Origin of the sequence: Bombiscardovia coagulans (assembly GCF_002259585.1) — a bacterium.
In the GTDB taxonomy this organism is placed as follows: domain Bacteria; phylum Actinomycetota; class Actinomycetes; order Actinomycetales; family Bifidobacteriaceae; genus Bombiscardovia; species Bombiscardovia coagulans.
Genome location: NZ_MWWS01000005.1, coordinates 1 through 57671, shown reverse-complemented (window position 1 = coordinate 57671; position 57671 = coordinate 1). Strand labels below are relative to the sequence as shown.

Genomic DNA, 57671 nt, shown 5'->3' with positions numbered 1-57671 from the left:
AATTTATATGGACTTCATGTGCCCAGGTTGTGCTTCACTGAATCAGACGCTAGACCCCACGCTCAACAAGATGCTTGACGCTGGTCAAGTCAACCTTGAAATTTATCCCATGAGCTTCATGGATCGCATGACGACCGACGAATACTCAGCTAGAGCAGGATCAGCAGGCATCTACATACTTGAGCATGATACCAAGCATTTCATGGCTTATATGTCTAATTTGTATGCCCCTAGCTTCCAGCCAGACGAAGCTCAATACAAGCCAGTTTCTGATGCTCGCATTAAAGAGCAGATGCTCAAGGCAGGAGTCAGTGAAGACGTCGCCAACCAGGCACTCAAGGGGCAATACAAAGAATGGCTGAACCAGATGAATAAATACACGCCTATGCGCGAAGAACTCTGGAATACATCTGGACAAAACAAGGGATCAATGACTACTCCGACCATCCGAATTAATAAGCATCTTTGGTCTACCACAGCACCTTCTCAGGTAGGAATGGATACCGTATCGGGATTCCTTGACTCAATAGGCTTATCAAAAACCCAAGTAGGACATGCCGGCAAGCTACCTTCAATCGGTGGCAACGATGCTCCTATTCCGCTGACAGCAAATTCTAACTGAAAATCTTGCTGAGTAGGCTGTCTTCATACTAAAGTTGTTCTTTCGTTCGATGAGGTTTGACCCATCAAACTTTATAAATGGAAATCTCGCAGTATTGAGTTTAATTTATAACTAAAGAATGTTTTATCCAAAGAGCCTCAACGACCTTCTCTCAAGAGGAGACTATTGAAGAGCATTTCTATCACATCTTGGCGAGTCGGCAAGAGAAAATAGTATGCTTGTGTATGTGAGTGAGAGCATAATATTGTATGCTCAATCATTCCGCCTCCTTAGCTCAGTTGGCCAGAGCAGCCGCCTTGTAAGCGGCAGGTCGTCAGTTCGAATCTGACAGGAGGCTCGACAGAACATTCGACTTCGCTCTCAGAGTCAATAAGAGTAAAGTCGATTCCACCAGCAAGAAGCTGAAGACGGTGCTGGTGCCCTGTGCAAGTGTAGACTTATCTTGAGTAAGGTTCTAGAGGTTTTTGACCTCTAGAGGACGGACGGAGTGCTTTCCCCAACCAACTCCATCCACAAGCAGGGGCGGGAACATCCCCTTCGATCCCGCCCCTGATTTCCTCTCTGGCGCTTTCTTAAAGTAATTGTGCATATTTTCAACTTGCTATGCCAAAATACGTTCAAATAGTCTCTAACTCAGTTACAGTCAATGGTGAGTATTACGAAGAAAGGTACCTGTAATGAGTAGACGGTGGACACCGCAGCAATTTATTTTGCGACGTCGCTTGCGCATCATAGCCTGCGCCATAATAGTCACACTCTCAATGATTCTCAGTTTTGTACTGACTGCGCGCAAATCAGTGGCTCTCACCGTCAACGGAGAAACTCGACAAGTAACAACATATGCCTTGAGCGTTGACGGTCTACTCAAGCAAGAAGGCATCGAACGAAAAACACACGACTTGGTCGAAACTTCCGCTTCAGATCGACTTGTCAACCATGGGACTGTGACCGTTCAATCTGCTTATCAAACAACCATCAATCTTGACGGTCAAGAAGTACCTTTCTGGACTACTGCTACATCTGTTGACCAACTTTTAGGATTCTTTGAAAGCAACCGTCGCAACGCCACCAAAGTGAAGGTTGACATAAAAAATGTATACAACCAGTTAACGGGAGGGCTGGCCATTAACGAGGCTGGGCCGGTAACAGTCATAGCAGATAACAAAACCTCAGAAGCACCAAACGGCAAACTCCCAGCAGCCTCCATCCTTGACTCTAAAGGCATAGTTCTAGGCAGAGAAGACAGGGTCTCAGTAGAGAAAAACGGATCTCAAACCATCCTACGAGTACAGCGAGTAACCCACGGACAAACTACTGAAGATATTGTCGTCCCTTTTACTAATAGGACTGTTGTAGATGACTCTCTAGAGCCTGGTCAAACTGTAATCCGTCAACAGGGAGTATCAGGACAACAAACACGGACGTATCAGACAACACTCGTTGATGGAGTAATCGAATCGTCGACCCTTATCGCGGAAAAAATAACCCGTCAACCCATAGACCAAGTTACTGCCATTGGTCCGGCTCGGCAAGAACCCAAACAGGAAAATACTTCGGGACCTGTTCCGCCTGCAAACGATACACCAGACAAAGAGAAAACCGACAGAAAAGAACAGGATAAACCAAAGCAGCCCGGCTCTCCTACCCCAGCGCCACCTGCACCTGCTCCGGCTCCAGCACCCGCTCCTGCACCTGCACCTGCACCAGCACCAGCGCCAGCACCTGCACCTGCACCGGCCCCAGCGCCACCTGCACCGGCCCCAGCGCCAGCACCTGCACCGACTCCAACACCCGCTCCGGCTCCGGCCCCAGCACCCGCACCGGCTCCAGCACCGAATGGCAGGCTATGGCATGCCTCACCAGCTCAAGCGCAAGCATACGCCGGAGCTGTCTGCGCCCAGAGAGGTTGGACCGGTAAACAGTTCGACGACCTTGTAAGCCTCTGGAACCGAGAATCCGGATGGCGGTGGTGGGCAGAAAATAGAAGCTCTGGTGCCTACGGTATTCCTCAAGCGCTACCCGCCAGCAAAATGGCAACATTCGGCAATAATTGGAGAGACGACGCAGCAGTGCAAATTGATTGGGGACTCTCCTACATCGCAGGCCGTTATGGCACCCCCAGTGCAGCATGGGCATTCTTCCTTAAAAAAGGGCATTACTAAACCTATGGCTGAGCATACATCTATGAATACTGTTCCAAAACAGCCAGCTCTTGCCGCTGCTGATAGTCCTGTACATGAAGAAAACGGACAGCTCCTGGGAGCCACCGACATCCGCTCGCTAGCAGAGCACGCGAACATCAAACCCACCAAAAAATTAGGGCAAAACTTCGTTATTGACCCTGGTACAGTGCGACGCATCGTGCGGATAGCCAACGTACACCCTGCGAGCCATGTTATAGAAGTAGGCCCCGGTTTGGGATCCTTAACATTGGGATTGCTAGAAGCAGGTGCCACGGTACACGCAGTAGAGATTGACCCTAATCTTGCTGCTCTTCTGCCACAGACGGTTGAGGCGCATATGCCTCAAGCCGCCAACCACTTGAAAGTAATAAACCAAGATGCTCTAACGTTCAAACCTCAAGATTGCCCAGAACTGACTGAGCAGACCTCGCTCACTCTTGTTTCTAATTTGCCCTACAATGTAGCAACTCCTATTATTTTGACGTTACTAGAGCGGTTTTCAAATTTGAGTTCCTTCGTCGTTATGGTCCAAAAAGAGGTGGCAGATCGACTGGTTGCTGGCCCTAGTAGCAAGACTTACGGTGTTCCTTCAGCCAAGCTTGCTTGGTACGGGCAGGCAAACTTAGCAGGGCGCATAGGACGCCATGTTTTTTGGCCTGCACCTAATGTGGATTCAGCTCTGGTTTCTTTTGAAAGACGGGCACCACTTCAAAGTGAGAGCGAGCGCCAAGAGACGTTCCATCTTATTGATGCAGCCTTTGCTCAACGGCGAAAGACCCTGCGTGCTGCCCTTCACGGTCTCGTAGAACCAGCCGATTTCCAGCAAGCAGCTATTGATCCTCAACGACGTGGGGAAACATTGAGTATCCAAGAATTCGTTCGTCTGTCCCATTACTCAGCGTCATCCTCGCAAGATAGAGTAGAGGCAGCTAGATTTAAAAGGGGTTGAACCATGACGTTTCCAGATGCTCCCGACGAGCGTCAAGCCCGCAGGCAGTTCGTCCGCCGTCGTCAAAAGATGGTTTTTACTATAGCAATTAGTGCTTTAGCGGTAATACTGGTCATTGCATTACTCGTCGTTTTTGGAACTTTGGGGCACCTCAATAAGCAGAGCACACAGACTAAACCTAACTACGGGGTCTCTGTGCCATGCGCTCCAGCTGACTCTACCGTGCTCAAGCACACCGAAGTTCGGGTACGAGTGCTTAATGGGACAAACAAAAACGGTTTAGGTGTAGCAGTAATGCAATCGCTGCGCAACCGCGGTTTCAACATGCAAGGTGCAGGAGACTTCCCCACCAAAACGGAATTAGCTCGTACAGAAATTCGTTTCGGCATCAATGGCATCTCCCAGGGTTATACCGTTGGAAGACAATTCAAGGATGCGGTCTTACGCATGGATGATCGTGCAGATGACCTTGTAGACGTAGTTATTGGTGCTACCTTTAACGACCTCGCTCAGGAGCATAAGGTCTCAGGTGTAGGTATGCCCATTACCTCAATTAAAGGTTGCGTGGCAGATCCTAAAACGATAACGAATCTGCCCAAACACGAATCCTAGAGATTTACACTTGCTGCTGGGCCCACCATGCCTTGAGCTCAGCACAAGCAGTTTCTTGGTCCACCGGACCTTCGTCTAAACGATAATCCAACATATGTTGGTAAGCTTTGCCCACCAGAGGACCAGGTTCGAGATCAAGAATTTCCATGATTTGCTGTCCATTTAAATCGGGACGTATGGCATCGAAATTCTCTTTTTCTTTCAGCTGTCTGACCCTGTCCTCTAACTCATCCATCGCCGCAGAAAAGTTGTGAGCCTTGAGCTTATTACGTGTAGTAGCGTCTGCTCGTGTGAGGCAATTGAGTCGTTCAAACAGAGGTCCGGTTTCCTTGGCGTACCGGCGTACAGCAGCATCGGACCAGCGCTCATCCACGTAACCATGGAATCGTAAGTGCATAGCGATCAAATCACACACATCGTCGGTTATATGTTTATCGAAATGTAATGCTTTGAGTCTTTTACGGGCTATTTTGGCGCCAACAAGATCATGATGGTGGAAACTGACCTTGCCTCCAGACTCAAAACGACGCGTGGAAGGCTTGCCAATATCGTGTAGAAGAGCAGCTAAGCGCAAGGTTAGGTCAGGAGCTGGTACAGGCCCATCAGGCCCTGTTTCTAGAGCTACAGCCCTGTCGAGAACCATAAGCGAGTGCTCATAGACGTCCTTGTGACGATGGTGCTCATCGATCTGCAACTGGAGGGCTGGAATTTCAGGAAGCACATATGCCGCCAAGCCTGAGTCAACCAATGCCTCCACACCCTGGTGGGGGTGTTCACTGGTCAAAAGTTTAATTAGTTCATCCCTTACACGCTCGGCAGAGACTATCGTGATGCGATCAGTCATCTGGCTTAAGGCTTCGGCGGTCGACAAAGCTATACGGAAGTCAAGTTGTGCAACAAATCTTACGGCTCGCATCATTCTTAAGGGATCGTCATCAAATGACTGGTGAGGATCAACCGGTGTTCGCAACATCTTCTTGGCTAAATCATTAGCTCCACCAAAGGGATCCACAAACTCCAAGTCCGGAACACGCAAAGCCATTGCATTAACTGTGAAATCGCGTCGAGAAAGATCCCCTTCTAAACTGCTCCCGTAGTTAACTTCAGGTTTACGCGAATTAGGCTGGTAGCTGTCAGAACGGTAAGTAGTGACCTCCACCTTGACTTCTGTGCCATCCGACCTGCGTCTGAGGGCACCAAGCGTACCGAACTTTCGACCCATATCCCAGAAACCCTGCCCCCATTTATGGAGAATAGGTTCAAATTCTTCAGGGCGAGCAGAAGTACAGAAATCTAGGTCATGTGAAGGACGGCGCAAGAGAAGATCACGTACTGGACCGCCCACAAGAGCCAGCTCAAAACCCTGTTCTGCGAATAGCTGCCCCAGCTCTATCGCTTCAGGCCAAACCTCAAAGTCCACAATTACCCTTTCCGCGTATACTTAAAATCACACTTATAAAAGCAGCGTGAGTTGTATGCATTTACCAGCTTACCGTTACCCCACCTGCACAATACGTTACGTAGAGTGGAATTATGACTACGCCTATCGATCTAGCGCGCATGCTATCGCGCCAAGCCAATGATCGGGGCAACCATGCCAATTTACAGGAGGGCCCTAACCGTCTGCTGTACACCCTTGGCGACGATGTCACTCCAAAGGTAGGTCAAGTATTTGAGCATTCGGTTGAAGAAAATAGCTCCGAACAGGTTGAGAGCGACGATGACAACCAGCTTGTTAGTGTGAGCATCCGCGAATCAGTAAATCACAGTCGGCCAGAACACCGCGTACCGACACCTGCTGTAATGGCACGCCGCAAGCAAGAAACGGGTTCGACAAGTTTCGCATCCTTAGATGCACAAGATTTACCAGTCGTGCGCGAATACTCTGCTGGAGGGTTAATTTTCGATAACGCTCATCGCGTTGCCATCATTGCTCGCCACTCACGCTCCGGACACCTTGAGTGGTGCTTACCAAAAGGGCATATTGAGAAGGGAGAAACACCAGAACAGACTGCTGTGCGAGAGGTACATGAAGAAACAGGAATTCTGGGCACAGTTGTCGATTCTATAGCTACGATTGACTATTGGTTCACTGGCACTAAGCAACGTATCCACAAGTTGGTTCACCACTATGTGCTACAGCAGGTAGGCGGTTGGCTAACAGTGGAAGGTGATCCTGACCACGAGGCGGAGGATGCAATTTGGGTAGATTTCGAAGACTTAACCGATGTACTTTCCTATCCAAATGAAAGGAAAATTGCATGGCTCTACGCTAGGAAAATAAAAAGAGCATGAACGGTAATCACGCGCATAACACTACCTGCCAGCAGCAGAACGGTCGTACCTATTCAGCAGAGGGGCTGCGACCTCAATCAGGTATATATCGTAGGCGGACAGTAGCTGCATTAATAACTGTATTAGTCTTCTTATGCAGCTTTGTCTTTGTTGCAGTCAAGCCACAGGCAGAACCAATCAGTCCCATCCCTGCTTATGCAGCTAACACCCGTAAAGGCAACAACGAGCACCCCAGAATTAGTTCTAGTGTAAAACTTTCTATTAGGTCAAGTACTGCTGTGGTTTCAAGTACCTCTGGCTATTCAGTTAAGGTCGCAGTTACCAATACGTCTAATAAGGCCAGCGGCACTGGCAAGTTAAGCGTAGACACCAACGCTCTATATTCCTTTAGCTCCAGAGTAGATATGCAGGATTGGGCAGAAGGAGACTCTCGCATCCCAACACCTAACCACCTGTCAACCACTGACGTAGCCAGCATTCAGCCAGGTCAAAGCATAGAAGTTACAGCTACCACTCCCGCTGAACACGACCAACTGAAAGCCATGAATACTTGGGGTCCCAAGCCTTTACTCCTGACATACACAAGCGACGAAACCGACCCTGCTGGTAAGCACGTTACAGAAGAAGCAACCACCTTCCTAACGCGCTCTCCAGACGGCTTAACCACTGCTCACACACCAGCTATGCCTGTCAGCATGGTATTGCCTCTAGCCTCCACAGATTGGGAAGTTAATCAGGACCGAGTAAAGGAACTCATGACCGGCCAAGGAGACAATAAACAAGCTCCTCCTGCGAACAATCCCGGAACCAACGGCAGTCAAGACCACGATCAGAAGAGTCCGATACAGCACACGCCGAGTGATCTATCTGAGCGTATTGTTCAGATCAGTCAAAGCGGAGTCAAAGCTGAAAGTCATCGACAGCAATTACTGGCCCACCATTCAAAACTCAATACGGTGGCAGATCCCTTGTATTCCAGCTACCTAGACAGTTCAGTGCGGGTCGATGCAGGCATGCAGCCAGGAGTATTCGATATAACCGCATACTCACCCCAGGATGCCGCTCATTACAGTTCAGCAGGCGTTGAAATGGAAGATTGGAGCGCCCAAACCGCTAGTCATGAGCTTAAGAGTGGTCTTCATACAGCCGATACCAGCAAGCCTATCTACGCCTGGCAAGGTAGTCAGCCTTGGTCTTTGGCAAACTTAACCGAAGCACGAAAACAGGGCTATACCACAGTTATAGCCCCACGTGGCCTTGACAGTGAGGCCGGCAGCCCAGCACACACAGGAAAATATACTGTTTCTACTGAAGCAGGTGAGATAACGCTACTGTCAGCACAACGAGAGCTCAGTACCCTAGCCCAGGGCAACCCTACATCAGCCAAGGCAGCAAGTGAACAGACTTCTGCCGGTCAGGTAGCTCGTTTTATGGCTCAAAGTGCCTTCTACCAAAGTGAACAGCCCTATGCCCAAAGAAACATTTTAATTTGTTTCGGGAGCAATCAAGACATCGCGACTGCCGGTACACTGATGACCGCAGTAGAAGGTGCCCCATGGTTGCGATTAGACGATCTACACACTGTTAGTAATGCAGAACCGTACTCTCAAGGGGAAGAAGCACGAGAACTCATAACGGGGGAACGAAAAAGCAACCCTTTCACCAAAGCTAAAACATCCGGTCTGAATGGGACACTGGATTCGCTGGCAGCTAGTCGCAACGATATCAAAAGATTCAGCACCGCTATGCTAGCCACACAACAACAAAACAGGTCATCTCCCTCCGCATCATCGGGTAAGTCAGATGCACAAGCCTTAGCAAGACAAGATGCAGCAGATACAGCTCGCCGATCCAACAACCCAAGCCAGTGGCTCGCCGATGTAACTCACGTTCACGACAGTCTAGCCCTGCACGCTTTGGCTTCTACCGATAAAGCAGGGAGCCTAGCCGACGACGCTCGCGCTCTTGTTGACCAACTTTTGAACGGCGTCCAAATTAAACCCAGCGAATCCATAACAGTGGTCAGCGAAACAGCAAAAATGCCTGTCACTGTCAGTAATACACACCCTTATCCCGTGGCTGTTCGAGTGAGTTCCAAGACTGACTCCATGGAAATAGTGACCACACGTACAACTGATGCGCTTATTCCTGCCAACTCGGAAGCGCAGGTAACGTTCACAATCCGCGTTGCCACCGCCGGACAAGCAGACGCGGAAATTTCATTGGTTGATCAAGACAATGTTTCCTTTGGTGAGACTCGAACCACACACATTACCTCTAACCTGCGCTTGAGCGACATGAGTGGACTCCTGATTATAGTGCTCGCTCTTTTATTCGGAGCTCTGGGAGTGTGGAGACAGATTAACCGCACGAAAGATCCTGACGAATGAGCACCGCGAGGCATGAGAGGGGAAGAACCCCAGTGAACGCCAGTTCAGGCCAAAAGGGAGGCTCACAGATGACTTCCCAAGGACAGGCAGAACGAGACACAGAGAATTCTGTAGGCCGCAATTCCATCATTATGGCTTCGGGCACTGCCGCTTCACGTGTAACCGGGCAGATTCGTACTATCCTTCTCGCTGCGGCTATAGGCACGACTGGAATAGCGGCAGATGCCTACCAAACGGGAGCCATGATTCCTCAAGTCATGTTCACTCTCATATCCGGTGGGATTTTCAACGCTGTTTTAGTTCCTCAAATCGTCCGGACTCTTAAAGAAGAAGACGCCGAAGACCGCCTCGACAAACTGATTACTGCCTCAATAGTACTGCTCCTAGGGCTTACCCTGGTTCTCATGCTGGGAACCTCTGTTCTCACCTCCATATACCTCAACTCAAAGTGGAATCCAGCCCAGCGAGCGCTAGCAAATGCTTTTACTCTCTGGTGCATGCCGCAAGTCTTTTTCTATGGTTTGTATACCGTACTTGGTCAAATTTTAGCGGCTAAAGGACGGTTTACGGCTTATGCCTGGTCATCTGTCGGCGCCAATATTATCTCTTGCGCCGGCTTCATTATGTTTATTGCTATGTTTGGCAATGCGCAACGCCAATCTATAGATTTTTGGACCACCGGCAAGATCGGCCTCACAGCTGGTGCATGGACGTTAGGTGTTGCTTTTCAAGCACTGATGTTGTTCATTCCGCTTATTCGTTCGGGATTTACCTACAAACCCAAGTGGGGTATACAAGGGATTGGTCTTCGGTCAATGGGACCAGTTGCTGCTTGGAGTTTGGGTGTGGTCATAGTCGATCAGCTAGCAAATATTGTTAATGCACGCATCACCAATGGAGCACCCCTCGAAGGTAATCCCTTTGACATAGCTGGCAACGGTTCTTACCAAAATGCTTATACCCTGTATATGCTGCCGTATTCGCTAATCGCTGTTTCTGTTTCGACTGCAATCTTCCCTCAACTATCTCAGGCAGTAGCAGAGGGACGAATCAACGACGCAAGAGATACTCTGAGCCGATCCCTACGTAATGTAGGCCTGATGATGTGCTTCTTTGGCATAGTTATGCTGGTGATTCCGGTACCTATCATTCGAGCACTCCTGCCCTCAGTTAATGTGCACGAATCAGTTCTTATCTCTGGTCCTCTACTCGGACTTACGGTAGGGTTAGCTGCAGTATCGGCATTCCTGCTTATTCAGCGTACCTTTTACGCTTTCGAAGACGGCAAGCAGCCTTTTATTTTCGCTGCTTTTTCCAATACCATACAGGTAGTTATGGTACTCATAGCTGTACGAGTGGCCCCTCCTCAGTATTGGACTGCTTTCGTTGGTTTATCGATGGCCTTAAGCAATATCGTGTCTTTCCCGGTGCTGGTGCACATGCTGAAGCAACGCTTTGATGGATTTTTGGACGGGAAACGAATTGGTCTCACCTATGCCAAAGCAGTAGTAGCTGCCGCAGTTTCTGGAGGACTAGCACTTCTCATTAAAAATCCAGTAACCCATCTTGTGGGAGCGCAAGTAACCAATCGAGATGGACATATGTCTTGGCTACAGGCAGTACTTATTTGTATCATTATCACGCTTGTTATCGCCGCAGTGTATTGCATGGTACTGTATGCTCTTCATACTCAAGAACTCATTGACTTCATTGCTGTTCTAGCTCAACGCCTTGGTCTTTCAATCCCAGACCATAGTCAAAAGGACCAAACGCAGGCTTCCCTCCCCAACATCTCAATTATTGCTGACGTCGAGGCACGGGAAGAAACTATTGCTCATCGAGCAGCCCGAGTAGTCCGCTCTTACACTGAGCCAGCTGCTAGCGATGAAATGGAAGGTGCCCTTGAACAGATTGAGAATTCCGCTATGGCCGATGCGGGTAGCATGAACCCCCGTATCTTTAATCAATCCGTTCGGATAGCACCTAAGAGCTTCCCTCACCAAACTCTGCAAAACCCCACGGGTATCCACCAAGGGACTGACAGTCCAACAAACGTCCCTGCTCAACCCCGAAATCCTGAGCCAACTCAGACACCACATGGTGCCCATACAAGCGTTCAAACAGATTCTCAAGCAGCACAGGCTCACGGTAGGCGGGTGCAAGGTTCACCTCAGAGTCCAGGTACTATACGGCCTAGAGTCTCCGACATCTTACTCAACCGATATCAGCTACGTACACTGCTCAAGCAGGAGCCCGGCCTGAGTGCTTGGGAGGTGGAAGATAAAGTTCTTGACCGTCGTAGCCAGTTATTCATTGTCACTGACAATCAATCAGTCAACTCCGTTAACACTGCCTCTGCAGACCTAGCTCTATCTTCGAGCCGCCGATTTACCCCTGTATACCAGCTTCACACCAGAGATCGGATCTCCCTCATCGTCTGTGATTTAGATGCAGGAAGCTCACTAGAAAACTACCTCAACACTCCTCCAATGCACAATCCTAGCTATGAAGCTATACGAACGATCATCGGCGAGAGTGCCCAAGCCTTGGGAGCTCTGTATAAGTTAGGACTTCATACACTGACGGTATCACCTAGCTTGATTCGTCTATCTCCTACTGGAATTACCATTGCTGATGCCCCTGTCCTGTCAATGATTGAACCTTGGCAAATTGGGGACACAAAGGACACAAGCGGTAGCGAAGGAATGGTAGTGCGTCAGCTTTCCGGAATGCTGTATGCTCTCCTAGTTGGGTCCATACCCGGTTCTACCCCCAACAGCTACCCAAGTCTTGAAGCCCTGCCAGAAGGAATCCCTAAAGAATTCCGTATTATTTGTATGAGAGGTTTAAGGTTACCGACAACAGATGGAGTCTCTCCTATCCCGCTGATTACCCTGGCAGAGTTGTCGGCTTTGCTTGGTCCTTGGACTCCTCCAGAAGAACTTACCGACCAAGATATGGTTTGGCCCAAGCCTGACCAGCAGGCCTCTATACAAGCTGTAACATTACAAGCAGTACCTCCTGAACATGTGCTCAGCATCCCAAGCTCAGTGCGGCCCAACGATGCTCTAGCTAAAAATACAACTGTTGAGCCAAAGTGGGGAACTAATCAACTGTTATTCCCTGAGAGCAGCGAAGTCGAAATGCTCAATCTCAGCAATTCAGACACAGATCTCTTCTCGATATTTGATCAACGTCGCGTACAAAATCAGCTGCCATCAGCCAACAGAATTTCACACCAAGAGCTAGCCTCTTGGCCCACTCAAGCTGTTGATGTCAGCTCTGTTCGCCAGCCCACTATACAAGCACACCCAAGCTCACCCAGTGTGGAGCAGTCACCCTCCCCTGATCAGGACAAGCCAGCGCCTACGCCTCCAGACTCTGTAAGGGAGTCCAACGATAACACCGAGCTCAATGTGCCAGTGGACGACCTCTTTACTCATGCAACAGAAACAGTGCCTGAATCTGAGACTCAAGTATTACCCCCCAGCTTCTCCCCTAGCCCTCAGTCACGCTTGGCATCCGGGATGTATTCAGAACGAAATCAGTCAGTTGAGGAAGAATTCGACGAAGATGATCTTGACGACAACGTTGCAGATGCCCAGCTCTTCGGACACTACACCACCCGTTCTATCGTCATCACTATAGCAGCTGGTTTAGTAGTCATTGGCCTCATCTGGGCATCGATTACCGTAGTTGGTCGCTTGCATGGTCACATCGATGCAGGTAATCCCTGGCCAAATATGTCAGCAGCGCCGCTTCAAGGTGACAACACCAACGAAAGTGCAGCTACCCCACCAATTAAGCATCAACCAAAGGAAGCTGGTGCTGTACCACCTCCCAAGCCCTTACCTGCCAACACGACTGCATACCCTACAGCAAGACAACTCTTTATGAACCACCCGGCAGGCTTGGATGGAGTAGGCTGGTATGTTCATTTAGATGCACCTCATGACGTTTCGCGTGTCGTGATTTCCATAAGGCAGCACAGCGGACAAGGTCAAATTTTTGCCAATGCTACTGGTTCCCAGCCCACCCCAGGAACAGCTGTCGCTCAATTCGCCTTTGACCCTTCGGGAACAACGGAAGTTCGTTTACAACACCCTATTCATACCCAAGATCTCGTTATTTGGGTGCCGACCAGTGCCCTACCGCAAGAAGGTACTCTTCACTTTAACAACGTAACTGTGTACTGACCGTAGAGAGTATGTAACAGCAAATCTGTGCAGTGATATGGTGAGCACTTTTTTAAAAAACCTACCTACACCACGCTCTTGGTAATATAGTGGCAATTAGGAAGGGTTTTAACAGGTTAAGTGCGAAAGGCGAATCAATGACAGACGACCCCAATATCGCCTCGAAGATTATTACAAACGACCCTTGGTTCGGAAGCTACGCACAACGTGCTGAAACCATGCGTGCCTCCGAGATCAGAGCTCTTTTTGCTGTGGCTAACCGACCCGAGGTCGTTTCACTAGCCGGAGGAATGCCATATTTAGGCCGTATGCCATTCGATCAGCTCAGTGAAGAAATCGGTCGCATGCTTAGGGATCAAGGCGAGAAAGCCTGGCAGTACGGCTCTGCGCAGGGAGACCCACACCTACGCGAGGACGTCTTACCCATCATGGCTATGGAAGGCATCACCAACGCCCAACCTGACGACGTTGTCATTGTCAACGGATCACAATCTGGCCTTGACCTTATCACACGGATCATGTGCAATCCAGGAGATGTTGTTTTAGCTGAAGCCCCTAATTATGTTGGCGCTCTCGGTGTTTTCCAGTCTTTCCAGGTTGATGTCGTTAATGTGCCCATGGATGCAGACGGACTTGTACCGGAACTGCTTGAGGAAACTATTAAAGCCCAACTTGCAGAAGGCAAGCATATTAAGATGCTTTATACTGTTCCTAACTTCCACAATCCTGCTGGGGTAACAATGAGCCGGGAACGCAGACCTAAAGTTCTTGAAATTGCAAAAAAATACCATATCCTCATCTTGGAGGATAACCCATACGGTCTACTCGGCTTTGATGGACAGACGTATCCTGCTCTGCGTTCCATGGATAGCGAGAATGTAGTTTATCTTTCCAGTTTCTCTAAGATTATTGCACCAGGCATGCGAGTGGCCTGGATGGTGGCACCACCAGGGATTCGCCAAAAACTAGTACTAGCCAATGAATCCTCTATCCTCTGCCCTTCCAACATGAGCCAGATGACTATTACCTGCTACCTCGATAACTTCGATTGGAAGGCACAGATAAGCGATTACCGAAATATGTACCGAGAACGGCGTGATGCTATGGACGGTGCCTTAAGAGAATACCTGCCATCGTGTTCATGGAATAAACCAGAAGGCGGTTTTTATATCTGGCTGCGCATTCCCGACGGACTGGATGCTAAAGCCATGCTCCCAAGAGCTATTACAGCTAAAGTAGCATATGTCTCCGGAACAGCGTTTTACAACGATGGAAACGGTAAAGATCATATGCGTCTTTCCTTCTGCTACCCTACACCTGAGCGCATTGTAGAAGGCGTCCGTCGTTTGGCTGGCGTCATAGACCGTGAGCTCGAAACCATCAATCTTTTCAACGATGCTGATGCAGAGCCTACTTCACTCTAAGGAGGACGGAACAGTGACACACAGTGACCAAGCAGATAAGAAAAACGAGATAGCACCTGAAACTGCTGCGGACTCTCCATCCGCTTCAATTGTCGTAATATGCGGAGGCTTAAGCCATGAACGTGACGTTTCCTTGAGTTCTGGACACCGGGTCCAAGGCTTCCTCAAAGAAGCGGGCTGGAAAGTTGAAACACACGACATGGATGCCAGCCTCTTAGACTTTCTCACTAACCCCTCCACTCGTCCAGACTTGGTATGGCCGCTCTTGCATGGGGCTAACGGAGAAGATGGGTCTATTCGAGACATTCTAGAGATGAGCAACTTACCCTATATCGGCTCACGAGCAAAAGCTTCTCGAACGGCATGGAACAAACCTGTCGCTAAAAATATCGTTCGCAAGGCAGGCATACAGACCCCTCATTCGGTGACACTCCCTGAATCAATTTTTCGAGAACTAGGTGCCCACCAAGTTGTCACATTACTCGTCAACTCACTTGGACTTCCTCTTTTTGTTAAACCCAGTTCTGGTGGATCAGCGCTAGGCTGCTCGATGGTTGAGGATATGGACCAACTACCACAAGCACTTATCAACTGTTTTGCATACGGACATGTTGCATTAATAGAACAAGCTGTAACTGGCATAGAAGTCTCTGTTTCAGTATTAGAAATAGATGGACAATTACAGACGTTGCCACCTCTGGAAATTTGGACTCCCGATGGAATCTACAACTACGAAGCACGGGTATCATCTGGACCCACTAAGTTTTATATACCAGCCAGACTCAGCACAGATCAACTGAAGGCTGTTCGTCAGGCTGCCCTTACAGCGCACACAGCTCTAGGGCTTCGGGATATTTCACGTACTGATTTTATTATCGATAGCAACGGTGTCCCGCAGTTCTTAGAATCTAACGTGGCACCAGGAATGACCGCTACTTCGCAGCTTCCCCAATCAGCCATTGCCGCAGGTTACAGTCTTTCAGAACTCTATAGCTCACTCGTTCAGTCAGTACTGTCCCAAGATCGCACAAACCACTAGCTAGTGTTCATTTGCCGTCGTTGACTTCATATTGTCTTCCTGTCGGCCTGCCCCAGCTTCCTCATCTATGGCGTCTGTTTTGCCATCTTGAGGAAGCCACAGCCGCCAAGAATGCCAGCTGTCATCGGTTTGTTTCTGTTCCTTGTTAGTCTCTTCCTGATATTTCCGCATCAGTTTTCCTGTTTTCCACAAGGTAACAGCCACCACTATAATTGTGCCTATATTGGTAACAGCGACGGCAGCTGCAATAATGATGGTTTTAGTATCCATGGTCATAACAGTACTAGCTCCCCACGGCCAAGCAACGTTTTGCCCAACGATGAGCAGTCAGAGCGGCCCGTTACAGTAGAACCATGAATGAACAAGTGCATGATGTCATAGTAATTGGCTCTGGCCCTGCAGGTTATACCGCAGCAATCTACCTAGCAAGAGCCGGCTATCAACCATTAGTAATAGCTGGGGCAATTACCCCTGGCGGACAGTTAGTTAACACTACCGAGGTGGAAAATTACCCAGGCTTTCCTGAAGGTATTATGGGACCTGATCTCATGGAAAACATGAGAGAGCAAGCTGAACACTTCGGAGCACAGGTAGAGTATGACGATGTCATAGAGGCGGATCTCACCAACAAGATTAAATCTGTTACAACAGACGGAGGAGAGCACTACAAGGCCCGTGCAGTTGTCATTACTACAGGATCTCAGTACAGGAAACTAGAAGTCCCTGGAGAACGCGAATATGGGGGTCGAGGTGTCTCATATTGTGCAACCTGTGATGGCTTCTTCTTTAAAGACAAGCAAATCGTCGTAGTAGGTGGTGGAGACTCCGCTATGGCTGATGCAGACTTCCTAACACGATATGCTTCTTCAGTCACTCTCGTACACCGGAGAGAAGGGTTTAGGGCCTCAAAAATCATGGTCGATAGAGCCAAAGCTAATAAAAAAATCAACTTTGTGCTCAACACTGTTGTAGACGAGATTAAGGGCGGGCCTCAAGGAGTTGAATCCGTAACTCTAAAAGATACCAATACTGGCGGAAAAACCTCCCTAGAAACAAGCGGAATATTTATCGCTATCGGTCATACTCCTGAAACAACCTTCCTTAATGGACAACTGCAACTAGATGAAGAAGGCTATATTGTAGTCGAGGGTGCTTCAACGAGAACTTCAGTGCCCGGTGTTTTCGCTGCGGGAGACGTGGTAGATAATGTTTACAGACAAGCCATTTCTGCGGCAGGTATGGGTTGTAGAGCAGCTCTAGACGCACAATCCTACCTTACAGACCAGGAAGTCAGCTAAACAGGTAACAGCTAAGATAGGGGCCAGGCAGCTAATTCCAGCTGCCTGGCCCCTATCTTATATCCAAAACCGGTTAAACCCAACCATCAGATTTGGAATCAAATGATCCCTGGGCCCCTCCTTGATTGAGCATAAGAGAAAGAATCCTATCCATATCTTCTGGTGAAGAATACGTTATCTCAATTCTTCCCTTCTTTTTATTACCTTTTATATCAACCTTTGTTTCAAAATGATTTTCCAGGTTACCCAGCACAGGCGAGCCAGCCCAGATACTTGGTTTTTGCTTACGCGGTTTTTTATTTTGTAGGTTTGTTTTCAGCGCGACTTTCTCTTCTGTCGAACGAACTGACAATCCTTCAGCTATTATTTGGTCAGCTAAATGTTCCATCTCTTCTGGTGAAGAAAGGGAAAGGAGAGCCCTTGCATGCCCTGCGGAAAGAACACCAGATTCTACTTTTTTCTGAACTGCTGTGGGTAATTTCAATAATCGAAGTGTATTCGCTATCTGAGGTCTTGATTTGGAAACGGACTTAGATAGATCTTCTTGAGTCATTCCAAATTCTTCCATCATTTGCTGGTATGCAGCCGCCTCTTCAAGTGGGTTTAACGCAACACGATGGAGGTTCTCCAGCAGAGCATCACGGAGCATATCGTTATCTGCTGTTGTTTTTACAATGGCTGGTATCTCTGTAAGACCTGCCATTTTTGTAGCCCGCCAGCGCCGCTCACCCATAATCAATTCATAATGAACTGCCTGTTTATCAGTTGCTTGGCTACTCTTCTTTAACTTCCTGACGACTATAGGCTGTAACAACCCAACTTCAGATATAGAGTGAGACAATTCGACCAGTTCATCTTCATCGAAAATGCGACGAGGCTGCTCTGAGTTCGCACAGATATCTTCTACAGACAGTTCTGCCATGTAGCCACCCTGCACGGGTTGTAATTCTGAGTTATGAGCCTGCTTATCTTTGGAAGACGAAGCAACTACCTCTCCCCCAACAGTACTTTCTGATTGACCCTGAGGTGATTCGCCTATTGCAATAGAACCTTGACCGCCGTGGGATGGTTGAGTCAATGTTTCATGTGAAACACTCTCATCTGTCCCACCAAAGAACAAATCACTCGGATGTTCCAAATCGCTCAACTTTGGTACAGACATTCTATTCGAACGAGTCTTTGCTCCCTTTGTTTCACGTGAAACGCCTCGGCTTCCCGAGTCACTTTTTTTTGTTGCATTGTTCTTACTGCTGCTTTTGGCTCTAGCTTCAGAGCTTGTGCCATTACTTGCTGTTTCAGAATTCGTCATGTTGGTCGATGTAGAGTTGTTCTTACCTTCTGCATCCCTTGAGACCGGTTCCTTCTTATTGACCGAATCTCCCTTGACCACTTCTTGAGCATTCTCGTCACCCGGGAGTTCAGGAAATAAAGCGCCAAGACCTTTACCTAACCTGGATCGTTTTGCCATTACTTATTCTCCCTATCGACGTGCCTCTTATCTATTGCTTTCAAAACTCGCTGAGATCGTTCTGCGATTTCCAGCGCAGCTTCGCTATAGGCTATTGAGCCAGCCCCACGAGAATCATATGAAATCACACTCTGAGCAAAGCTGGGTGCTTCAGAAATCTTCACAGATCTTGGTATGGTTGTTTTCAACACAATTTTGGGATAGTGTTGCTTGACTTCCTCGTATACCTCTTGGCTCAAAAGAGTTCTTTTATCGAACATGGTGATAACCATAGTCGAAACAATGAGATTATGATTGTAATTTTCTTGCACCAAACTAATGGTATGAAGTAACTGTTGCAATCCTTCCAAGGCATAATACTCTGCCTGCACAGGAATGAGCACCTCATTGACTGAACACATTGCATTTAACACTAGCAAGCCCAAACTAGGAGGACAATCTATAAACACATAATCATAGTGGACTTTACTGTTTTCCAAAAAGTACGAAAGCGCATTGTTGAGCAACTGGTTTCTGTCGGGAAGGTTTGCTAACTCTAATTCTGCTCCACTCAAATCTATTGACGCCGGTACTACATCTAAGGTTTTGAAATATTTGCAAGGTAGCTTAACCTCTTCTATTCCATACCTTCCTTCGATGACATCGTACGTAGTCCTCATATCTTGTTCACGCACTATGCCTAAAGCAGTTGTGGCATTACCCTGAGGGTCCATGTCGATAACTAGAACCTGCGCACCATACTCGGCTAGCGCACATGCGACGTTCACAGTTGTGGTGGTTTTCCCGACCCCACCCTTTTGATTAGCCACTGCTATCAGCCTCGTAGCAGATGGTTTAGGAAACGTTATATTTTGAAGGGCAGCATATCGACTTGATAAGTTAGCTATCTCTGCCCCAACTGATGTCATACCATCATTGCTGGAGAAGATACGGTTCAACACGTCTTCGGCTGATTCAATCTTTGGCTTCGGCGGCAAACTGCTTATCGAATCATCATCCGAACGCTTGGCCTTTTTTGTAGCCTTCGTCACGTAGCCCTCCTCACTCTGTTACATACCAGTCTCCTGTGAATACTGGACATGAATAATCATCATGCACACTTGTCCACACTTATCCACACCACTGTGGATAAGTGTGGACAAGTTGTCATACCATCGAAAACTCTCATTTAGAGAAGCTGGCAAAGCAGCTAACAAGGTCAAGGTTTTCAAGACCTGTTTCAACGCTTGCCTAAAAAATCTGATACCGAAGCCATATGTGGATAAGTTTGACAAGGGCACAGAATTGTGGATAAGTCGATAACTTTACTAGTGCGTTCAAAAATTGTTTCATGTGAAACAGCATCCAACATTTCTCACGAGCCTACACGAGTCTTCAACTTAAAGCTCTTCACACATCAAAAATCATTATTATCTCTTATCCCATTTATATTGCTAGAAACACTAATTGTTACTCGACATAAAATTACAGTTAACGTGCTATTTAAATTTTTGTTTTCTTTGCCTCTGCATGCAGTATATATAATCAAAGTCGGTGCATGGAAAACCATACTTATGATCACAAATCATGATTCATAGTATTAAACTCAAAATAGGTAATCGTAACTATCCTCATCATGATGCAGGTTTTGTTTCACTACACTCACTAGACACTATACGTTTCAATCGAATGTACATCGTAGTTTACTTTCGTCCCATCGAACATACGAAATAGAGTACGAGAGCGTAAAGATAGAGTATCCGAATGAGATATTCGTTCAAATACTGCCTCTAATACAAAAGAACGTGCTTTTGGATAAAGTAACACTCTTCCAACAGAAGCGAACGAACGTGTAGTCTTTTCTTTACTCAGCTAAGCTCATGAGCTTATGTAATACTGCCTGTTCATTCACATACCAAAATTGGCACATATACTTTTTTAAAGAAGTTTCACCTAGTAATGCGCGCACCTGATTATCGGTCTTACAGTAGATAAAAGCCAAACTATTGTATTGATAAGCTCATGACATCAGAACTGACATGCCTACGACATACTAATTTCCCTGAAATCTAGAAGGTTCTTTCATTTCTGCAACTCTCTTAAATTCAAAAGGAATACCATACCCTTAAGTTAAAGTTGCGGATTGTCACCAATAATATAAAAAAGCAAATATGTTTCACATGAAACAATTCTAAAATCAAGACTAGCAACATCTCTATAGCAGTGACGAACAAATTGCATCAAACCCTCATTAGCAAATTGTTTCACATGAAACATTCGTTGCCATAATCTTTGTTTGTACACTTTACAAGCACAAAAGAAGGGAACACTCCCTGGATTTACTGCTTTCCCCATATGAACTGTATGATTGCAATACAAACTTGATTACTTTCATGAAGATTACTATGTTGTCCTTCATTACCACGTATAAGCAATTCTTTATAGGATTTTGCCCTATCAACTACTATGTAATGTAGAGCTTTAGAAGACGCATTTGTGACATTTCCATCTGATTGCGAACCGTCTCCTATGTCTCCATATACATTAAGAATATCTACTTGGTGGTACGGATAGGATGATCGCAGCGGCAATATATTAGTGAACTCTGATGTTTGAGGTAAAGGAGAGCCATCTTTTTGGAACTTCATCTGATGCGGCTCATCATCCCATCCGATAATACCATTAAAGTTACCAGCTAGATCTACTTGTTTACGAAGTCTAGGCAAAGAACTGTCACCACTGTAATCCTTGAGATAGTTCATCAAAACCATATTGCCCATAGAATGAGCAACTACATTGTACTCATTAAATATATAATGCTTCCGTACAGCGAGAATGGCACTTTTAAACCAGCTTGCACAACGCTGGTAATCAGAATTGGTATTATCAAGAAAGCTGACTTCTATAAGAGGGTTCGTTGCATCTACAGGAATGTCGTTCAGTAAACGAGCTTCCCCATTCCCATCGACATCAACCCTCAATACCCATTTGGTAACACCTGCATCTATAGCAGCACTAACCATGCTTGTTTCTGACTTGTAGCTGCCATTCCAACCATGCAGAAAGAATGTAGGAACTTTTTCCTGAAGATACACCCTCCCCTGTGAGTGCTCTTGCTTCTGTTGCAAAACTGTATGTTTCGAAAACGAAGACAATAGGGTAATTATTGACAGTATCACAGTAAACGTCAGCACCAATTGTATTGCAACCCTGTGCTTAACATTCTTAGGTCTACCCATGAAACATTCCTTCCACCCAGCTTATCTTTAAGCAAGAATTGTAGATGGTTAAGAATCTGACCAATACCGAACCTTACATAGGAATGTAGTCATACTATGCCTTGACAGCTGCACAAAGCTCGTAGCATTACACCTTATCTACAAGTACGACTCTGGTATTTTCGAGGCCCTCTCCTACCGGAGCTAGCTCAACTCGAGGATTTCGACCACCCTGTTTTCTCAATTCTTTGAGAGCCTTATCAATTTCATCTTGCGCAGATCGGCCTTTCAGTGCTACCAGTTGACCTCCTGGTTGAACAAGCGGTAAAGTCCATGCTGCTAATTTGGTCAGCGGTGCTACAGCACGACAGGTAACCACACCGAATGCATTGTTATATGTTTCTTGAGACAATATCGAACCGGTTCGATGTTGTTCTGTTTCGATAGTCTTCTTCTTTTTGACACTGTTGCGCTTCACACCTTGCTTTGGGCTAGCTTTTTGTATGAGATCTTCTGCCCTGCTCCGAATGACTCTGACATTAGACAGAGCGGTTTCTAGAGTGGCTTCCTGCAACCATTCAACTCTACGTTCCATGGGTTCTATGAGTGTAAACTCTATATCCGGCAAACAAGCCGCCAGAACAAGTCCAGGAAAACCTCCACCTGAGCCAACATCCGCAACGCGGTTCGAACCGGCAGCAGCACAAGCTTGGTCTACAAATGGAGCTATCGCAGCAGAATTGAGAATATGCCGTTCCCAAATGATGTTCACATCTCTCGGCCCAATGATACCCCGCTTGAGACCCTCGCTAGACAACTTATGCTGAAAAATTTTCATCTGTTCAAAAGCTTGCCCTAGAATCTGTTCCAAGATAGGAGAATTGTCAAGCTGATCTACCGTATGTTCAACAGCTTCTGCCTGAGAAGAAGTATCGGTATCCCCCTCTTGGTCCATCACATTTCATCTTCCGTTAAGTATTCGTCTACTTCTACAAATGCATCTTCTTCGTCATCTGCAATAGCAGCTGGTTCAGCCTTAGCATAGATCGTGACATAACGATTTGGTTCTTCACCATGGGAACGCGACTTGAGACCCTCTTCACGAACCAAGTCGTGAACAATTTTTCTCTCAAACGAATTCATCGGATTGAGATCCACTGCCTTGCCTGTGGCCAAGGTCTCTTCAATAGCATCTAAAGTGGCCTTCCTCAGGTTGAGGCGCTTTTTGTGTAAGAAACCGTCGACATCAATGATGAGATGTGACCGCTCTCCGGTGCGCTGCTGGACAGCCAACCGTGTCAACCTCTGGAGGGCATCCACAACCTCACCGTCCTTGCCGATAAGGTGTTTAATGTCAGTATCATCGTCAGCAACAATTTGCACAGTTGGTCGATGATTACGAACACCCATCTCAATATCGCCCTCATAGTCGACTATATCGAGTAAATCTTCAAGGTAGTCAGCTGCAATATTGGCTTCTTCATTGAGCTGTTCCATACTCTTATTTTCTTCGAAGTCTTGCGACATTTCGACTACTCCTTACTCGTGTTAACTGGCTCATCTGCGCCGAATTCAATACACCCACTGCAACTATCATCCTTTGACCAGCTTCAGCCAGGGCAATGAACCAGCAAAAGAGTTCGTTTATTTTAGAGAATACTCAAAGGCGCACCCAAACTAGCACATGGAGTGACTGACTTGACTAGTTTTTGCGCTTTTTCCGCTTAGGTTGTTCTCGTTGGTGGGAAGTCTTCTTGCTCGTACGAGCAACTTCTTCCAGTGCTTTGAGCTTGGACAGTTCTTCTTCCTCGACAGAAGGGAGACCTTTACGAGCCCTACGGGCATTCTCACGCTTATGGTCGCGTTCAATTTTCTCTTCTGCAGCTGGAGAACCAGGTGTTGGCATATGGTAGACCTGAAACAGCGTCTGGCCCAGAGTCCATAAATTATTAGTCAGCCAGTAGATAAGCACAGCAAAGGGGAAAGCAATACCGGAGAAGATGTACATGACTGGGAAGATATATGCCATCATCTTCTGCATCGTGTACTGCTGCCCTTCCATAGATGCTCGTGGGGTATTCTTACGAATATTATGGAACTGAGAGTAGAACATGGCCAAGCACATCAGGGCAATAAAGACTACGATAACGATCTTCCCCGCTCCTTGTGCGGTGACCAGATTATCTGAAATTCGCAAACCGAAGTATGTTGTCTGCTCGAATTCGTATGCCACATCCTTGGTAAATGCACCCAAAGGTTCATGCGTTCCTCGGGCAATAAAAGGAACCGCAGAAAGCACATAAAACATTGTTGCAAAAACAGGGCTTTGAATTAATGCAGGCAAACATGAACTCGCAGGATTAGCATTGTTATCCTTGTAGAGTTTCATCGTTTCCCGGCTCATGGCCTCACGGCTAGCAGGATCCGTCTTTCCCTTATACTTATTCTGTATTTTTAACAGTTTGGGCTGTATGGCTTGCATCCGCTGCATCGACTTCATCTGTTTGACGAACAGTGGCAGAATGAGAAGACGCACAATAATAACTAGAAGGACAACAGAAAGCGCCCAAGCAACACCTGGACCCTCCTTAAAACCGATGAAGGTAAGTGCTTTGTGACACCAGACCATTACATACGTCATCAACCATTCGATCGGGCGAAGAATCTTGTAGAAGAATCCAAAGATACCCTGATCAAAGGTGAAGGTATTGTAGCTCTGAAACATCTTTAGATAGTCTCCTTATACGTTGCCTTCATGATTGCACTTCCTCACTCATATCTTTCATAGGCAAGGGGTGTAACCTAGGCTCTTCATGTGCTTTGGACCAACGGAAACGGTAACATAATGAAAATTGAGTAGGTACATCGTCGATACCCCCAGGACTCCAGGGTCTACAGCGGAGCAAGCGCAAAAGAGCTAAAGCAGTTCCTCTTACAGCTCCAAACCTCTCAACAGCGTTCACTGCATACTGGGAACACGAAGGATAATACCTGCAAGAAGGTGGTGAAAGAGGGGAAATATGACCCTGATACCAGCGTAAACAACGTATGCAAGCTCTAGACACTGTCGACTTACATTCACGTAAGGTGGGCGTCCCAGTTTGTGCTGCCCCACTCATACCGACCAGCCAGCGTTAGACTCGTGATGTACGTCTGTGAATAGTCGACAATCTTGTGTTTGAAGACGTGGAAGAGACTTATCCCTAGACTCTTTACTCTGTTCAGCCACTTTGTGAAACAACAAAGCTACTTGTTCCTCTAAGGAATTGAAAGAAGCCTGAGCTGCACTTGGCTTAGCACGCATAACAATGTCGCAAGAACTCGGCAAAGACGCCTCATAACGAGCTGCTAATACACGAAAACGCCTCTTGACGGTATTCCTTGTCACTGCATTCCCTACGGCCTTAGAAACCGCGAGCCCTATTCGGCGTCTCCCCATTACAGACTGACTGGCATGAGAACATAAACGTCGGTTGCGTTCAGCTTCTGCGCCAGTAAGCAGATGTAAGACAATATCCCGGCTGGAGACCCGCTTTCGTCGCCGTAAAACTGCGATGAATTCACTATGATTCTTCAGCCGTTCCAAGGTAAATTGCCTTGTTCGTCTACTCAGGCGGACAGGGACTTACGGCCCTTAGCACGACGACGGTTAATCAATGCACGACCAGAACGTGTACGCATACGGGCACGGAAGCCGTGCTTCATGTGACGACGGCGATTGTTGGGCTGGAAAGTCCTCTTCATATTCAACGCTCCTGTTAATACAGCCATGCACCAGCACGGCTCCTCATGAGTCCAAGCTATACTAAATTACAGGTTGAGGGCGACTTAAGCAAAATTTTTCCTACTCGTTTTGCCTTCTTCAACCTTCAGTTATATCGTAGGTGGGTTGGTAAAAGCCTTGATACGACAGATAAAAGCAAACACAACTTATCCACAAACCACATATCTGTTATTCACAATTAGCCTCCGACAACACGCGAGCCGGTGGATAAGTAATGATAAGCCGTATCATGTTAGACAGACGGTTTCATGGTACGAAGACAACTTGGGGAACTTATGCCCAAGTGCGTCGTTCGTCAATGCTCATACTGTCGGGAAGAAACAAACTGGAGTTAAGAGAGGAGCAGGTCATGGCTCAAGGTCAGCTAGACCCTGCACAAGAAGCATCCCAAATTTGGACTGCTGCCTCTCAAGTACTCAAATTCAGTGAGGTACTGACCCCACGTGACAAAGGTTGGCTATCAGGTATCACACCTGAGGCGGTATTTGGTAATACGATTGTACTTTCTGTCTCTTCGCGTGCTGCTCAGGAAGCAGTACAAAGCGACCTAAGTCAACCGCTTCTTGATGCGCTAAGACTGGTTTCCGGACAAGACATGATTCCGGCAATTAAAATAGTGCAAAATAAATCAGCTGAACAACAGCACGTTCAGGAAGAAAGCCCCTCTTTATCTAAGGCAGATGACGGTACACCTGCTAGCTCAGCGGCAGCATATACAGCGAGCCAACCTATACCAACAGATCCTGTTGATCAATTTGCGAAAGCTCAATCAAATGAGCGAACCGATCAGGCGTCACCTACTCAAACCACTGCCCCCAACCCAGAAGCTAGCCAAGCTCAAACAACAGCTGTAACAGGTGCGTATGTACCTCAATCGTTTGCAAATCAAAACTATAACAATCAACCTTTTGCGGAAGATCCTTATGCTGTTGCAAACAATCAAACTGGATCACAGCCAACACAACAGAGTTTTCCCACATCACCGTTCCCCATGGGGCAAAACCGTATTGAACGTGATCCTGAAACCCACCTCAATAAGAGTGCAACGTTCGATACGTTTGTCCCTGGTGATTCCAATCGTTTTGCTCGAACAGTTGCTTTGACAGTAGCCGAAGGTTCAGGCCGAGATTACAATCCTTTGTGTATTTATGGCAGTTCAGGCTTAGGTAAAACTCATTTACTTAATGCCATAGGCAACTATGCACTTGTTAAAGATCCCAACCTCAAAGTGCGCTATGTCACCAGTGAGGAATTTACCAACGAGTTCATCGAAGCTCTTCAAGATCCCAATCGTAGCCAAGGTCAGATTGCAGAATTTAACCGCCGCTACCGCCAGGTTGATGTATTGCTTATTGATGATATTCAATTTTTAGGTGGCAAAGAAGCAACACTTGATCAATTCTTCCATACTTTTAACGCCTTACATGATGCTAATAAACGCATCGTTATTGCCTCAGATGTAGCTCCAATGAATCTGAAAGGCTTTGAGCAACGTCTTATTTCACGTTTTGACTCTGGTTTGACTGTTGACGTTAAACCACCAGACATGGAAACTCGCGTAGCTATTCTTCGCATGATGGCTGCCATGAATAGAGTTAACATTCCTAATGATGTCTTTGACTTGATTGCTGAACGATTCACGGAAAATATCCGAGAGTTAGAAGGTGCACTCACCCGAGTTACAGCAGTGGCTTCTTTGAACAATCAGCCAGTTACTCGTACATTGGCAGAACATACGTTACAAGATTATTTTGCAACAGACGTCGAAGTTAAGCCCACAGACATCATCACTCAGGTGGCCAAATACTTCCATTTAACTTTTGATGATCTTGTTGGACGTACAAGAACGAAAAATATCGCTCTTGCTAGGCAAATTGCCATGTATCTAGCCCGTGAGATGACCTCCATGTCTCTAGTCGATATTGGTGAGGTCTTTGGTGGCAGAGATCATACAACTGTTATGCATGCATATACACGTATTTCCAATGAAATGCAGGAAAAACGTGAAATCTATAACTATGTCATGGAACTGACAATTCGTCTAAAAAATCCTCAATCAAATTAAATGACACGCCCAAGGATATAGTACTTATAATAGAAGTTATCCACAGACTTATTCACGTATGTGGGCAAACCCTGGGAATAACTGCTAAAAATCCGTGGATAAGCCGTGAATAAGTTGGTACTAATTTCCCCTTTTTTGTGGATATCTAAAATTCGAGTTATGCACAGTGGATAACTTATGAGAATATCCACAGTAATCCACATTTTCTCCCCTCATGATCATCCTCCATGAACCGCGACATAACAGTTTTCGTACCACTTATCCACACTATCCACCGTGCTTATTATTACGACTACTTAAGATACATATTTCTTTTCATTCTCATTATCAATTGTTCGTGACTTCATTCTCAGTAAGCTCTCTCTGGGACCGGTAGAATAAAAACAAGAAACCTTGATTCCAACAAGAAGGCTCATATGAAAGTAGAAATTAACTCAGCAGCTCTCTCTGATGCTGTCGCTTGGACAACCCGCATTATTCCATCTCGTCCTGCTACTCCACTTCTGGCAGGAATCCGTCTAGAAGCAAAAGATGGCACCTTAAATCTTTCTGCTTTCGATTATGAAACTTCTGCGCGCAATCACATCGAAGCAGGAGTTGATGAGGCAGGAGTAGTTCTTGTACAGGGTAAACTCCTTGCAGATATCACAAAATCCTTACCTTCTGAAAAAACATACCTCTCCACTGAAGGCTCTAAAATCACTATTACCTCAGGAAAATCAACTTTTACCATGCAGCTCATGCCTGACAATGAGTATCCTGCACTTCCTGAACTGCCATCAACCCTAGGTCAAGTCGATGCGCAAACGTTCAATCAAGCTATTTCCCAGGCTATTGTTGCTGTTTCCCGAGAAGAGAATAGACCAGTTTTGACTGGCATTAAAACTCAGATTATCGGTGAAAAAGTTATTATGACCTCAACAGATCGTTTCCGACTGTCACAGGCAAGTTTCACTTGGACTCCACAGCAGACAGAAACAGAATCTACTTTGTTGATTCGTGGTTCACTCCTACGCGATATTGCTCGATCCTTGGATGAGCACCAGAACGTCACCTTGGACTTTAACCCAGAAAATCCAGCCCTTGTTGGTATAGAAAATGCAGGGCGTGCATCTACCTGCCAGCTCATTGATGGTGAGTTCCCCGCAGTTGACCGACTTTTCTCAGATGAATACCCAATCCAGGCTGTACTTTCAAAACAAGATCTACTGGATGCCATTAAGCGTGTAGCACTAGTCGCTGACCACAATGCACCCATACGAATGGTCTTTAGTGGGAAAGAGGTCACGTTAAGTGCAGGCGCTGTAGACGAGGCACAAGCCAATGAAGTTCTTGAAGTTGACCTCGACGGTGAAGACATCACTGTTGCCTTCAACCCCTCTTACCTCATAGAGGGACTCTCCGCAATCAGCGAGCCCTTTGTGCGGATGAAGATGACTTCAGCAGTAAAAGCTATAGAATTCAATGGACAACAAGAAGCAGATTCTGATGAATCTATGAACTATCGCTACCTTTTGGTACCAATGCGTTTTAACGTCTGAACTGATAAATAACCATTCTGTTACAAGGGAAGTTAGAGAGTGTATATTTCACGCCTGGCTGTAGACCACTACCGTTCATGGGAATCACTGGTCGTTGATCTTCAACCAGGCATTAATGTTCTTTATGGACGAAATGGTTTGGGGAAAACTAATTTGGTGGAAGCGCTGGAAGTTTTATCAACGGGTTCCAGTCATCGTGTTTCTTCCTCTGCTCCCCTTGTTCAGCGAGGACAGCATAAGGCTACAGTAAGGGCAAATGTACAAGAAGATGAGCATACAACAACTTACGAATTGACTATTCCTTTACGAGGAGCTAACCGTGGGCGAATCAACAATGGCTCTTCCTTGTACATGAGAGATTTTGTAGGTCGTATTTCTTGTGTTTGTTTTTCTCCGGATGACCAGCATTTGGTTGCAGGAGATCCTAATGGACGCCGGAATTTTCTAGACCAAACAGCTTCTCAGCTCGATCCTTCATACTATCAACTGAAACAAGATGTGACCCATTTAGCTCAGCAACGTGGTGCCTTGTTGAAACAGCTTTCACACTCTCAAGAAGTCTTGGGTGGAGATTCATATACTGACAATAGTCAAGCTGCCCTGAGTACTTTGGAAGTCTGGACTGCACAGTTCATTCAACAGGGTATGAAACTTACCGAGCGCCGTTTGCAGCTCATTCGCTCCTTACAAGGACCAATTCAAGACATATATCAGCAACTGGCGGGGTCTGATCAGAGTGTACATATGACGTATCTACCATCATTTGCTGAGGTCATTGATGATGGTGTGAGTGCTCAGAGTGCTACTCGCATAAGCCAGCATTTTCAACGCATATATGCTGGTGAAGTAGCCCGTGGACAGAATTTAATTGGTCCCCAGCGAGATGATATGGCATTTGTGCTAAATGGAATGGAAGCCAAGGGTTATGCTTCAAATGGTGAAGAGTGGACTTTAGCCTTAGCTTTGCGGCTGGCGCAATTCCAACTGTTAGCACAGGAAAACAATCATCAACCCATCCTTATTTTGGATGATGTGTTTGCTCAGTTGGATGAACATAGGCGTAGGCAAATTCTCAATTTTGCTAACGACCAGAATCAGGTGATCATTACTGTCGCTGCTGCCACTGATCTGCCTCAGGTAGATGATGTTCATGTGATTGACGTAGCAGATATTGCAGATCAGCATAGGATTGCTATGGAAGAAGTTTCGCTATGAAACGACCTATAGATCAAGAGTTACACTTGGACCCGCGTAAACTACCAGCGCAGGTCTTCAATCGTATCGTTAGACGTCCTTTTACACGGAAAAATCAAAAAATTGAAGCTGAAAAGGCTTGGTATTCCTTTGGCAAACCTGGTAGAGATCCTTCAGGGCTTTCATCAGTTATAGACCGGCTGGCTGTCCAAGATGGGTGGACTCCCCATTTAAAAATCGCACAGTTGCAAGATCATTGGGATCAAATTGTAGGACCTGCTATTGCTCAGCACTCTAGGGTGTTGTCCTATGAGCAAGGAAGGCTCGTCATTCAGGCGCGTACTACTGTTTGGGCTACACAGTTGACATACTTAGTGCCTCAACTTAAAGGCAAAATTACAGACCGTATTCGCATGCCTGTGGATGAGATTGTAGTTACAGGGCCCAGGAATTATCAGTTTTCTCAGGGACCTTACACCCGTGCAAATAAAGGCAGGGCGGGAAGATATAACCGATCTTAAATGCAGATATTGCCTTCTGTACTGCTCGAGGTCTGATAAGGCTGGTAGAATATAGATAGACAGTTAAACGTGTGTATGGCCCTTTTACGGTCGTTTTAGAGCCAATGCTCCTAAATTTGACCTATAAAAGAGACTTGAAGGGTCTAGGAAGGAATCTCTGTGGCAGAGAGTAATACGGATTTGTCTCAAGAATCGCAGTATGGCAATCATCCTGGTGGGAAAGTAGGAGATACTGCTCCGATTGTGAAGGAAAATGAGCTACAAAATGCTCAGTTGGATGATTCCTTATCTCCTGAGCATTATGATGCAAGTGATTTGCGAGTCTTGGAGGGTCTCGAGGCTGTACGCATTAGGCCTGGTATGTATATCGGTTCTACTGGTCCTCGCGGATTACACCATTTAGTTTACGAGATTGTCGATAATTCAGTTGATGAGGCTTTGGCTGGTTATGCTGACCATATTGAAGTTACGATTCTTCCTGATAACGGCATACGTGTCGACGATAATGGCCGTGGTATTCCAGTTGATGAGGTGCCAGGAGAAGGTGTATCTGGTGTTGAAACAGTAATGACCAAGCTTCACGCCGGAGGTAAGTTCGGTGGTGGAGGTTACGCAGTTTCGGGTGGTCTTCACGGTGTAGGTATTTCTGTGGTGAATGCTCTTTCTAACCGGATAGAGGTTGAAGTGCGTCGCCAGGGCTACCATTGGCACCAAACATATGTGAATCAACGCCCCCAAGCTCCCCTGTCCAAAGATGAACCGTTACAAGCAGATGAGTCTACCGGTACTTCAGTGACTTTTTGGGCTGATCCCGATATTTTTGAAACAACAACCTATGATTTTGAAACGCTTCGTGCTCGTTTCCAGCAGATGGCTTTTCTAAACAAAGGTTTGCGCTTAACCTTGACCGATCAACGTCAGCCTGACTTGGCTGGTGATGAAGTCGCTGGTGAGGATGAGCCAGAAAAGCAAGTGCAAACCGTTTCATACCGTTATGAGAATGGCATTAGTGACTATGTAGATTACCTAGTGAAGAGTAAGAAAGCCACTCCGGTTGAAGACGATATCATCGATTTTGAAGCAGAAGATCTACAGTTAGGTATTTCTGCAGAAATTGCTATGCAATGGACTGGTGCTTATTCCGAATCAGTGCATACCTTCGCAAATACCATCTCCACTACTGAAGGTGGTGCGCATGAGGAAGGCTTCCGAGCTGCACTTACGATGATGGTTAATCGATACGCTCGTGAGAAGAATATCCTCAAAGAAAAGGATGAGAATCTTTCTGGTGACGATGTCCGTGAAGGATTGACAGCTGTAATTTCTGTCAAGATGACGAATCCGCAGTTTGAGGGGCAGACCAAGACTAAGCTAGGTAATCCAGAAGCCAAAACATTTGTTCAGCGCGTCATGACTGAACGTTTGGCTGACTGGTTTGATGCTCATCCCTCGGAGTCTAAAGCCATTGTCCAGAAGGCTTTAGATGCAGCACGGGCTAGAATTGCGGCTAAAAAGGCTCGTGAGTCTACGCGACGAAAGTCAATTTTTGAAACAGCTGGCATGCCAGATAAGCTTAAGGATTGCCAGTCCAATAATCCTGAAGAGTGTGAGCTCTTTATTGTCGAGGGTGATTCCGCAGGTGGCTCAGCTATTCAGGGGCGTAATCCTCTGACACAAGCTATTTTGCCTTTGAGAGGCAAGATTTTAAACACTGAGCGTGCTTCTCTCGATCGCATGATGAAGTCAGATACCATTGAATCTTTGATTACAGCTGTTGGTGCTGGCTATGGTGAGGACTTTGACCTCAACAAAGTTCGCTACCACAAGGTCATTATTATGGCTGATGCTGATGTAGATGGTGCTCATATTGCGACCTTGAACTTGACCCTCTTCTTCCGTTACATGAGGCCTATGATTACTGCTGGTTATATCTATGTGGCTATGCCTCCCCTGTACCGTTTGAAGTGGACTAAAGGTCCTCACGATTTTGTCTACACCGATGCTGAACGCGATCGAGTCCTTGCAGAAGGTAAGTCCAAGGGACGCCAGCTGCCAAAAGGCGAAGGAATTCAGCGCTACAAGGGTCTGGGAGAAATGAGTTATCAGGAACTTTGGGAGACCACTATGGATCCTGATCACCGAATTCTGAAGAAGGTTCATATCGAAGATGCTGCACAAGCTGATGAGACCTTTACCATGCTGATGGGAGACGAAGTAGAACCTAGAAGGCTCTTTATTCAGCGTAATGCTAAGGATGCGCGCTTCGTAGATGCCTGATCTATCGGCAGATTGCAGTAGTTCTCGACCGTATTATTTGACTTGTGATGTAAGGATTGACAGTGGCAGACGAACATAACAGTAATGACAATTCGGAAGGGTTAAACGATATTAACCTACCAGATGGCTCCCGTGAGCCCTTGAGTCCTCAAGAAATGGACAATACAGACTACGGTCTCCTTAAGGGTGAGCGTATTCAACCTATTGACCTACAGAAGGAAATGAAGGACTCTTATCTGTCTTACGCCATTTCCGTAATTGTAGAGCGCGCATTGCCTGACGTTCGTGATGGTATGAAACCTGTCCATCGTAGGGTTATTTATGCCATGTATGACGGTGGTTACCGACCAGATCGTGGCTATAACAAGTGTTCACGTGTAGTTGGCGATGTGATGGGTAAGTACCATCCACATGGTGATGCAGCTATTTATGACACCATTGTGCGTCTGGCTCAATCGTGGTCAATGAGATATCCATTGATTGATGGGCAGGGAAACTTTGGTTCCCCTGGTGACGATCCTGCGGCAGCTATGCGGTATACGGAGTGCCGTATGGCGCCACTTGCCATGGAAATGGTGCGAGATATCGACAAAGATACTGTCGATTTTATTCCCAACTATGATGGTAAAACACAAGAGCCAACTGTTTTACCTTCTCGCTTCCCTAATCTCTTGGTTAATGGTTCATCTGGCATTGCTGTGGGGATGGCTACGAATATTCCTCCCCACAATATGCATGAGATAGCGCAAGGTGTCCACTGGGCGCTTGACCACCCGGATGCTTCCAAGGAAGAGCTGCTGGATGCCCTCATCGGTATTATCAAAGGTCCTGACTTCCCTACTGGTGCCACCATTCTCGGGCACAAGGGTATAGAACAGGCCTACCGTACGGGCCGCGGTCTTATTACTATGCGTGCAGTAGTTAATACTGAAGAGATTAACGGTCGTATGTGCTTAGTGGTTACTGAGCTCCCCTATCAAGTTAATCCTGATCGCTTAGTTGTCTCTATCCGAGAAGCAGTGCGCGACGGTAAGATTCAAGGCATCGCCGATATGCGTGATGAAACTTCTGGACGTACTGGGCAGCGCCTAGTTCTGGTTCTTAAGCGTGACGCAGTGCCTAAAGTTGTGCTCAACAACCTCTACAAGCACTCTCAGCTTCAGCAGACCTTTGGTGCCAATATGTTGGCTTTGGTTGACGGTGTACCGCGCACTCTGAGCTTGGATGCTTTCATCCGTCATTGGGTGGATCACCAGCTAGATGTGATTGAACGTCGTACTCAGTATTTGAAGCGCGAAGCAGAAGAACGTGACCATATCTTACAAGGTTACCTCAAGGCCTTGGATATGATCGAAGAGGTTATAGCCCTCATTCGTAAATCAAAAGATGTCGAAACCGCTCGCACAGGTCTGATGAATCTATTAGGAGTAGATGAAATTCAGGCAGATGCTATTCTTGCTATGCAGCTACGTCGCTTGGCTGCTTTGGAACGGCAGAAGATACTAGACGAGCATGAAGAACTCATGCGCAAAATCAAGGATTACAACGCCATTTTGGGTGATCCGCTCAGACAGCGCGCTATTGTTGGCAGTGAGATGGATGAAATCGTCGAGAAATATGGAGACGAACGTCGTACTAAGATTCTGCCTTACTCAGGTGAGATGAATGTAGAGGACCTGATCGCCGACGAGAACGTGGTTGTTACAGTTACCCATTCAGGTTTTGTGAAGCGGACAAAAGCAGATGAGTACCGTGCACAGCATCGAGGTGGTAAGGGGATCAAGGGTACACGTCTACGAGAGGCAGATGTCGTTGACCACTTCTTCTTGACTTCTACCCATAATTGGTTACTGTTCTTCACCAATAAGGGTCGTGTATATCGGATCAAGGCCTACGAATTACCAGAAGGATCACGAGATTCTAAGGGACAACATGTAGCTAACTTGCTTCAGTTGAGTCCAGGTGAACAGATTGAACAGGTACTTTCTGTGCATTCTTACGATGATGCAGATTACTTGGTGCTTGCTACCCGTACCGGTAAGGTCAAGAAGACACGTCTACCCGAGTACGATTCTCCTCGTCAAGGTGGCTTGATCGCTGTTCGACTGATGCAATTGGAAGACGAGCAGGGTAACTTGCTCACCAAGCCCAGCGAAGATGGTGAGAGTGTAGAGCCAGTCTACGATGAACTTGTTGGCGCTGGCCTATGCAATAAAGAAGATGACATTATCCTTGTCTCCCGAAAGGGAATGAGTGTCAAGTTCCCCGCTGATGATGAAACGTTGCGACCTATGGGTAGGCAGACCGCTGGCGTACAGGGCATGAAGTTCCGCGAGGGAGATGAACTACTGAGCATGGATGTGGTTCCTGAAGATTCTGATGAGGATCTTTTGGTTGTCACTGATGAGGGCTTTGCCAAGCGTACGGCATTGTCTGAATACAGGCTTCAGGGGCGTAATGGATATGGTGTTAAAGCTATTGCTATGGTTGAAGGCCGCGGCTCTTTGGTAGGAGCTCTTGTGGTTCATGAGAGTGATCAGGTTATGGCAATTATGAAGTCAGGCAAGGTTATTCGTTCTGATGTCCGTGAAGTTAAACGTACCGGTCGTAACACTCAGGGTGTAACTTTGGCTAAGCCAGACAAGGGTGATGAAATTTTGTCTGTAGCACGTAACGCTGAACATGAGGAACCTAATGTTAATGGTGAGGCAGCGACTGATGATACCTCCCAAAAGCAAGAAGTTGTCAGTTCATCGGAACAGATTCAATAAGTGTCAGGTATGTGCAGTCAGGCGGTAGTGTGGAGAAGAGGGAATAGTGTTCTCACTACCGCCATGAAACTGGTAGTCTCACTAAACGTGAGGAGCACTTGAGCTTCACACACTGTGGGGTTGTCTTGGGTGAAAAATCAAGGAGCGCCGATGAGCGAAAAAGACAGCGAAAAAGCCAAGTCTGATAAAGCTGGACCGGGCACAGCAGCTACTACACGCACAACGAGTAGTAGCAGTCAGCCTGCACAGGTGAAACATCCGCCTCAGCAAGTTCCGAGTAAGGAAACAGAGAAGGTTGCTAAAAAGCCTGTACCTGCGAAGCCATCCGAAAAGAAGCAGGAATCTTCAAAAGAAGTAACTTCTTCCCCACAAAATGTTGGGAAAAAAAGTCCAGAGAAAGAGACTAAAGAGCTGAAGGCACCTGTAGGGCAAGAACGGAAATCTTCCCAAGTGAAGGCTCAGACGGAGAAGACACCGGTTCAGCAACGGAAAACAAGCAGTGAACCTAGGCGGGCAGTTTCATCATCATCTGAGACGATTCCGCGGGTTAGGGTTACGGGCCGTAGTCAAGAAGCTGCCAATCCTATATCTACAAGTAAGACTCCCCGACCGGTAACAAAGATCCGTACACGTGAACCTGCAAGCAACTTGGATGAGCAGATGGGGCTCAAACTGGAGACCAAGAATACGAAGAATAAGGTCCAGGTACCTCGTGCTCGACGTATGCAGCTCTCATTGACTTATGTGGAACCGTGGTCAGTTGCTAAGGTGAGTTTTCTTCTCGCCATTGCAGGTGCGGTTATTCAGGTGGTAGCTGCGTCCTTACTTTGGTTCCTGTTAAACGCCATAGGTTTGTTTGACAATATTACTCAGATGGTTTCTAAAACGGGCTTGGATGCTGGTGGTATAGATTTGAGTTCAGTTTTGAGCCTGGGCACAGTTATCAGTTCAGTTACAATTTTCTCTATCTTTGAGATTATTTTCGTTGTAGTGATGGCAACAATTGGTGCCTTCCTCTACAATGTTGTCGGATCCCTTGTGGGCGGTATTCACGTTACGTTGGGCGACGACTGACCACTCACACAAACTTATTACATCATGAATGCTCTCACATCCTTGTAGTCCATGGGTATGAGAGCATTGTTCTACTTCTTACCGTAAGCTAGGAAAATGTTCGAATACATTGGCAATTTTAGCTCTTCCTTCGCCATGTCAGTCGCTATGTGGCCCTTTGCTTCAGCATTATTGACCTTGCCTGTATTAGCACTGATTTACCATCGCTATCATCGTTTGAGACTGAGCTCTGCCCTGTCTTCCTACCTGGTAATTCTCTACCTGCTGTCATTAGTTTTCTTTACGTTGTGGCCCATGCCAGATGACCGTGCTAGTTTTTGTGCCACACACTACTTTCCTGCACAGCTACATCCTTTACAATTTTTAGAGGATTTGGCTACTGGTGGTAGAACTGCACTCTTCCAGATTGTGCTTAATATCATTTTCTTCATACCCTTAGGATTCATCATGGGACGCGTCTTCCGGTGGCGGTTCTATGCGGCAATTCCGATCGCTTTCCTAACCTCTCTCACTATTGAGACAGCTCAGCTTACTGGAGCTTTTGGTTTAGTGGGTTGTGCTTACCGGCATTTTGATGTAGACGACTTAGTGTGGAATACAAGTGGTGCTATAGTCGGCATCATTTGTGCTGCCATAATCAATTGGATTTCACCACCTAGACAGGCTGATGCCGATGAAGTAGTACTCAACCCTTCCTTCTTGCATAGAAGTGTTGCTATGGCAGTTGACTTGGTGTTAACATATGCGATTTCTTCTTCGCTCGGTTTCGCTCTAGTCGTTATTATTAATCGAATGGCATACCATCAAGCCAATGGAAATTATAGTATTCATGGCATATCAGTCAATCCTAGTTCCCTGCGCATTATGGTGGTGGCATTGAATGTCTTCTTCTTATTGGTATTCGAACTTGTCTTACCACTGATCCGCCATGGACAGACACTGGGTGGTTCGTTTACCCATATGAGTATAGAAACGCGAAGCCGGCATGGTTGGCTGAGGACTATCTTCTACTTCAGCCGCACAGTACTTGTGGTGTTTGTTTTCGGACCTTGGTCAGGAAATATACGACAGATAGCCAATGCACTTGCTGTTTTGCTGTTGGTCTTCTACTTGTTCAAACGGCAGATGCCTTACGATTGTATTCCTTCTTCCCGTATTTACGACTCCCCGGGAAATAATAGTTCACAGATGTACTCTGGACAGGCAGCTGACGAGGTCATTCCAGTAGCGATACCACCAGCAACTTCCCGACCGCAGCGGTCAACCTCATCTACTCAAATTTGGTGAGTATTTGCTGGCAGTACATTGCTCTGTGTTGATTTACGTCGAAAATTGAAGTTAGTTTCAGATACAACAATAGCTGAGAAAATCACTGCAAAACCAGCTATATGGGCAATAGTTAGTTTTTCACCTAAGACAAGAACAGAAATAAGCATGCCAAAGAGACTTTCAGTACAGAGAATAAGCGAACCTTGGGATGCCGGTACTTGCGAGAAGGCAATATTCTGTAAATTCTGAGCTATCAGTGTAGAGACAACAATAAGATATGCCAAGGATCCTATAACTTGCGGCTGGAAAGCGCTGACTCCAGGAGCAGGTTCAGTAAAGACGGCCCCGATGAGGAAGAGTATCCCAGCAATAAGAAGCTCATAATAGGTCAGAACAGTGGCATCGAATTTTTTGGCCAACCCACCAGCCAGAACAATGTTTGCTCCATAGAAGGCAGCTCCTACCAGAGTGAGTAAATCGCCAGAGCTGAGAGACAGGTGGGCTGAGTCATTTGGGCTCAGTGATATTAGTCCAACACCGACTATGCATAGGAGTGCTGCGATAAAGTTGCGAAGAGAAGGGCGTCTGTGGGCCACTGCCCATACTAGGAAGGGTACAAGGACGCAATACGTGGCAGTTAAGAAGGAGTTACGCCCTGGTCCTATGGTGCGTAAACCCTGCATCTGGAACATGAACGCACCCCAGTAAGTCACTCCAAGTAAAAGACCAGGTATGAGCAAGTTTAAAGGGTGGCTACGTTTGAACTTACCCCACATAAGTGGTGTCAGGATAGATACAGAGATAAGCAGTCGAATACCCATAATCCACTGAACGCTCATCTGCCGTAAGGCTACTTTTTCAAAGGTATACCCAGCTCCCCAAGCAGCTGCTGCTATCACTAACATAATGCGGGCCAGCCAAGGAGCTGGTCTTGTAATTGAAGAGGTGAGGGAAGTCATTTCTCTCAGCTTACTAGAAACCCACGAACGGGTCGTGTTCCCATGATTGTGCTGATAGATATGACTAGCTGTTTGTGGTATGTATGTGGGATAATAAAAAGACGTACAGTGCTTTGTAGTAAGTTCATCTGGCTACGAGCTAATAAAAAGATAAAACGTTAAAACAGGGTTAGAGGGGGATATAGATTCAATGCGCACAATTCGGGTTGCGGTCGTAGACGATGACCCCGTGAGCAGTCAGCGCATCACTGGTTACCTAGAGCGATATTCACACGAACAAGGTGAGAACTTCGAGTCGATGGTTTATACCAGTGGACAGGATTTCATTGACAGGTATTCACCTATGTATGACATCCTTTTGCTTGATATCCAAATGAAACCCGTAGATGGTATAGAAGTAGCACGTCAAGTAAGGCGCAAAGATCAGTCAGTGGTGATTGTTTTTATTACTTCTGCCCCACAATATGCCATCAGCGGTTATGAAGTAGGTGCACTTTCGTATCTTCTTAAGCCACTCCCCTGGTTCGCTTTTAGCCAAGAATTAAAGCGCAGTATCGCTCAGGTAAGAGGTCGCGTTGAAAAATCTATTATTGTTGGCGAAGCAGGAAAGTCTGCTCGTGTTGTGCTGAAAGACATTGTGTATGTGGAATCAGTGAGGCATACCAGTGTCATGCATACCCTTTCTGATGTTTTTACGCTGAACACTTCTTTGAAAGATATTCAAGGTCGGCTCGATGATCAGGGCTTTTTCCGTTCGAACTCTTGCTATTTAGTTAATATGGCTCATGTAGTAGGTGTTGAAGATCAAGAATCGATTATGTCTACTGGTGAGCGTCTACGGATAAGTAGGCCACGTAAGAAAGCTTTTCTTCAGGCGCTTGCTAGCTATATAGGCGGACAGAAATGAGTACCCAAATTCTGAATGCTTTACCAGATATTCCACGGCTTTATACCGCCATTAGTGAGTGGGGTGCCTGTGTTGTTTATCTTTTTGCCATTCGTCGTAGAGTTCCACTCGTACGGACAGGGGTATGCCTGCTTCTTGGATTAATTACCTTGATTGGTGTGCAATACTGGGCAGGCACACTTCCCTTGGCTTTTTGGATTTTTAGTATGTGCTTAGCTGTAGCTGTCATGTACGCATTGATAGTGCTCGCTTCGGGAGTTAGTATCTTAAGTAGCTTGTACCTCGTGGTTCGAGCATTCGTTTTGGCTGAACTTGTTGCCTCTCTTCACTGGCAGTTGGATTCTTTCTTACGACCTAAGAATGGTTCTACTTTCGCTCCTGCATCTATAGGTCTGCTGATGTTGATTTATGGGGCTAGCGGCTGCATAGCATGGCTTGCTGAGCGCAGGAATTTCGCTGACGTTCATTTGCCTCCTCCTCAACGCTCGGTATTCATTTCCCTAGTAATTGCTGTAGTTACTTTTGCTATGTCAAATTTAAGTTTTGTATCAACGAATACACCGTTCTCAGGTCGTTTAGGCGTTGAGGTTTTCTATATCCGGACGCTAGTTGATTTGTGTGGGTTTGCAGTGTTGTTTGCCCAGCAGGAGCAGTTACGTCAAAACCAGGCGAATGCAGAGTTAGCATCTATTGATGCACGCCTAGACAGCCAGCATCGGGAATACCTACGATCTAAAGAAAACTTGGATGCTATGGCCCGGATTTCTCATGATTTAAAACACCAAATTACAGCTTTACGTATGCAAGTCGATCCCGAACTGAAGTCACAGGATTTTGAACAGCTTGAGCAGTCTTTACAGCGGTATGGTTCTCAACAGCACACGGGCAATCCGGTTTTGGATGTGGTTCTTTCTACTAAAGAACGAATATGTGTTCAGGAGGGAATTACTATCAGTGTAGTTGCTGATGGTGGGCTTTTAGACGGTATGAGTCCTATGGATGTTTCTACTCTTTTTGGTAATGCCTTAGATAACGCTATTGAAGCCTTGAAACAGGTAGAAAGCAAAGAGAAACGTCTGGCCCGGTTAGCCTTATATGCCAGTGGTCAATTTACCCTTATTCGTTTGGAAAATTATTATATGAACTCCTTGGATTGGCGTTCTGACGGGGAACTCAAAACTACTAAGCGGGATGAGGGCTTACATGGTTACGGGGTTAAGTCTATCCGGCATATTGCTCATAAGTATGGTGGAGAAGTCTCGATTAGTGCACAAGATCACTGGTTCAGCCTCTGCGTTTTGCTTCCCATGAAAGAGGGCACACTGAGTTTGGTCAATTGTGAATAAAGGAGTCAGGGCAAGCTTGTTTTCCTAGTTAAAACCTACTGCTGCCCCTGCAAGGATATAACCGATACGTACTGCCAGCCTGCCTGGTCGCCCTGGTATGTTGATGAGCTTACCTAAAAGTGTGTGTTTCAGGTCACTGGCTATTTGTGGATGACTGCTTTCTATGCTGTCCCAGAGTTGTTCTTTTGCTTTATAATTTTCAGGTTTATTAGACAAAATGAGGAAAACTGAAGTTACTGTGCAGTTGATTGACAAATAGTGAACCATATATTGGTAGAGGCCATCTGGCACGCTAGCTCGAGCGGGGGTGGCATCTACCATCAGATGAGTTACGCGCAAGAGTTGATCAACTCTAGAAATCATGGCTGATGTTTCTACTGACTGCCCTGTGCGACCTGTGTAGTAGCGGTATAAGTTCAAATCCAAGTAAGTGAGTGTGCGCACGTAGGGTAAAGGCTGATAAGAATATAGAAAGTCTACATAAAAGGTGTGCTCTGGTAAATGCGTAGCAGCTCTGTGAAGTACATCAGTTCGAAAGATAAGCGCATGCATAATCATGTATTGGGTGATGCCAAAAGGCTTGAGCTGATTCCACCTTAACTGCTGGTTTGGGGTCATTACGCTACGGAAGTTAACTACGTGCTTGTGGGAGCGACCCTCTTTTTCGTATACATAATTAGTGACAACCATATCGACAGGTGAGGGGGACTGAGCTTGCTGTCGTAAAATTGGCAATAGTTGAGACAAGGCTGTCGAATCTACCCAGTCATCGGCGTCAACAACTTTGACGTATAAACCACGAGCCTGTTTCAAACCAGTATTAACTGCGCCGCCGTGCCCCTTATTGTGCTGATGAATGACACGTACTAGATCTGGTTGTTCTTGTGCCCAGCGGTTTGCTATGTATGCAGTGTCATCTTCTGAGCCGTCGTCAACCACAATAACTTCTATGTCTGTGGAACGAGAGGAAAGCAAGGAGCTTAAACAACGGTTTAAATAGGTGGCTATGTTGTATGCGGGAACAATGAAGGAAAGTATAGTTTCTGAAGATTTACCCATTGACGCAGATAAGACCGTGCTTGTGTCTCTACATGCTTTCTGAGTCATAAGGCCCTCTCTCGCTGGTGTGGATGTAGCAAAGCAACTACCGGACTACAGCAGTATACGCTTGTAATCCGGTAGCACCCAGCTAGGTAATAGAAAGAAGTCTGTGTTACTTTGCTACAGACTTGCTCTGATCTGCTTTTTCGTCAGGCACTTGTTTAAAGATTACCTTGAAGATGGGGTAGAAGACCCAGAAGGAAATGAGAGCGTTAACCATCATAGTTACAAAATCAGCAATTGTTGTACCTGTTGCGCCCCAATTCAGGGTGTTCTGGAAGAAGTTATATACAGGATCCTTATACCAGCCTTGCAAACCTGCTGCAAGGACGGTAATGACAATATACGCAACTACGTACCAGAAAGCCGCAACCCAAGCTGAGGAGTTAGACTTGAAGGTCACATTGCGTTGGAGGAAGAAGTTAATAACTTGAGCAATGAGTAGGGTGATTTCAACTGCTAGGAAGTAGGCTAGACCACCGCCACCGCCCTGATTCATGTTGCCCGCTGCATAGTCAAACAAATAATATGGTTTGCCCCCAGTTGTTCCCATCATCCAGAACTGGAAAGAGATACCTACTAAGGAAGTGCCATTGAAGACAGCCTTCAATACAGGCATGAGGATCAATTGCAAGATAGTCACGCCGTTGGAAAGGACAGTAAAGACAATGAACTGTGCAAGTTCAGGGTGACGAATAGTAAACCGCTGCCACCAGCGTACAACCGCATATCGAGAGTTGACGGTTTTGGCCTCGTTTGCTGTGGTGCTTGTTTCTTTGCTCTGTTTACTCATGATTGAGTTCCTTTCTGGTGCGGCGGTTTGCTGAAGCATTGCGGAAGAAACCAGTGATAAAGCCACCAATACCCTTCCATGCATGGCCATTAGGTATGCGGACAATAGCATCTACCATTTGTGAGCTGATCATGCCATTGGTCATCTTTGCCATGGCCCTAGGGGGCATGTTGAGCACAAAGAGTGTGTTGAGATCAGGGCTGCCAGTTTTGGCTTCCTGCTTGGCCTCGTGTTTGGTTAAGAAGGAAGCCACAAAACGAGCCAAACCAGATTTGGAGTCTTTCCAAGAGGAAATTGGGTCGTTATCACCAAAGACACTGATGGTTCCCTGTCGAACTACTGGATGTCCAAATAGGGCTGCCAGCTCATCTTCAGTTACTGCTTTGACTTGCGCAGTTAGATAATGTCCTAATGCAGGGTCAGCAGGTTTTGCTTCTATGCTGCCTTTAAGATCGAGCGGTGACTGCAACTCTATGGTTCTTGCATCTGAGCCCACCATGATGGTCCACTGACCAGATTCTGTTTGCCAGGAATTGCTGTTGGTGTCCCAGTGACGGAAGGTATACTGGTCGAACGTAATACGGACCTCTTGAGACTCATGGGCCTTCAATTGGATTTTCTTAAATCCTTTAAGCTCACGTGTAGGGCGCAATACCCCGCCTTTAGGAGCACTCACGTATAGCTGGGCTACTGTAGCTCCATCAACATTAGAATCATTAGTAACGGTGAAAGATGCGCAATGTTCATCAACCGACAGCTTTGAATAGGTGAAGTGAGAGTACGATAGGCCAAAGCCAAAGGGGAAACGTTCGGGCACATTGGCTGATATGTAATACCTGTATCCCACGAACGGACCTTCTTTGTAGACCGCATCGCGTTCTGTTTCTGGATACCAGTTTGACGATGGGCAGTCTTCATAGGCGATAGGCCAAGTTTCAGCCAGATGGCCAGAGGGGTTGGTCTTGCCTGTCAGCAGGGCCAAGCTGGCAGAGGCTGAGGCCTGTCCTGCCAAGCCAATGTATAGCAAGGCTTCGCAGTTTTCTATCCAATCTGTGCTGACAGGGGAGCCAGCCACTAAGATAATCACAATTGGTTTCCCTGTGGCCTTCAGTGCTGTTAACAAATCGATTTGCGCCTGAGGAAGGTTCATTTGAGAACGGTCCAAACCTTCAGATTCGCTGCTTTCATCTAAACCGAGGCAGGCAACGATGACTTCTGCGTTGTCTGCGGCTCGTACGGCTTCATCAATAAGTGACTGATCCTGTTCGCCGTTGCGTTTATATCCTTGAGCGTAAGCAACGACATCTAACTCGTTGCTTTGTCCTGATTGTAGAAGCTCAAGAAGGCTCTCATCTTTGGCGGCATTTACTTTGGATGATCCGGAGCCTTGGAATCGCGGAGTGTCAGCCATATCGCCTACGAGAGCAATTTTCGTACCTGGAGCCAGAGGAAGGCAGGTATTTTCATTCCGTAAGAGAACAGCAGATTCTTCAGCAATATGACGAGCTACAGCATGGTGCTTACGTATTTGTTCTTCACTGAGCAACCCCTCACGATCCATGTTAGGGTCGTAGGTGAGGCTGGCCAACTGTGCCACTTCCGCAGCTCTCGCATTCAGATCGTCCTCAGATAGTTCACCAGTACGGACGGCTGCCACTATCTGACGCATAGAGTCAAATCCTGCTTCTGGCATCTCTAGCGAAGAACCATTAGCTGCTGCAGCTACAGCACTGTTGGATCCGCCCCAATCTGAGACCACTAGGCCGTTAAAGCCCCATTCTTCGCGCAGAATATCTTTCAACAGATGCTTGTTTTCATTGGCGTAGGTCCCATTGACCATATTGTAAGAGGTCATGAGAGCCCATGGGTGGGCTTGGCGTATGGCGATTTCGAAAGCAGTTAGGTAGAGTTCGCGCATGGTTCGCTCGTCAACGATGGAGTTGGAGGCCTGCCTGCGGAGCTCTTGGCTGTTGAGAGCAAAGTGCTTGGGGGTAGCTGCTACACCTTGAGATTGGATGCCTTCAATGAGTCCAGCTGCCATGTGTCCGGCAACTTGTGGATCCTCAGAGTAATACTCAAAATTACGACCACACAAGGGATTTCGCTTGATGTTCATGCCAGGGCCTAACACCATATTGACGCCTAAGCTTTTGGCTTCTTCTCCTAAAGCTTGGCCCATTGTTTTAGCGAGTTCAGGGTCCCAAGAGTTAGCTACTGTACCAGCGGTAGGGAAGCAGGTAGCCGGCTTGGATTTGCCGATACCGAGATTGTCTCCCGAGCCCATTTGTCGACGTAGACCATGGGGTCCATCACTGAGTACAAAACTGTGGATACCGGCCCGCTTTACACCCCGAGAATCCCACATAGATTGTCCGGAAAGCAGGGAGGCCCGCTCCAGCACTGTCAAATCTTTGATATTCATATCCTTCGCTTCCCTTGTGCGGCCACCAATTGGTTGTCGTATAAGGTGGGAGCTCATTGGAACCCTCATCGCTTCCACAGGGTGGCCGTAGCTTGTACTTGCTGACGAACCGATCTGCACTATCGTCTTTACTCTATTATCTACGTCGTTTGCCTACTTCAATTGGTGCACTGCATAAACTGTCATTTCGTCTGCATAAATCGCACTCGCATACATATAGCACAGCGGGTGATGCCTATGAAAGACATCACCCGCTGTGTCGGAACTAGGAGGCTGTGAACCTACCTAGGCTCAGGTTTCCCTATTCCTGTTTGTCTTCAGGAAGAGATTCTTGGATGTTTTCACCTTCCTGGTTTTCATCGTCGGTTGAAAGTACCGACTCAGGATCAGCTGCAACCTGCTCCAACACTGCTTCATGAGCAGCTTTGCGCCTAGCATTAAATCGCTTCATGGCTACATATTCTAGGGCCAAGAAGATGAGTGCTAGTACTACTAGAGTTGCATATAGTGCTTTCTTCCAGGCAGGAACTTCCAGCTTAGGTTCGCCGTTGGCATATGGGTAGCTGTGCACTGCGGTGTACAGGATATTGTGACTTGCTTCGCGCATAGCTTTAACCGATGTGGCAGATGTATCTTTTACATGGTTTGTCACGTCAGTTGTTGCTAGCATCATGTCATTGCCATTGCGGATGAGCTGGTCAGCATTCTGGTATCCATAGACACCGAAGTAATCTGTGATTACCATGCCTCGGAAGCCCCATTCGCCACGCAGCACAGTCTTCATCAACGGAGCATAGTCAGCCACATATGTTGGGCCAGCATAATTCAACGCACTCATAGTTGCCTGTGCTTTACCGTCAGTAACTGCCATCTGGAAGGGCTTTAAGTAGATCTCACGCAGAGTCTGCTCATCTGCCCAAGTAGAAAGCATGTCGAGACGGTTTGTTTCCTGCTCATTCAATGCGAAGTGCTTCATGTATGAATACACGCCCTTGGACCTGGCTCCAGCAATTTCATTGGCGCCCATGGTACCGCTGATCAACGGATCTTCAGAGAAATATTCGAAGGTGCGGCCACCGAACGTATTTCGATGGATGTTGACAGCAGGTGCATACCAACCAGATATGTGCATATCATGGGCGATATCGCCAATCATCTTGCCATAACGGGTTGCTAGCTCCTTGTTCCAAGTGCAGGCCATTGAAGTAGAAGATGGGAAGCCAATAGATCCAATCTTGGTAAAGTTGTTGTTCAGAGCAGCAGGGCCGTCAGCGTCGGCTAACTCAATTTTCCCAACAGACTTTATAGCTTGGTTGCTATAGCCGCCCATAGCAATGAGGCTGTCCATTTCCTTGACAGTGAGCTCATCAAGGAGCTTGTTCCAAAGCGGATCATCATATGGCTTGTCGCGTAACTGGTACAGCTTAACATCATTCTTGGCGCCAGTTGTTGGCATCTGGTCGCTAGCTTTGTTGTGCTTCTTGACATCATAGTTCGCGTTATTAGTGAACTTAGCCTTTGATTCCGCGGACATATCGAAGTCAGTGGGAGCAGCTGTGGCTACGGCGTAGTTGGCAAAATGGTTAGCTCGGGAAAGATAAGTTACTGTGCCATGCAAATCGTCTAACTGGTTAGTAGCAGCGGTCTTGTCTACCGAACGTGGGTTAGATTTGTCATAGGTGATGGTGTGATCAATGCTTATGTTTTTGTTTTCAATCACATGATGGGAATTAGAACGAAGGGAGATGCCATAATCGCCCTGTTCTAGGACATATGATTTGGCATTCTTGTAATCATAAGATGCCATATCTTCGTCCTTAAAGGAAACAGCGATTTTCTGACTCTCACCAGGCTTTAATTCCTTAGTCTTATCGAATGCAATGAGGTTGGCGCTTGCTTTTTCAATGCCACCGTTGGTGTATGGAGGATTGTAATAGACCTCGACTGCGTCCTTGCCGGCTTTAGATCCGGTGTTGGTCACGGTCACATCGAAGGAAACTTTGCCTTTGGCATGTTTAATGTCGCCCATCTTTTGACTAAAGGTGGTGTAAGACAGACCGTATCCGAATGGGTAGCGCACCACATCGTCATAGTTAATGAATCCTTCGTCTGCAGCTGTCTCGTAGTAGCGGTAACCAACGTAGATACTCTCAGCATAGTTCACAAAGGTGGGGGTATTTATTGTGGTCTTACCTGTAAAACCAGTTACCTTGGCCTTGTGTTCATTCATGTTCTTGTATGTGAAGGAACCGAAGTTGTTGTATGAAGGAGTCTTGGTTAAATCTCGTACAAAGGTGTCAGAGCTACGCCCGGATGGGTTTGTAGAACCTTTGAGGACTTCGCCTAGAGCAGCAAATCCAGCCTGCCCTGGTGGTGGGCACCACACAACTGACTGAATGTTTGGGTACTGGTTAATAAAGTTGAGATCGAATGTGTTGGCACCATTGTAAACCAGAATAATCTTATTGAAATTATTGGAAACAGTGGCGATCATGTCTGACTCAGGCTTGGAAAGCTGGAGGAAACTTTGTCCGTCCTTGAAGTCGCCGGCCTTGTCGTTGTCATGATAGGTGATGCCTTTAGCTTTCATGTTGAGGGGCAGATCAGCACCTTCACCACCTACTCGGCCAATCACAACTACAGCAGTGTCGGAGTAGTTCTTAGCCTGATCAATTACCTTGTCAGTGTACTTGTTCGCAGCAGGCTCAGGAAGTGTCCAATCCTGGCTGAACATTCCCACTTCTGGTCGATCTTTACGGTAATCAGTGTAGAACTTAGTGAGCTGTTCGTTGGTTTTAATTCCTGCATCATGAAGGCCGTCCATCAGGCTTTCAGTAGGATTGTCTTTCGACATAGAGCCTGAGCCTGTACCCCCATACACGGGGTTAGTTGAAGCCCAACCGAACACGTTAACCTTGCTGGTCTGCAAGGGGAGTGTGCTGTTGCGATTTTCCAACAGAATTACAGATTCACGGCTTATGTCTTTAGCCAAATTGCGAGCTGCTGCTGCAGTTGCTGACTGTACCTGATACTTAGTAGTTGACTTGGTAATCAAGTTCGACAGTGGTCCCAGAAGCATCATGGTTACCGCTACGACTACGGCAACAAATGCTACCAGCCAGGACTGCGAGTGAATGAGTTTTCGATTGGCTACGGACTTGACCGTGCGCTTGTTTATAAGAATGGTAATGAGAATTGCTAGAACTGCAAAGACACCAATAACCACAAGTTCGGGTATCAATGACTTCAGGACTGCGACCACATCACTCATATTGATATCGAGCATGTTCGCTATGTGCTTTCTTCCTTGCGCTAAAGCTACAATTGTGCACTCCGCAGTTGGAATGCAATACTGAGGTGACAGATATACTCGCCGTTCACCTCATGAGGCGTAACGGCCTTTAGCGGCACCGACACGCCTTTATGTCACTTCTTATTTCATCGTATCCTCAGATTTGACATGCCACAGAATTCGTAACCTGTTCGTTTGATTGCTTAATTTGTCATTTCAGTACTACGCGTTTACTCAACGGCTAGAGGCTCTTTTCCTGTCTTGAATCACTGTTTTCTCAACGACGAGCTATCTCTCAGAGTGTGGAAGGTAAGAAAGCATGCATGTGGTTTTATGCTGTTGTGGATCTCTTGCATTTGTGCATACAAGATATCTACGTTATGACAGTTTGTGCTACCGTTCACTGATGTTGTATATTAGACGTAGTACAAGGTTGTACTAAAACACCAATAGTTCTCGCTAATGAGCTTTTTACATTAGGACAACGTTGTATTAACTTCAATCACTCTTTTACTGCGGAAGGACGTCATGACAACTCAGCAATGCGAGTCTATGCACGAGGGAACGTTAGTTATAGATTCCGATTTTCAGTTGGCTCAAGTCAGTGACCGATTATTTGGCGCATTTGTGGAACACCTGGGTCGGTGTGTCTATACCGGTATTTATGAGCCCGAACATCAGCTAGCTGATGAGGATGGCTTCAGGACTGATGTTATGGACATGGTTCGAGAACTGGGTGTGACCACCATTCGGTATCCGGGAGGAAATTTTGTTTCAGGGTATCGATGGAAAGACGGTGTTGGTCCTCGTCAGAACCGCCCCTGTAGATTAGATTTAGCATGGCACTCTACTGAAACAAATCAATTTGGATTGCACGAGATGGCTCGTTGGGTAGACAGGCTGGGTGGCAATGAACTGATGGAAGCAGTCAACTTAGGAACGCAGGGTGTTCAGGAAGCCCTGGATCTTTTAGAATATTGCAATATTCCTTCGGGTACCGCACTATCAGACTGGCGTCGGCAAAATGGGGCCGAAGATCCTTTTGGAATCCGTATGTGGTGTTTGGGTAATGAAATGGATGGACCCTGGCAATTGGGTCATCGAAACGCTGAGGATTATGCCCGTACTGTAAGCATGACTGCGGCTGCTATGCGCCGGTTGGACCCAGACATAGAGTTAGTGGCTTGTGGTTCTTCCAGTCATGGCATGCCCACTTTTGGTAATTGGGAACGCAGCGTTCTGAGGGCAACTTATGAACAAGTGGACTATCTTTCTAGCCATGCCTATTATCATCCGATTGATGGGGATATGGCTTCCTTCCTCGCCTCTGGCGTGGACATGGGTGCTTTCATAGATGATGTGAGTGCGATTATTGATGCAACACAGGCTGAATTAAAGAGTGATCATCAAATAGGTATCTCGTTTGATGAATGGAACGTTTGGTATCAAGATAGTGAGGCATCTCAGAATCCTGAAGGCATACGTAACTGGCCGGTAGCGCCTCGTCTTTTGGAGGACATTTATAACTTGGCTGATGCCGTTGTGTTTGGTGACTTACTCATTACCCTCATCCAGCATGCAGATCGAGTACGCTCTGCATCTTTAGCTCAGCTGGTCAACGTAATCGCTCCGATTATGACTGAGCCAGGTGGTCCAGTCTGGCGGCAAACTACATTTTATCCATTTTCGGTAACTGCTCGCTTAGCTAAAGGCGGTACGGTCCTACAAACGCATCAAGAGTGTAATTCATATGAAACAGCACTGTATGGTCAGGTTTCAGAGCTTAACTCTGTAACAGTGAGTCGCTTAGACGGATCCTTGGTAGTTTTTGTAGTTAATCGTTCACAAACTTCATCGTACAATTTTTCAATCCGACTCCCTGGTGGGTTCACTTGTTCACAGGTTCAAGTCAGTACTTTACATGATGACAACATCTACGCGCAGAATACGTTGAATGACCAATCGAGAATCCAGTTATACGTCAATAACAATGTCCAGATTTGTGATGGGGGTTCTGCCGTCAGTGTCCAATTGCCTCCAGTTTCCTGGACAGTTATTCACATGTCGCCAGCAGCATCAATCTAAGCATTACTCACTTAGATTGAATTCGCACAAAGGAGGTGTTTTTAGAAATAGCGAATGAGCGGTAATGGCCGTTCCCGGGTTGTATAACTAAAATAGAAAGGTGTATACCAATGAAGAAGTCAATGAGGATTGCTTCAACTTGTATTGCATGTCTATCTATACTTTTAGTGAGCGCCTGTGGTGGTGCTGACTCAGGTAGCAAAGAAGCTAATGAAGCACCTATTCACAGTGATGCCAAGGCAAACAATAATGCAAAGTGTCAGAATACGATCAAAAAACAAGGTGTGGAAAAAGTCACCGTTTGGGCCTGGTATCCGGCTATGGAAAAAATGGTAGATACGTTTAACGACCGACACGATGATGTGCAAGTTTGTTGGACAAGAGCAGGTTCAGGACAGACGCAGTATCAGAAAATAGCAACTGCAGTAAAGGCTAAATCTGGCCTTGCTGATGTCGTTCAAGTTGAATACGACGTTATCAGTCAGTATGTTTCTGGTGTTGAAAAGCACATTGTCAATCTGAACCAGTTTGGAGCAGATAGGTTATCTAACAAGTTCACTAAAGGTGTTTGGAATTCTGTCAGTTTGGGTGGCGGTAAATCGGTATATGCCATTCCAGTTGATCAAGGGCCATATATCATGATGTACCGCAAAGATATTTTTGATAAGTATGGCGTCAAAGTTCCGACAACTTGGCAAGAATATGAACAAGCAGGTAAGGAGCTGCGGCAGAAAGGTTTTCAAGGACATATTGGAAACTACGAGCCAAGCGGAAACGGTTCCAATGTAACGCTTATAGCCCAAAATAAGGGCAAAGTATATGAGTATTCTGCAGCACAGCCTGACAAGGTGGGCGTGAATTTCACTTCTCAAGAATCAAAAGCAGTCATGGAATACTGGCAACGTCTAGCAAAAGAAGGAACAGTTACAACAGACGATGCTTATACCGCTGAATGGTACAAGAAAATCGTTGATGGTTCTTGGGCTACAGCAGTATGTGCTTCTTGGTTAGTGGGAAGTCTACGAGGTATTAGTGGTGCTGATACGAGTGCAAACTGGAAAGTAGCACCAGCGCCAACTTGGGATTCTTCGACACCTAGCGTGAACTTTGGTGGTTCTTCGTTAGCAGTGACTGATCAAGCAAAAGACACTAAGATGGCAGCAAAGGTTGCTATGGAGTTTTTTGACAACCCCGATATCCAACAGATAGCTGTAACAGAAAGTGGTCTTTTCCCCACATGGACTGCAATCTTGCATTCAGATGCATTCAAGAATATGACTGACCCATTCTACGGTGATCAGAAAATAAATAATGTGATTGCTCCTGTAGCAATGGCTTATAAAGGATACGATTTCTTGCCCTTCCAGCCTTATGCATACGATGAACAAACCAAAGTGTTCACCGACATTGTCCGCAATGGTGCAGATGTTTCAGGATCTTTGCAGTCACTGAATACAACACTGTCGAATTATGCAACCCAACAGGGTTTCACTGTTAAGCAGTAGCACATGTTTCGGGCCGGGGGCAAGGTTTGTGCCTCCGGCCAATTTGAGGGAGGCTCTGTAATGCCATCGGTTAATGTACATCATATTGCGATGCGTAGTCGCACAGTTTCAAGAAAAGAAAATGCTTGGGGCTGGTTTTTTACTGCTCCGTTTGCGGTTATTTTCCTTCTTTTCTTAGTTGTACCCTTGACGTACGCGTTTTACGTATCTTTATTTTCATACACACAACTGAGAGGAACGGTTTTTTCTGGTTTGAGTAACTATTCGCGTGCTTTTACTGATCCCATTTTCATTCGAGGTATGGGCAGAGTAATAGTGTATGCGGTAGTTATGGTCCCAGTGCAGCTGATATTGGCTCTCGTTTTAGCGCTTGTGATTGACTCTATTAAAAACCGTTTCTCTTCATTCTCACGACTAGCTTTCTTTCTGCCATATGCAATTCCTGTTGTTATAGGTGCCCTCATGTGGGGATTTCTGTACTCTCAGCAAATGGGGCCTTTTACCTCTATTTTCGGTATTTTTGGCATGAAAGCCCCCGCTTTTCTGAGTCCAGATGGAATCTTTGGTTCGTTGGTTAATGTTGTCACTTGGCAGTGGACTGGCTACTACATGGTGATTCTATATTCTGCCCTGCAATCTGTTCCCCAAGAAATCTACGAATCAGCTAGGCTAGACGGTGCTTCAGAGCTGCAAATAGCCTTGAAAATTAAAACTCCTATCATTGCAAGCTCCCTGGTTATGGTCACAGTATTCTCTCTGATCGGAACCTTGCAGTTTTATACGGAGCCAATGATACTTCGTAATAATGTTCCCTCAGTTATTGCACCGGAATATACGCCGAATATGTATGCTCAAGCATTGGCTTTTAATTACAACCAATTAAACTATTCTGCAACTATTTCATTCGCATTGGGACTTTTGGTTGTACTTTTCAGCGTTGTGTTCATGCGATTGACCCGGCATCAGTCAGGATTGGAGGATTAATATGAATGAACAAACTGTGAACCGCAGAGCTGATGCTGGTCATCAAATACGTAGTACTCATAAGCTAGCATCTCTACTCTTGTTTATCTGCTGTGTGTACTTTCTCTTTCCTGTGTGGTGGCTTCTTGTAGCTGCTACAAAAACCAATGCAGGCTTGTTTGCAGGTGCTCATGGTCCTATCTGGTTCGACAACAATTTTGCACTGTGGAGCAATATCAAACAATTAACAACATACGAAGGTGGTATTTATTGGCGCTGGCTTCTAAATTCCTTTTTGTATGCAATAGGGGGGGGCATCGGCGCCACAACCATCTCAGTGATGGCAGGTTATGGTTTTGCTAAGTTCAGGTTTCATGGAAGGAAACTGTATTTCAATACAGTATTGGGTGCCTTAATGATTCCAACAACAGCTTTGGTTATTCCTACCTTCATTTTGATGTCACAGTTCGGAATCACAGATACTATTTGGGCAGTGCTCCTGCCTTCCCTGCTGTCGCCATTTGGTACCTACCTTATGCGTATCTATTGCATGGGTTCATTACCTGATGAGATGATGGAGGCTGCACGCGTCGATGGTGCTGGTGAGTTGAGAACTTTCGTTCAGGTCTCGCTACCAATTATGACTCCAGCTATTACCACTGTTTTTCTGCTTTCCGTCGTTGGCTGTTGGAATAACTTTTTCTTACCGTCAGTTGTGCTGTCTGACACGAAACTTTTCCCAATAACTGTTGGACTGACCCAGTGGCAGGTAAAATCAAATGCGGGTGCAGGTTCTGAGCAAGTTTGGAATCTTATCACTTCCGGCGCTTTGCTGTCGGTTATTCCACTGGTTCTGGCTTTCCTCTTCTTGCAACGATATTGGGTTGGAGGTTTGACCGCTGGTTCAGTAAAAGCCTGAGTTTTGTTCTGCCGATCTGCTTCACAGGTCGGCAGAACTGTACGTTGACTGAATTCACAGTCTGGGAGGAGATGATGCATGCAAAAACGAGCAACAATAAAGGATGTAGCCCGCGAAGCACAAGTATCTATTAAGACTGTTTCTAATGTCATTAATAATTCTGGAAGTATGAGACCTCAGACTCGTATGAGAGTTGAAAAAGCTATTGAAGATCTGGGTTACTCGATAAATATGTCAGCGAGAATGCTAAAAACGGGCGAATCGCGTTTACTAGGAGTGGCAACATTCGATTTTACTCAACCCTTTCCCGCAGCGTTTGTTAATGCAGTAGTAAAGGCAGCGCGTCCACGGCAATATGGGGTTGTTATCGATACATATGATTCGAATGGTGACGGCCTGAGCACAATTCTTAAAGAGATTCCACAGCTAGGTGCTGATGGGTGGATTTTTTTGGTAGATCGCCCAGTTCATCCTAAGAATCTCCTGAATCAGAATTATCCCATAGTTTTAGCAGGAGATTATCTTTCATATGGAATGGCTGATAACGTAATGATGCCTAATGTAGCAGCAGTGAAAAGCGTAGTTGGTAGATTACTTGATGAGGGTCTCAATCGTATCGGGCTTATAGGAGCTCCCGATGGGGTAGATCGACAGTTGCTTTTTAAAGCAAAAGAAGGTGGTCGCCCTATGAGAACCCGTGGATATGTAGAGGCCTTCGATGAACGTGGTAAACGTATTGACTGGCGAATTGTGGTTTCTGGTAGTAAGTGGATTAGTAGTGATGGAGAACGTGCGGTCAGTTCTATGCTTGCAAATGCACACGTGCCAGAGGCAATCATCTGTCTCAACGATGCTCTTGCTTTTGGCGCCATGCATGAATGTCAAAGGCGTGGATTGAAAATACCGGAAGATGTGCAAATTATAGGGTTTGATAATGTTGATGAAGGACGTTATACAAATCCTGCATTGACAACAATCGATCCTGGCACAACCGACTTCGCTCAGCGAGCCGTTGATATGCTTATTGAGCGTATTGAAGGATACAATGGTCCGGTTCGTTCACAGGTTACAGATTTTCAATTGATCGAGCGTGCCTCCACTTGGCTCGAACCTCAACATGTGTCTTGAGCTATCAAAAGTACATGCCTTGAGGTAATTCCTTCACCCTGTGGGTAATAGAAGACTATCTGATAACTGTTTTTTGTTTGAGCAGGCCGGGTCCTAACTGAATGAAGGTCTGTTATACATAGTTGTTTTACTGGCCGCACATGCTCCTCTACCATTTTCCTGTGATAGGTTGGTGCTATCGGTTCGTTGGGGAGGCAGCTATGAAGAACAGCCGGTCTTGTGCTCAGCTTGATCGTGAGGCTGGGCATCGTTTGCCGGTTTCGCATTCCAGGATGTACAGCACTTTCATCAATGGAACCCGTCTGGCTTATTCCATGAATCCGGCTCCGTCTGGGGCTCCTATTCTTGTGTACCTGCACGGAGGTCCTGGCGGTGCTTGCATCCCTTTGACTCAACGCTATAATGCTGCCCTAGAACGACATTTTCGCTTTATTAATATAGACCAGCGTGGTTGCGGTCTATCCTATTATCCTTTTCCTCCTCAGGAGTCGATCACCATTGAACTGATGCTCGCCGATATGGTAGCTTTTGTTCGTCGCTTACGAAGGGTTTATCCGCAAGCTCCTATCACGCTCTTGGGCCATTCTTGGGGAAGTGTACTGGGCTTAGAATTTGCAAAACGATATCCTGAACTTATAAAACGCTTCATAGGAGTTGGACAGGTGGTCGATATGTCTGCCAGCCACCAAGCACGCTTGCATCCTGTTTTGGAAGTTTTTCCCAGCTGGTTACGTCAATCTTTTGGTTCAGAAAGTGCACTCGCTGATGGTTTACTTCGAGTAGAAGAACTGAAGGCCCTTGGACTCATACGTAGTCTGATGCAGGAGATCAATCGTAGTGTCACATATCTAAGCTCTCCCTACTACCGTTGGCGGGGTATAAAAGGGCTGTTGATAGGCGCAAACCAATCGCACGCAAGGCTAGATAAAGAGTTAGACCAGGTAGATTTTTCGAATATTCACTCGTTTGAAGTACCTGTTGCCTTCTTGGAAGGACGATATGACCGCCATTTACCGCCTGAGCTAGTAGAGCACTATGCTTCGCAGCTAAAGAGCGAGCATAAGTTTGTGTGGTTTGAGCATTCGGCTCATTGTCCACAGTGGGAAGAACCAACTCGCTTTGTTGCAGTTGTTGAAGAGTTGTGTCATGAAGACTTCAATTAGACACGCCGTAAACACTTGATATTCCAGGGAGTATGCACTGTTATTGGATGCCGATTTGCATCTTAAGACAAATAGGAGTAAGTTTATCTTTTGCTGCCGCTCAGCAGTTAGGAATCTCAAGAGTTTCTTACTGGTGGGTGTGCGTGGTGGTTTGAGAACTCAATAGTGTGTTTGTACTGCTTATTTTATTTTTTGATTGTCAGTCTGATGCCTGCCCATGTTTGTGGGTGCCTGAGAGGGTTTAATTGGTGTCGGGTTTTTTGTTTTGTGGGGCCAATCGTTTTGATTGGTTCTGTCAGTTTTATTTTTTGAGAGTCATGTTTTGACTGTTCACAATAGTTTTTTGTGGAGGGTTTGATTCTGGCTCAGGATGAACGCTGGCGGCGTGCTTAACACATGCAAGTCGAACGGGATCCATCAAGCTTGCTTGGTGGTGAGAGTGGCGAACGGGTGAGTAATGCGTGACTAACCTGCCTTGTACTTTGGAATAGCTCCTGGAAACGGGTGGTAATGCCGAATGTTCCACATGATCGCATGATGGTGTGGGAAAGGGTTTACTGGTATGAGATGGGGTCGCGTCCTATCAGCTTGTTGGTGGGGTGATGGCCTACCAAGGCTTCGACGGGTAGCCGGCCTGAGAGGGTGACCGGCCACATTGGGACTGAGATACGGCCCAGACTCCTACGGGAGGCAGCAGTGGGGAATATTGCACAATGGGCGAAAGCCTGATGCAGCGACGCCGCGTGCGGGATGACGGCCTTCGGGTTGTAAACCGCTTTTAGCAAGGAGCAAGCGAGAGTGAGTGTACTTGTTGAATAAGCGCCGGCTAACTACGTGCCAGCAGCCGCGGTAATACGTAGGGCGCAAGCGTTATCCGGAATTATTGGGCGTAAAGAGCTCGTAGGCGGTTTGTCGCGTC

General features: G+C 46.4%; 42 protein-coding genes, 1 tRNA gene, 1 rRNA gene and 1 pseudogene (1 of these 45 running past the window's edge). 28 read left to right on the top strand and 17 right to left on the bottom strand.

Going from position 1 to position 57671, the window contains the following annotated elements; all coding sequences use genetic code 11:
• Positions 1-622, top strand: partial view of a DsbA family protein gene (locus BOCO_RS05075; protein WP_094723017.1) — the 3' portion only. It extends 365 nt beyond the left edge of the window; 622 of the gene's 987 nt are visible here — the last part of the coding sequence; its start codon lies off the left edge, out of view; the stop codon is at positions 620-622.
• Between the two features lie 137 nt (positions 623-759).
• Here the strand turns inward: BOCO_RS05075 and BOCO_RS07595 are convergent, their stop codons facing one another.
• Positions 760-882, bottom strand: coding sequence for a hypothetical protein (locus BOCO_RS07595; RefSeq protein WP_275542068.1), 123 nt, complete (start codon positions 880-882; stop codon positions 760-762).
• Positions 883-885: 3 nt separating this feature from the next.
• Here BOCO_RS07595 and BOCO_RS05070 point away from each other — a divergent pair.
• The 4 genes from BOCO_RS05070 (at position 886) to BOCO_RS05055 (ending at position 4366) form a co-directional block, all read left to right on the top strand.
• Positions 886-959: transfer RNA gene (locus BOCO_RS05070), tRNA-Thr, on the top strand.
• 340 nt (positions 960-1299) lie between these two features.
• Positions 1300-2784, top strand: a complete 1485-nt coding sequence (locus tag BOCO_RS05065) for an aggregation-promoting factor C-terminal-like domain-containing protein (protein WP_094723016.1) — start codon at positions 1300-1302, stop codon at positions 2782-2784.
• A gap of 4 nt (positions 2785-2788) precedes the next feature.
• Positions 2789-3754: a 16S rRNA (adenine(1518)-N(6)/adenine(1519)-N(6))-dimethyltransferase RsmA gene (gene rsmA, locus BOCO_RS05060; protein WP_244568755.1), complete on the top strand. Its 966-nt coding sequence runs from the start codon at positions 2789-2791 to the stop codon at positions 3752-3754.
• A gap of 3 nt (positions 3755-3757) precedes the next feature.
• Positions 3758-4366 (top strand): LytR C-terminal domain-containing protein, encoded by a 609-nt coding sequence (locus BOCO_RS05055; RefSeq protein ID WP_094723015.1) that lies wholly within the window; start codon positions 3758-3760, stop codon positions 4364-4366.
• Positions 4367-4370: 4 nt separating this feature from the next.
• Here BOCO_RS05055 and BOCO_RS05050 read toward each other — a convergent pair whose 3' ends face one another.
• Positions 4371-5786 (bottom strand): CCA tRNA nucleotidyltransferase, encoded by a 1416-nt coding sequence (locus BOCO_RS05050; protein WP_094723014.1) that lies wholly within the window; start codon positions 5784-5786, stop codon positions 4371-4373.
• 113 nt (positions 5787-5899) lie between these two features.
• Between BOCO_RS05050 and BOCO_RS07590 the strand changes: the two genes are divergently transcribed.
• From BOCO_RS07590 to BOCO_RS05025, 5 genes are all read left to right on the top strand, one after another.
• Positions 5900-6661: an NUDIX hydrolase gene (locus tag BOCO_RS07590; protein ID WP_275542067.1), complete on the top strand. Its 762-nt coding sequence runs from the start codon at positions 5900-5902 to the stop codon at positions 6659-6661.
• Positions 6658-9051, top strand: coding sequence for a DUF6049 family protein (locus BOCO_RS05040; protein ID WP_094723013.1), 2394 nt, complete (start codon positions 6658-6660; stop codon positions 9049-9051). Before BOCO_RS07590 ends, BOCO_RS05040 begins: the two co-directional genes overlap by 4 nt.
• Before the next feature lie 68 nt (positions 9052-9119).
• Positions 9120-13247: a murein biosynthesis integral membrane protein MurJ gene (locus BOCO_RS05035; RefSeq protein WP_158520417.1), complete on the top strand. Its 4128-nt coding sequence runs from the start codon at positions 9120-9122 to the stop codon at positions 13245-13247.
• Positions 13248-13384: 137 nt separating this feature from the next.
• Entirely contained in the window at positions 13385-14671 is a 1287-nt protein-coding gene (locus BOCO_RS05030; RefSeq protein ID WP_094723011.1) for an aminotransferase-like domain-containing protein, read from the top strand.
• A 13-nt stretch (positions 14672-14684) separates the two neighbouring features.
• The gene (locus tag BOCO_RS05025; protein ID WP_244568754.1) at positions 14685-15710 is read left to right on the top strand and encodes a D-alanine--D-alanine ligase family protein; all 1026 of its coding nucleotides are present in this window, start codon (positions 14685-14687) and stop codon (positions 15708-15710) included.
• Here the strand turns inward: BOCO_RS05025 and BOCO_RS05020 are convergent, their stop codons facing one another.
• Positions 15711-15986, bottom strand: coding sequence for a hypothetical protein (locus BOCO_RS05020; protein WP_094723009.1), 276 nt, complete (start codon positions 15984-15986; stop codon positions 15711-15713). It abuts the gene before it with no gap.
• A gap of 77 nt (positions 15987-16063) precedes the next feature.
• Between BOCO_RS05020 and trxB the strand changes: the two genes are divergently transcribed.
• On the top strand, positions 16064-17008 hold the full coding sequence (trxB, locus tag BOCO_RS05015; RefSeq protein WP_094723008.1) for a thioredoxin-disulfide reductase: 945 nt from the start codon (positions 16064-16066) through the stop codon (positions 17006-17008).
• A gap of 73 nt (positions 17009-17081) precedes the next feature.
• Here trxB and BOCO_RS05010 read toward each other — a convergent pair whose 3' ends face one another.
• The 9 genes and pseudogenes from BOCO_RS05010 to rpmH all read right to left on the bottom strand — a co-directional run bounded on the left by BOCO_RS05010 (position 17082) and on the right by rpmH (position 25417).
• The gene (locus BOCO_RS05010; protein WP_094723007.1) at positions 17082-18476 is read right to left on the bottom strand and encodes a ParB/RepB/Spo0J family partition protein; all 1395 of its coding nucleotides are present in this window, start codon (positions 18474-18476) and stop codon (positions 17082-17084) included.
• Complete coding sequence (locus BOCO_RS05005; RefSeq protein ID WP_094723114.1) at positions 18476-19384, bottom strand: ParA family protein; 909 nt, start codon at positions 19382-19384, stop codon at positions 18476-18478. Before BOCO_RS05005 ends, BOCO_RS05010 begins: the two co-directional genes overlap by 1 nt.
• 1410 nt (positions 19385-20794) lie before the next feature.
• Positions 20795-21694, bottom strand: a complete 900-nt coding sequence (locus tag BOCO_RS05000) for an alpha/beta hydrolase (protein WP_094723006.1) — start codon at positions 21692-21694, stop codon at positions 20795-20797.
• Positions 21695-21821: 127 nt separating this feature from the next.
• Positions 21822-22628 carry a 16S rRNA (guanine(527)-N(7))-methyltransferase RsmG gene (locus BOCO_RS04995; protein ID WP_169711893.1) on the bottom strand — a complete coding sequence of 269 codons (807 nt, stop codon included), beginning with the start codon at positions 22626-22628 and terminating at the stop codon, positions 21822-21824.
• A complete protein-coding gene (locus BOCO_RS04990; RefSeq protein ID WP_094723005.1) occupies positions 22628-23200 on the bottom strand; it encodes a Jag family protein in 573 nt (190 codons plus the stop codon). The genes BOCO_RS04995 and BOCO_RS04990 overlap by 1 nt, the downstream gene beginning before the upstream one ends.
• 175 nt (positions 23201-23375) lie before the next feature.
• Positions 23376-24398 carry a membrane protein insertase YidC gene (gene yidC, locus BOCO_RS04985; protein ID WP_094723004.1) on the bottom strand — a complete coding sequence of 341 codons (1023 nt, stop codon included), beginning with the start codon at positions 24396-24398 and terminating at the stop codon, positions 23376-23378.
• Between the two features lie 28 nt (positions 24399-24426).
• A complete protein-coding gene (gene yidD / locus BOCO_RS04980) occupies positions 24427-24792 on the bottom strand; it encodes a membrane protein insertion efficiency factor YidD (RefSeq protein WP_094723003.1) in 366 nt (121 codons plus the stop codon).
• Between the two features lie 92 nt (positions 24793-24884).
• A pseudogene (rnpA, locus tag BOCO_RS04975) lies at positions 24885-25259 on the bottom strand (ribonuclease P protein component); the annotation flags it as partial.
• Between the two features lie 23 nt (positions 25260-25282).
• Positions 25283-25417 (bottom strand): 50S ribosomal protein L34, encoded by a 135-nt coding sequence (rpmH, locus tag BOCO_RS04970; protein ID WP_033491033.1) that lies wholly within the window; start codon positions 25415-25417, stop codon positions 25283-25285.
• A 389-nt stretch (positions 25418-25806) separates the two neighbouring features.
• On the opposite strand from rpmH, the gene dnaA reads away from it, so the two are divergent.
• The 8 genes from dnaA to BOCO_RS04930 all read left to right on the top strand — a co-directional run bounded on the left by dnaA (position 25807) and on the right by BOCO_RS04930 (position 38187).
• Positions 25807-27522 carry a chromosomal replication initiator protein DnaA gene (gene dnaA, locus BOCO_RS04965; protein ID WP_094723001.1) on the top strand — a complete coding sequence of 572 codons (1716 nt, stop codon included), beginning with the start codon at positions 25807-25809 and terminating at the stop codon, positions 27520-27522.
• 416 nt (positions 27523-27938) lie between these two features.
• Entirely contained in the window at positions 27939-29063 is a 1125-nt protein-coding gene (gene dnaN, locus BOCO_RS04960) for a DNA polymerase III subunit beta (RefSeq protein ID WP_094723000.1), read from the top strand.
• A 39-nt stretch (positions 29064-29102) separates the two neighbouring features.
• Positions 29103-30278, top strand: coding sequence for a DNA replication/repair protein RecF (gene recF, locus BOCO_RS04955; protein ID WP_094722999.1), 1176 nt, complete (start codon positions 29103-29105; stop codon positions 30276-30278).
• On the top strand, positions 30275-30778 hold the full coding sequence (locus tag BOCO_RS04950; RefSeq protein ID WP_094722998.1) for a DciA family protein: 504 nt from the start codon (positions 30275-30277) through the stop codon (positions 30776-30778). Before recF ends, BOCO_RS04950 begins: the two co-directional genes overlap by 4 nt.
• 243 nt (positions 30779-31021) lie before the next feature.
• A complete protein-coding gene (gene gyrB / locus BOCO_RS04945; protein ID WP_244568764.1) occupies positions 31022-33055 on the top strand; it encodes a DNA topoisomerase (ATP-hydrolyzing) subunit B in 2034 nt (677 codons plus the stop codon).
• A gap of 62 nt (positions 33056-33117) precedes the next feature.
• Positions 33118-35826, top strand: coding sequence for a DNA gyrase subunit A (gyrA, locus tag BOCO_RS04940; RefSeq protein WP_094722997.1), 2709 nt, complete (start codon positions 33118-33120; stop codon positions 35824-35826).
• Positions 35827-36363: 537 nt separating this feature from the next.
• A complete protein-coding gene (locus BOCO_RS07530) occupies positions 36364-36900 on the top strand; it encodes a DUF3566 domain-containing protein (protein WP_420835404.1) in 537 nt (178 codons plus the stop codon).
• A 96-nt stretch (positions 36901-36996) separates the two neighbouring features.
• Positions 36997-38187, top strand: coding sequence for a VanZ family protein (locus BOCO_RS04930; protein WP_094722995.1), 1191 nt, complete (start codon positions 36997-36999; stop codon positions 38185-38187).
• On the opposite strand, the gene BOCO_RS04925 is transcribed toward BOCO_RS04930, so the two are convergent.
• Positions 38175-39128 (bottom strand): DMT family transporter, encoded by a 954-nt coding sequence (locus tag BOCO_RS04925; RefSeq protein ID WP_094722994.1) that lies wholly within the window; start codon positions 39126-39128, stop codon positions 38175-38177. The two genes, BOCO_RS04930 and BOCO_RS04925, sit on opposite strands and share 13 nt — an antisense overlap.
• A gap of 190 nt (positions 39129-39318) precedes the next feature.
• Between BOCO_RS04925 and BOCO_RS04920 the strand changes: the two genes are divergently transcribed.
• Both BOCO_RS04920 and BOCO_RS04915 read left to right on the top strand, forming a co-directional pair.
• On the top strand, positions 39319-40035 hold the full coding sequence (locus BOCO_RS04920) for a LytR/AlgR family response regulator transcription factor (RefSeq protein ID WP_094722993.1): 717 nt from the start codon (positions 39319-39321) through the stop codon (positions 40033-40035).
• On the top strand, positions 40032-41381 hold the full coding sequence (locus tag BOCO_RS04915; protein ID WP_094722992.1) for a sensor histidine kinase: 1350 nt from the start codon (positions 40032-40034) through the stop codon (positions 41379-41381). Before BOCO_RS04920 ends, BOCO_RS04915 begins: the two co-directional genes overlap by 4 nt.
• 24 nt (positions 41382-41405) lie before the next feature.
• On the opposite strand, the gene BOCO_RS04910 is transcribed toward BOCO_RS04915, so the two are convergent.
• The 4 genes from BOCO_RS04910 to BOCO_RS04895 all read right to left on the bottom strand — a co-directional run bounded on the left by BOCO_RS04910 (position 41406) and on the right by BOCO_RS04895 (position 48983).
• On the bottom strand, positions 41406-42440 hold the full coding sequence (locus BOCO_RS04910; protein WP_094723111.1) for a glycosyltransferase family 2 protein: 1035 nt from the start codon (positions 42438-42440) through the stop codon (positions 41406-41408).
• Between the two features lie 154 nt (positions 42441-42594).
• On the bottom strand, positions 42595-43275 hold the full coding sequence (locus BOCO_RS04905; protein WP_211278688.1) for a hypothetical protein: 681 nt from the start codon (positions 43273-43275) through the stop codon (positions 42595-42597).
• Complete coding sequence (locus BOCO_RS04900; protein ID WP_094722991.1) at positions 43268-45697, bottom strand: glycoside hydrolase family 3 C-terminal domain-containing protein; 2430 nt, start codon at positions 45695-45697, stop codon at positions 43268-43270. The genes BOCO_RS04905 and BOCO_RS04900 overlap by 8 nt, the downstream gene beginning before the upstream one ends.
• 301 nt (positions 45698-45998) lie before the next feature.
• Positions 45999-48983, bottom strand: coding sequence for a glycoside hydrolase family 3 N-terminal domain-containing protein (locus BOCO_RS04895; protein ID WP_094722990.1), 2985 nt, complete (start codon positions 48981-48983; stop codon positions 45999-46001).
• 534 nt (positions 48984-49517) lie between these two features.
• Here BOCO_RS04895 and arfA point away from each other — a divergent pair.
• The 7 genes from arfA to BOCO_RS04860 all read left to right on the top strand — a co-directional run.
• On the top strand, positions 49518-51074 hold the full coding sequence (gene arfA, locus BOCO_RS04890; RefSeq protein ID WP_244568753.1) for an arabinosylfuranosidase ArfA: 1557 nt from the start codon (positions 49518-49520) through the stop codon (positions 51072-51074).
• Positions 51075-51184: 110 nt separating this feature from the next.
• On the top strand, positions 51185-52579 hold the full coding sequence (locus tag BOCO_RS04885; RefSeq protein ID WP_094722989.1) for an ABC transporter substrate-binding protein: 1395 nt from the start codon (positions 51185-51187) through the stop codon (positions 52577-52579).
• Positions 52580-52639: 60 nt separating this feature from the next.
• Positions 52640-53563: a carbohydrate ABC transporter permease gene (locus BOCO_RS04880; protein WP_094722988.1), complete on the top strand. Its 924-nt coding sequence runs from the start codon at positions 52640-52642 to the stop codon at positions 53561-53563.
• Position 53564: 1 nt separating this feature from the next.
• Positions 53565-54461 (top strand): carbohydrate ABC transporter permease, encoded by an 897-nt coding sequence (locus tag BOCO_RS04875; protein ID WP_094722987.1) that lies wholly within the window; start codon positions 53565-53567, stop codon positions 54459-54461.
• Positions 54462-54539: 78 nt separating this feature from the next.
• Positions 54540-55589, top strand: coding sequence for a LacI family DNA-binding transcriptional regulator (locus BOCO_RS04870; protein WP_094722986.1), 1050 nt, complete (start codon positions 54540-54542; stop codon positions 55587-55589).
• 200 nt (positions 55590-55789) lie between these two features.
• Complete coding sequence (locus BOCO_RS04865; RefSeq protein ID WP_158520416.1) at positions 55790-56752, top strand: alpha/beta fold hydrolase; 963 nt, start codon at positions 55790-55792, stop codon at positions 56750-56752.
• A 342-nt stretch (positions 56753-57094) separates the two neighbouring features.
• Positions 57095-57671: ribosomal RNA gene (locus BOCO_RS04860) — 16S ribosomal RNA — on the top strand; the annotation flags it as partial.

What these genes read in the sequence shown, in the direction of transcription:
- BOCO_RS07595 (WP_275542068.1), bottom strand. Translation starts at nt 882, where the DNA reads ATGATTGAGCATACAATATTATGCTCTCACTCACATACACAAGCATAC.
- BOCO_RS05065 (WP_094723016.1), top strand. Translation starts at nt 1,300, where the DNA reads ATGAGTAGACGGTGGACACCGCAGCAATTTATTTTGCGACGTCGCTTG.
- rsmA (WP_244568755.1), top strand. Translation starts at nt 2,789, where the DNA reads ATGGCTGAGCATACATCTATGAATACTGTTCCAAAACAGCCAGCTCTT.
- BOCO_RS05055 (WP_094723015.1), top strand. Translation starts at nt 3,758, where the DNA reads ATGACGTTTCCAGATGCTCCCGACGAGCGTCAAGCCCGCAGGCAGTTC.
- BOCO_RS07590 (WP_275542067.1), top strand. Translation starts at nt 5,900, where the DNA reads ATGACTACGCCTATCGATCTAGCGCGCATGCTATCGCGCCAAGCCAAT.
- BOCO_RS05040 (WP_094723013.1), top strand. Translation starts at nt 6,658, where the DNA reads ATGAACGGTAATCACGCGCATAACACTACCTGCCAGCAGCAGAACGGT.
- BOCO_RS05035 (WP_158520417.1), top strand. Translation starts at nt 9,120, where the DNA reads ATGACTTCCCAAGGACAGGCAGAACGAGACACAGAGAATTCTGTAGGC.
- BOCO_RS05030 (WP_094723011.1), top strand. Translation starts at nt 13,385, where the DNA reads ATGACAGACGACCCCAATATCGCCTCGAAGATTATTACAAACGACCCT.
- BOCO_RS05020 (WP_094723009.1), bottom strand. Translation starts at nt 15,986, where the DNA reads ATGACCATGGATACTAAAACCATCATTATTGCAGCTGCCGTCGCTGTT.
- trxB (WP_094723008.1), top strand. Translation starts at nt 16,064, where the DNA reads ATGAATGAACAAGTGCATGATGTCATAGTAATTGGCTCTGGCCCTGCA.
- BOCO_RS05010 (WP_094723007.1), bottom strand. Translation starts at nt 18,476, where the DNA reads ATGGCAAAACGATCCAGGTTAGGTAAAGGTCTTGGCGCTTTATTTCCT.
- BOCO_RS05005 (WP_094723114.1), bottom strand. Translation starts at nt 19,384, where the DNA reads ATGACATCAGTTGGGGCAGAGATAGCTAACTTATCAAGTCGATATGCT.
- BOCO_RS05000 (WP_094723006.1), bottom strand. Translation starts at nt 21,694, where the DNA reads ATGGGTAGACCTAAGAATGTTAAGCACAGGGTTGCAATACAATTGGTG.
- BOCO_RS04995 (WP_169711893.1), bottom strand. Translation starts at nt 22,628, where the DNA reads ATGGACCAAGAGGGGGATACCGATACTTCTTCTCAGGCAGAAGCTGTT.
- BOCO_RS04990 (WP_094723005.1), bottom strand. Translation starts at nt 23,200, where the DNA reads ATGTCGCAAGACTTCGAAGAAAATAAGAGTATGGAACAGCTCAATGAA.
- yidC (WP_094723004.1), bottom strand. Translation starts at nt 24,398, where the DNA reads ATGTTTCAGAGCTACAATACCTTCACCTTTGATCAGGGTATCTTTGGA.
- yidD (WP_094723003.1), bottom strand. Translation starts at nt 24,792, where the DNA reads ATGAGTGGGGCAGCACAAACTGGGACGCCCACCTTACGTGAATGTAAG.
- rpmH (WP_033491033.1), bottom strand. Translation starts at nt 25,417, where the DNA reads ATGAAGAGGACTTTCCAGCCCAACAATCGCCGTCGTCACATGAAGCAC.
- dnaA (WP_094723001.1), top strand. Translation starts at nt 25,807, where the DNA reads ATGGCTCAAGGTCAGCTAGACCCTGCACAAGAAGCATCCCAAATTTGG.
- dnaN (WP_094723000.1), top strand. Translation starts at nt 27,939, where the DNA reads ATGAAAGTAGAAATTAACTCAGCAGCTCTCTCTGATGCTGTCGCTTGG.
- BOCO_RS04950 (WP_094722998.1), top strand. Translation starts at nt 30,275, where the DNA reads ATGAAACGACCTATAGATCAAGAGTTACACTTGGACCCGCGTAAACTA.
- BOCO_RS04930 (WP_094722995.1), top strand. Translation starts at nt 36,997, where the DNA reads ATGTTCGAATACATTGGCAATTTTAGCTCTTCCTTCGCCATGTCAGTC.
- BOCO_RS04925 (WP_094722994.1), bottom strand. Translation starts at nt 39,128, where the DNA reads ATGACTTCCCTCACCTCTTCAATTACAAGACCAGCTCCTTGGCTGGCC.
- BOCO_RS04920 (WP_094722993.1), top strand. Translation starts at nt 39,319, where the DNA reads ATGCGCACAATTCGGGTTGCGGTCGTAGACGATGACCCCGTGAGCAGT.
- BOCO_RS04915 (WP_094722992.1), top strand. Translation starts at nt 40,032, where the DNA reads ATGAGTACCCAAATTCTGAATGCTTTACCAGATATTCCACGGCTTTAT.
- BOCO_RS04910 (WP_094723111.1), bottom strand. Translation starts at nt 42,440, where the DNA reads ATGGGTAAATCTTCAGAAACTATACTTTCCTTCATTGTTCCCGCATAC.
- BOCO_RS04905 (WP_211278688.1), bottom strand. Translation starts at nt 43,275, where the DNA reads ATGAGTAAACAGAGCAAAGAAACAAGCACCACAGCAAACGAGGCCAAA.
- BOCO_RS04900 (WP_094722991.1), bottom strand. Translation starts at nt 45,697, where the DNA reads ATGAATATCAAAGATTTGACAGTGCTGGAGCGGGCCTCCCTGCTTTCC.
- BOCO_RS04895 (WP_094722990.1), bottom strand. Translation starts at nt 48,983, where the DNA reads ATGCTCGATATCAATATGAGTGATGTGGTCGCAGTCCTGAAGTCATTG.
- arfA (WP_244568753.1), top strand. Translation starts at nt 49,518, where the DNA reads ATGACAACTCAGCAATGCGAGTCTATGCACGAGGGAACGTTAGTTATA.
- BOCO_RS04885 (WP_094722989.1), top strand. Translation starts at nt 51,185, where the DNA reads ATGAAGAAGTCAATGAGGATTGCTTCAACTTGTATTGCATGTCTATCT.
- BOCO_RS04880 (WP_094722988.1), top strand. Translation starts at nt 52,640, where the DNA reads ATGCCATCGGTTAATGTACATCATATTGCGATGCGTAGTCGCACAGTT.
- BOCO_RS04875 (WP_094722987.1), top strand. Translation starts at nt 53,565, where the DNA reads ATGAATGAACAAACTGTGAACCGCAGAGCTGATGCTGGTCATCAAATA.
- BOCO_RS04870 (WP_094722986.1), top strand. Translation starts at nt 54,540, where the DNA reads ATGCAAAAACGAGCAACAATAAAGGATGTAGCCCGCGAAGCACAAGTA.
- BOCO_RS04865 (WP_158520416.1), top strand. Translation starts at nt 55,790, where the DNA reads ATGAAGAACAGCCGGTCTTGTGCTCAGCTTGATCGTGAGGCTGGGCAT.